The following is a 57671-nucleotide window of genomic DNA, read 5'->3' as shown; positions in this document are numbered from 1 at the left end:
GGCGGCCGCGTCGACCCCGAAGGGCACCGGCTCGAGCAGGCCGTCGACCTCGGCCGGGTCCAGGACGTCGAGGTCGACGTGCACGAACACCGACTCGGCCCCGGTCGCTGCCACCGCGGCGGCGAGGGCGTCCGGCGTCGCGGCGTCGACGTCGAGGTGGGTGATCCCGACGCGGTCGAGCGCTGCGGACTCGGCGTCCTCGGTGCCGCGGATGCCGGCGAGCACCACACGCGTCGGGTCGAGGGTCGGGAGGTCGGGGAAGAGGTCGTCCTGTCGGTCCACGAGCAACCGGAGCACGGCGTTCTCGGCCGCGACCGGCTGCGCCCGGTTCAGTGCGCGGTACCCGGTCGACCCGGCGATCCGGACGAACGCGGTGCCGGGGCGGACGAGGACCGTCGCACCGAGGACACTCGCCCCGTCGCCCCCGACCACGAGGACCGGCTCGCTCGCGACGCCGACCTCCTCGGCGACCCGTCCCGCCACCGCGCGGACCGACGTGTAGCGGGCGACGGCGGTCTCGAGACGATCGCCCGCACCGGCGGGGACGTCGACCGTGGTGGTGGCGGCGCGGGGGAGATCGGCTGCGACGGCCTGGGCGCCGTCACCGAGGCGCATCGCCCGGGACGACGCCGAACCCTGCCACTGACCGACGACGAGGAACTGCATCGTCTCAGTCTGTCAGCACGGTCCGACGCCGTCCGGGCGATCCGGTCGATCGGGTCAGATCGACGACGACCCGCCGTTCTTCAGTGCGGCCAGGCGAGCCTCGACCTCGGCGTCACGGCCGACGTCCTCGAGGCTCTCGAACTGCGCGTCGAGGCTCGACGCCTGCAGCTCCTGCTGCCCGAGGACCTTGGCCTCCTCGCGCCGCACCTTCTCCTCGAACCGGGCGAGGTCGCTCGTCGGGTCGGTGATGTCGATGTTGCCGACGGCGTCGTTGACCTTGGACTGAGCCTCGGCGGTCCGCTGCCGCGCGACGAGGCTGTCGCGCTTGCTGCGGAGCTGCTCGAGCTTCTGCTCCATGCCGGCCAGGCCGGACTTGAGCTTCTCGACCTGCTCGTTCTGCGTCGCGAGGGGACCCTCGTTGTCCTTGACCTCCTGCTCGGCCGCGATCTGCTTGCCGATCGCGATCTTGGCGAGGCCGTCGAACTTGTCGGCGTCGGCGGTCTTGCCCTCGGCGCGGTACTTGTCGGCGGCCGCCGAGGCGTTCGCGGCCTTCTGGCCCCACTCGACCGCGGCGCGCTTGTCCTCCTCGTGGTCCTGCTCGAGCAGGCGGAGGTTCCCGATGGTCTGGGCGATCGCCGTCTTCGCGTCGGCGATGTTGTTGGTGTAGTCCCGCACGAGCTGGTCCAGCATCTTCTGCGGGTCCTCGGCGTCGTCGATGAGCTGGTTCACGTTCGCCCGGATGAGCGCCGAGATCCGGCCGAGGATGGTCTGCTTGGCCATTGCGTTCCCTTTCGTGGAGTGTCCTGGTGCTGCTGGTCTGGTCTGCGTGGTTTGGCTGGTCTGCGTCGTCTGGCTGGTCTGGTCGGAGCTGGCTGCTCCGAGTGGTGCGAGTGGTCCTGTGTGGCCCGGTGGTGTGGTCCGGCCCGACCATCCGGGCCCCGGCGGAGCGGGAAGTCAGGTCGCCGGCGCGCGGATCAGAAGCGGCCCCCGCCCGAGAAGCCGCCACCGCCCCCGCCGCCGCCCCCGCCGCCGAAGCCACCGCCGCCGCCCCCGAAGCCGCCAGCCCCGAAGCCGCCCCCACCGAACGACCCGCCCCCGTAGCTGCCCCCGCGTCCGCCGAGGAGTCCGCCGAGCACGATGCCCGTGACGAGTCCGCCGAGCTGCGCGCCGTTCCCGCCGCCGCCCTGCCCGGGCCACCCGCCCATGTCGTCGTTCGCCGCGTCCATCGCCGCCGCCGCGTACTGCTCCGCGGCCCGTGCTGCCTGCACGGCGCGAGCGGGGTCGGTCGTGGCGAGCTCGACCGCGTCGTCGAGCGCCCGCTCGGCTTCGGACAGGCGGGTCCGGGCGGTCGTGCCGACGCCGCCGCGCCGCATCCTGATGAAGTCGCGCGCCTGGCTGATCCGGCTCCTGGCGTCCCGCAGGGCGTCGTCGAGCGCCCGCCGTGCCCGCTCCTGCTGTTCCTGGACGCCACGGGCCGTCGCGAGGGCGGCGTCGATCTCCGTGTTCGCCTTCGTCAGGACGTCCACCGCTGCGACCGGGTCCCGCGGGTCGAGACCCTGGCGGAGCACCGACTCGGCCCGGGAGACCGCGGCGGCGAGGCCGGGGTCGTCCGACCGCATCGAGCGCGCCGCGGCGACGTCCCCCTCGATGTCCGCCCGCATCGCGTCGACCCGTGCCGACGCGTCGGCGAAGGTGCGCTCGGCGGTCGTGGCGCTGGTGGTGAGCTGCTGGACCTGCGCCAGGGCGTGTTGGCCGTCGCGGACCGCGATGACCGCCTCGCCCTTGTCCCCGGCGGCGATCGCCGCGGTGGCTGCACGGGACCGCTCCGTCGCGTAGTCGAGCACCTTCCGGGCCTGGTCGACGTTGTCCGACACCGTGGCGAGCGTCCGGCCGGTGTACGCGGCACGCACCCGTTCGAGTGCGGCGTGCGCCTCGGTGAGGGCGGTCGGGGCCGCCGCCACCGCGGTCGCGAGCGCTGCGGCGGCGTCCTCGACGCCGGACTCGAGGGCACGGAGCTGGTCGAAGGCCTCGGTCTGCTGCTCGATCGCGGCGTGGGCCTGCTGGCAGATGGCGATGATCTGGTTCGCCCACTCCGCGCGCTGCTGGGGGGAGTCGGGGACCTCGTCGTCGAGCTGCTGCTGGTAGCTGAAGGCCTGACGGACGGAGCGCTTCGCCGCGGCGACGGCGTCGGCGAAGGGCTTCGCGGCGTCGGCGCCGAACTGGGCCGTGGCGAACCCGACCTCTTGTTCGGCGGTCTCGAGTTCGTCGTCGATGGTGACCAGGGCTGCGCCGGCGGACCGTTCGAGCCCCGCGAGGGACTCCTGCTGCGCACGGGTGGCCGCAGCCGTCCGGCGCTTGTTCCGGGCCCGGAGGACGAGCACGACCACCACGGCGACGACGACCACGGCGAGCAGGAGCACCCACAGGGCCGTGAGGTCCGGCGGCGCCTGGGTGTCGGCCAGGCCGGTCGCGAACGCCGTCGCCGCGCCCGCCCAGTCCCCGTTGCGCAGCGCCGGCACGGCGTCCTGTTCGTAGGCGGACTGCACGTCGCTGCGGGACAGCGCGGTCTCGTTCGTCTGCTGGACGTCGGCGATCCGGTCGTCGACCGCGACGGACAGGACGATGCTGTCGGAGTCGATCTGGTTCCGCTGCATCACGGCGTCGCCCCAGGCGGTGTGGTCGCTCGGGTTCGTGAAGGTCGGCACGAACACGACGTAGAGCTGCGTCTTCGTGCTGTCGTACAGGTCCTGGACCGACCGCTCGACGCGCGCCCGCTGCGAGCTCGACAGGACGCCCGCGTCGTCGAGCACGTAGGCGCCGCGCAGGTCGACCGGGTCGGTCGCGTGGGCGGCAGCAGCGGGAGCCGTCACCAGCCCGACGGCGAGCAGGACGGCGGCGATCCGGGACACCACTCGACCGACACCCCGGGAGGGTGCGCGGCGGGCAGGTCGTGTCCCCCTGTCACCGCTCGTACCGGGTCGTGCCGATCGGCCGTCCACCGCTCGCATCCGTCCTCCGTTCGTCGCCGGGTGTGCTGCCCGGGACCCCCGGGAGCAGCACCCTGGAGCCGCTGTCGCCCCGATGCTATCCAGGCGACGCACACAGCGGTCGGAGTGTGGACGAAGCGCGGAGGTCCGGCTCCATCTGGAGAGTTTGTCCCCCGTACCGGGGTATGCTGGCGGCCACTGTTCGACGACGAACGGAAAGGGGAGCAGCGATGGAGCGCACAGCCAGCACAGAGGTCGTCCCGCTGGAGGACGGCTACCACCGGGTCTCGACCCCGGCGAGCGGCGTGATCGGGTTCGTCCGGGAACAGGACGGCCGGTACGAGGTCCTGCGCGGTCGGGTCCGTCAGGCCACCAGGTCCGAGGGTGCCTACAGCACCATGAACGTGGCGCTCATCGCGCTCACGCACGCCTGACCCGGGTGCACACCGGTCGGTCGCGTCCGGACCACACGGCTCCGGGCGGCTCCGACGCCGTGCGGTCGCGCGGACCAGTGCAGTCCGACGACGTGAACGGTCGGGCTCCGGCGGACACCCTGCCCGACGCGCGGGTGCAGGTGTCCGTCGTCAGTGACGCCGTCGACGCCCGGGAGGCGCTGGTCGCCGCCGTCGCGTCGGCTGCGGGTGTCGACCTGCCAGCGGTGCGCGCGGGGCGCGTCTGTCCGCACTGCGCTTCGACGGACCACGGTCGCCCGTGGGCGGCCGCGAGCGGCCGCCCCTTCCCCGTCAGCACGGCGTCGACGTCCGGCGTCGTCGTCCTCGCGGTCGCCGTCGGCGCCCCGGCGGGCACGGAGATCGGCGTCGACGTCGAGCGGGTGTCCCGTGTCGCCGCCGCACCCCTCGACGTGTCCGTCGTGGGACAGTCGTCCGACGACCGCGACCGGACCGCTGCGTGGACGGTCACGGAGGCGGTCCTGAAGCGCGACGGCCGCGGCCTGCGCGTCGATCCCTCGGCCGTCCTGGTCGACCTCGACGAACAGACCGCCACGTTCGAGGGCACGACGCAGCGGGTCGAGGTCGCGCACCTCGACGCGGACCTCGTCCTCGCGGTCGCCGCGGGCGGGCTCCCGGTCGTGCTCGAGGTCGACCCGTCGGTCAGCTCCTCGGGCGGGTGAGGACCTCGGCGCCGTCCTCGGTGACGGCGATGGTGTGCTCGGTGTGCGCCGTCCTGGCCCCCGTCGCACTGCGGAGCGTCCAGCCGTCCGGGTCCGTCACGAGCCGGTCGGTGTCCGCCATCACCCAGGGTTCGAGGGCGAGCAGGAGTCCCGGTCGGAGCACGAGGCCGCGGCCCGGTCGTCCGGTGTTCGACACGTGCGGGTCCTGGTGCATCGTCGTGCCGATGCCGTGCCCACCGAACTCGGTGTTCACGGGGTATCCCGCGTCGGCCAGGACGGTACCGATCGCGTGCGACAGGTCGCCGGTGCGTGCTCCGGGTCTCGCGGCGGCGATCCCTGCTGCGAGGGCTCGTTCGGTCGCATCGATCATCGCTGTGTCGGCTGGGTCGGGGGTGCCGACCACGAAGCTCACCGCGGCGTCGGCGGCGATCCCGTGGAGCGTCACGGCGAGGTCGAGGGTGAGCAGGTCGCCGTCCACCAGTGCACGGTCGTGGGGGAGCCCGTGCAGCACCGCGTCGTTGACGGCCGTGCAGACGTGGTGCCCGAACGGCCCGCGGCCGAACGACGGTGCGTAGTCGACGTAGCACGACACGGCCCCCGCTTCCTCGATCAGCGTGCGGGTCCACGCGTCGATCTCGAGCAGGTTCGTGCCGACCCGGGTGTGTTCACGGAGCGTCTGCAGGATGTCGCCGACCAGGGCACCGGTGCGCCGGGCGCGGTCGACCTCGGCGGGGGAGAGGATCTCGATCATCCGCTGATCGTACCGGTATGATCATCCCGGCATTAGTATCGGGTCATGGTCCGCCTCCCTCTCAGTCCCGACGAGCTCGAACGCGGTCGTCGGCTCGGCGCCCTGCTCCGGCACGCCCGCGCCGACCGGTCGATGCTCGACGTCGCCCTCGAGGCCGGCATCTCGCCGGAGACCCTGCGGAAGATCGAGACCGGCCGGATCGCCACGCCGTCCTTCGCGACGATCGCCGCAGTTGCCGGCGTGGTCGGGGTGTCGCTCGACGCGCTGTGGGCCGAGCTGCACCCGACGCGCGTCGGCACCGCGGCTCCGACCCGTGACGGCCGGGGCCCGGCGGGTCCCGCGCACTGACACCGCCCCCTCGCTCCGCGCCCGGGCAGCCGCGACGTCGGGCCGCGCGACCGCGGACGGCGCCCCGGCCCGTGCGCCCCGGCCCGGACGAACGAGCAGCCGCGCCCTCGACGTGCACGCTCCGGCCCGGCCGACGGGGTCAGGCCGGCAGTGCCGGGACGCCCGTCCCGTCCACCCAGGGACCCGTGACGGCGCGGACCTGCGCGACGTCAAGGCCGGCGGCCTCGGCGAAGGCCGCGTACACCGATGCCGGGTCGACGTTCCCGAACCGGTGCCGGGCCGTGATCGTCCGGAGACCGGCGGCGAACGCGGCGTCACCGGCGGTCCGACGCAGCGCGTGCAGGGCGAGGGCGCCACGCTTGTAGACCCGGTCGTCGAACATGTCCCGCGCGCCGGGGTCCGCCACGACGAGGTCCTGCGGTGCCGTGAGCAGCGCCTGGCGGTGGCGCGCGGCGAGCACGTCGGCGCTCTCGCCGCCACGGTGCTCCGACCAGAGCCACTCGGCGTGGCAGGCGAACCCCTCGTGCAGCCAGATGTCCTGCCAGCGGCCGAGCGTCACCGCGTTGCCGAACCACTGGTGTGCGAGTTCGTGCGCGATCAGCCGGTCGGTGCCGTGCTCGCCGTCGACGTGGTTGCGGCCGAACGTCGCGAGGCCGTGTGCCTCGAGCGGGATCTCGAGGTCGTCGTCCGTCACGACGACCCCGTAGGACGCGAACGGGTACGGACCGAACCACTCCTCGAACAGGGCCACCATGTCGGGGACGCGTCCGAAGTCGGTGCGCACCGCCGCAGCCAGGTCGGCGGGGTGGTGGACCGTGACCTCGTGCCCGCTGCCCCGCACGGTGGTGCTGCGGTAGCGCCCGATCTGCACGGTCGCCAGGTAGGTCGCCATCGGTTCGGTGACGGCGTAGGTCCACGTCGTGCCGGCACGGGCACGCTCGCGGCCGAGCAGGGTGCCGTTCGCGAGGACGTGGTAGCCGGCCTCGGCCGTGATCGTGAACCGGTAGGTCGCCTTGTCGTCGGGCCGGTCGTTGCAGGGGAACCACGACGGCGCCCCGGTCGGCTGCGCCGCGACGATGACGCCGTCGGACAGCTCCTCCCACCCGATCTGCCCCCACGGACTCCGGAGCGGTCGGGGGGCTCCGTGGTAGCGCACGTGCAGGGTGAAGTCGGCTCCGGCGGGCAGCGGCGCGGCCGGCGTGACGGTGGTCTTGTGCGCCGACGAGGACACCTTCGCCGCCCGGACCCCGTCGACGTCGACCCGGTCGACCCGCAGCCCGTGCAGGTCGAGGACGACCCGGTCGAGTGGCTCGAGCGCGTGCGCGGTGATCGTCGCCGTGGCGTCCAGGCGGTTCGTGGCGACGCGGTAGTCCAGGCGCAGGTCGTGGTGCCGGGCGCTCCACCGACGGTCGCCGCTGTGCGGGGTGTAGGGGTCGACGTCGGGGTTCGGCTTCACGGTGCGGTCGAGTCTGCCACGGCGTCGACCGTCCCGGCACCGGACCCCGCCCGGGCGTCCCCGGGGGCCGCGCCGGGGGACGCCGGTCCCGCCGACTCCGCCGACTCCGCCGACTCCGCCGACTCCGCCGACTCCGCGTGCGGCGCGGGGACGGGCGGCGCGGACGTCCACGGGGCGATCGGGTTGCCGGACCACCACGTCCCGGCCGGTACCTGCTCGCCGCGCATCACGAGCGAGGCCGGTCCGACCGTCGCGCCCGCACCGATGCCGGCCGCGGGCAGCACGACGCTGTGCGGCCCGAGGGTCGCGCCGTCGTGGAGCGCCACCGTGTCGAGCTGCATCACCCGGTCGTGGAACAGGTGGGTCTGCACGACGGTGCCGCGCGCGACCGACGCCCCGTGGCCGATCGAGACGAGGTCGGCCTCGGGCAGCCAGTACGTCTCGATCCAGGTGCCGCGGCCGATGCGCGCCCCGAGGCTGCGCAGCCAGGCCGCGAGGGCCGGCGTGCCGGTGGCCTGCTCGGCGAACCAGGGGCGGGCGACGGTCTCGACGAAGGTGTCCTGCACCTCGTTCCGCCACACGAACGACGACCACAGCGGGTGTTCCTGCGCGGTGATCCGCCCGACGAACAGCCACTTCGCGCCGGTCGACACCACGGCGGCGACGGCCCCGGCGGCGACGAGCACGGGGCCGGCGGCGAGCACCGTCCACCCGAGGCCGACCGCCGACCACGTGGCGATCAGTGCTCCGGCGACACCGAGGGCGATCGCGCCGGAGACCACCGGCGCGACGAGCCGGAGCAGTTCCCACGCCCCGCGGGCGACCTTGAGCCGCCGCGGCGGACGGAAGGTGCGCTCCTCGTCGAAGCGGGTGGCGGCCCGCCGGAGCCGGACCGGGGGCGACCCGAGCCAGGAGGATCCGCGCTTGGCCTTCCTCGGCACCGCGGAGAGCACCGCGACGAGGGCCTCGCGGGGGACCGAACGCCCGGCGCCGGTCATGCCGGAGTTGCCGAGGAACGCGCGTCGGCCGACCTTCGACCGCCCGATCCGGATCCGTCCACCGCCGAGCTCGTAGGTCGCGACCATCGTGTCGTCGGCGAGGAACGCCCCCGACGCGATCTGCGTGAGCGACGGGATGAGCAGCACGGTCGAGATCTCGGTGTCGCGACCGACCCGGGCACCGAGCAGCCGGAGCCACGACGGTGTGACCAGGCTCGCGTACAGCGGGAACAGCAGCGTCCGGGCGGCGTCGAGGACCCGCTCGGTGCACCACGCCTGCCACCCCTGCCGGGACCGCACCGGGTGGCGGCCCTCGTGCAGGCGCAGGGCGAGGAGCCGCACCGCGGCGACCACCAGGACGGCGTACACGGCGCCGGCCACGAGGGTGCCGAGCGGGACGACGGCCAGGCCGTGCAGCACGGCCGCGCCCACCGAGGGGGCGGGGCCGACGAGCGCGGCCACGACCGCCACCCCCGCCGCGACCCCGAGGACGGGCAGGCCGGCCACGACGACCGAACCGGCCCCGTACGCGAGCAGCCACCGGCGTCGGGTGGCGGGGCGCGCCTCCCGGCCGTGCCGAGCCGAGCCGACGCGCTCCGCCGGCGACCCGGCCCACCGCTCCCCGTCGGGCACGCGACCCGTGACGGCGGAGCCGGCCTCGACCTCGGCACCCGCGCCGACGTGCGCCCCCGGCAGCAGGGTGGAGCGGCTGTGCACGACGGCGTCCGCGTCGATCCGCACCGCGCCGAGCCGGAAGACGTCCCCGTCGACCCAGTGTCCGGCGAGGTCGACCTCGGGTTCGACGGACGCCCGTTTCCCGACCGTGAGCATGCCGGTCACGGGCGGGAGGGTGTGCAGGTCGACGTCGCGGCCGATGCGGGCGCCGAGTGCTCGCGCGTAGTAGCTGATCCAGGGCGCGCCCGCGGTGGAGGGGCCGTCGACCGCCTGTGCGATGCGCTCCGCGAGCCAGACCCGCACGTGCACCGAGCCGCCCCGCGGGTGGTCGCCCGGTCGGACCCCGAGCAGCACCGCGCGGACGAGCACGACCGTCAGTGCCATCTTGCCGACCGGTGTCACGAACACGGCGACCGCGACGACGAGCGCCCACCAGGGGAGCGCGGGCAGGGCGGGGAGCGTCGTGGCGTGCAGGACGGTCGAGGCGAGTGCCGTCCACGTCGTGACGCGGAGGCCCCGGAGCACCTGCACCGGCAGGCCGAGCAGGGTGAGCAGGAGTCCGGTCGCGGGTGGCACCGGGGCGACCGGGCGTCGTGCGGCGGTGAGGGGGCCGCTGTCGTCGAGTGCATCGGCGAGGGCACCGATGCGGGGGTGGTCGTAGACGTCGGCGACCGTGGTCGTGGGGAAGCGCTCCCGGATCGCGGAGACGAGCTGGGCGGCGGTGAGCGAACCGCCACCCGCGGCGAAGAAGTCGTCGTCGACGCCCGTGACCGGTACGCCGAGGATCGCCGACCAGCGCTCGGCGATCCAGGCGACGGTGTCCGGCAGGACCGCGGTGTCGCCCGCGCCCGGCAGCGGCCACGGCAGTGCGGCACGGTCGACCTTGCCCGAGGTCCGGGTCGGCAGCGCGTCGACCACGGCCAGGAGCGGGACGAGGGCGGCGGGCAGCTCCTCGCGCAGCCGGGCGTTCGCGGCCGCGGTGTCGAGCGTCGTCCCCGCTGCCGGTGCGACGTAGCCGACGAGCACCTGGTTGCCGGCGGGTGTGCGCTGCACGACGGCGGCACCACCGGCGACGCCGTCGAGGGCCTGCAGCGCGGCGTCGACCTCGCCGAGCTCGATGCGGCGGCCGCCGAGCTTCACCTGGTCGTCGGCGCGGCCCTGGAAGACCAGGCCCTCGGGCTCGTACCGGACGAGGTCGCCGCTGCGGTACGCCCGGTCCCAGCCGAGCTCGGGGAAGGGTGCGTACTTCTCGGCGTCCTTCGCCGGGTCGAGGTAGCGGCCGAGCCCGACGCCGCCGATGACCAGCTCGCCGACGCTGCCCGGGGCGACGCGGTGACCGGTCTCGTCGACCACGGCGAGGTCCCACCCGTCGAGCGGCAGGCCGATCCGCACCGGTTGGCTGCCGTCCATCCGGGCGCCGCACGCGACGACGGTCGCCTCGGTCGGCCCGTAGGTGTTCCAGAGCTCCCGGTCGTGCGACGCGATCCTCGCCGCGAGCTCGGGCGGGCAGGCCTCGCCGCCGAAGACGACCAGGCGCACCTGCTCGAGGGCGTCGTCGGGCCAGAGCGCCGCCAGGGTCGGCACGGTCGACACGACCGTGATGCCGTGGGCGATGAGCCACGGGCCGAGGTCGACACCGCTGCGCACGAGCGACCGCGGCGCCGGCACGAGGCAGGCGCCGTGTCCCCACGCGAGCCACATCTCCTCGCACGAGGCGTCGAACGCCACGCTCAGTCCCGCGAGCACGCGGTCGCCGGGACCGATCGGCGGGTCCTGCAGGAACATCCGCGCCTCGGCGTCGACGAAGGCCGCGGCCGACCGGTGCGTGACGGCGACGCCCTTCGGGACCCCGGTGGACCCCGAGGTGAAGATGACCCAGGCGTCGTCGTCGACGGTCGGGCGTGCCGCTCGGGCGTCCGGGTCGACCACGGGGGACTCGGCCGCGTCGGGCGCCCCGGAGACCCGGAGGACCCCACCCGCACCGAGCACACCGACGACCCCGGCCTCGCCGAACACCAGGGCGGCGCGCTCCTCGGGGTCGTCGGCGTCCACGGGGACGTACGCGGCACCGGCGGCGAGCACGGCGAGCACCGAGAGGTACAGGTCGCGTCCGCCGGACGGGATGCGGACGCCGACGCGGTCGCCGCGCCGGACTCCGCGCCGCGCCAGGTCGTCGGCCTGTTCGCGCACGAGCCGCAGCATCGTGGCGTGGTCGAGTGTGCCGGCCGGGTCCTCGAGCGCGAGGGCGTCGGGGTGCGCGGCCGCCGTCGCCTGGAGGACGTCGAGCAGGGTGCGCGGGGCGGGTGCATGGTCGCCGCGGGCCAGTTCGGCCTGCGGGGACGTGGGGGCGGTGCCGGTGCTCATCGGCGCGGATCATAGTGACGCCGGGTGTCGTGCACGCGAACTCCGCGTGTCGGCCCGCACCGCAGGCGACGGGTCCTGCGGACCCGAGCACGGGGGACGGTCGCCGCAGGCGACATCGAGCGCAGCCGATCGAGCGCTGGTGACCGGTCTACCGGGCCGAGCCACGGGGGACGGTCGCCGCAGGCGACATCGAGCGCAGCCGATCGAGCCCTGGCGACGGGTCCTGCGGACCGGGCAGCGGGGGACGGTCGCCGCAGGCGACATCGAGCGCAGCCGATCGAGCGCTGGCGACCGGTCTACCGGGCCGAGCCACGGGTGACGGTCGCCGCAGGCGACATCGAGCGCAGCCGATCGAGCGAAGCGAGAACGTCTGCTTGCGAGGGAGTTTCCTGTGCCCCCAGGAGGATTCGAACCTCCGCCCCTGCCTCCGGAGGGCAGTGCTCTATCCCCTGAGCTATGGGGGCTCGTGGGTGTCACCAACCGTAGCAGGTCCGCGACCACCCACCGGACAGCGCGTGTCGCGTCGTCCCGGTGGGACGCACCGGACGGGAGGCGCGGTGCGGGCCCGACCCGCGCCTCCCGTCCGGCTCCTGGTCACCGGAGGGCGCCGGGCGGTGACGGCTCGTCGGCTCGCGTCGGGTGCGCCGGCACGGCCCTGCGGGCCGCGCCGTCAGCCGGCGGGCGTCGCCGACCCGCCGGGCTGCACCGCGGCGTGCACGGCGTCGACCACGGGCTGCGCACCGCCGGGCTCGGTGAACAGGGGCGACTCAGTGGTGATCCAGTAGGGGTCCGGGAACGCGTCGGCGCGGCCGACGCCCTTCGTGAGCGAGTAGTAGCCCTCGACCCCGTAGGTCGGGACCGAGCCGCCGCGCTCGTACAGGGCGTCCTTCAGGGTCGTGAGCGACTTCTCAGGCAGGTGCGCGACGGCCACCGTGATCGTCGTCGACGGGTCGTCGGTCGCGACGAGGTGGCAGACGCGACCGCGCTGCCGTTCGATGGTCGCGGCGGGGGAGCCCTTCGCCGGGGTCCAGTCGGTGTCCCGCCGGAAGGTCTTCCCGTAGACCTGCAGGGCGTCGTCCGGCAGCAGCTCGGCGCAGGTCTGCGTGACGGTCGTGCCGATGGGCTGTCCGGACGCGCTCGCACTCGGCGCGCCGCCGCCGGACCCGCCGGAGCAGGCCGCCAGGAGCGTGGACGCGGACACGGTGAGCACGGCGACGGTGATCGCCCGGGCGCGGCTGCGGGAGGTCATCCGGCCATGATGCTGCACGGCCCTCCGGCATCGGCCCGGAGCCGGCTGGGTGTCCCGGTAGACTCGACCCTCGTGACTCCTGCCGAACTCTCCGCCGCGTACCTGTCGATCCTGACCGGGATCGTCGAGCGACGAGGCGCGTCCGACACCGTGACGATCGACGACTCCCACGTGACCCTCGAGCGTCCGCGGAACCGTGCGCACGGCGACTGGGCCTCGAACGCCGCGATGCAGCTCGCGAAGCGCATCGGCACGAACCCGCGCGAGCTCGCGACCGAGATCGCCGGCGAGCTGACCGAGCTCGACGGCGTGGCCTCGGTCGACGTCGCCGGCCCGGGCTTCATCAACATCACGCTCGAGGCCGCCGCCGCGGGTGAGATCGCGCGGACGATCGTCGACTCCGGCTCGGCCTTCGGCAACGGCGACCTGTACGAGGGCGTGCGCATCGACCTCGAGTTCGTGTCGGCGAACCCGACCGGGCCGATCCACATGGGCGGCGTGCGGTGGGCCGCCGTCGGCGACAGCCTGGCGCGCGTGTTCACGGCGCAGGGCGGCCTCGTCACCCGCGAGTACTACTTCAACGACCACGGTGCGCAGATCGACCGCTTCGCCCGGTCCCTCGTGGCCTCCGCGCTCGGCGAGCCGACGCCCGAGGACGGCTACGGCGGCGCGTACATCGGTGAGATCGCTGCTCGCGTCATCGCGACGCTGCCGGCCGGCACCGACGTGCGGGACCTGCCGCGCGACGAGGCGCAGGAGCTCTTCCGCCGCGAGGGCGTCGAGTTCATGTTCGCCGACATCAAGCGTTCGCTGCACGACTTCGGCGTCGACTTCGACGTGTACTTCCACGAGAACGCCCTGCACGAGTCGAAGGCCGTCGAGCGTGCGATCGAGCGGCTGCAGTCCCTCGGCAAGATGTACGAGGCGGACGGCGCGCTCTGGCTCCGCACCACCGACTTCGGCGACGACCGCGACCGTGTGGTCGTCAAGTCCGACGGGCAGCCGGCGTACATCGCGGGCGACCTGGCCTACTACCTGGACAAGCGCGAGCGCGGGTTCGAGCGGAACCTCATCATGCTCGGCGCCGACCACCACGGCTACGTCGGTCGCATGATGGCGATGTGCGCGGCGTTCGGCGACGAGCCGGGCACGAACCTCGAGATCCTCATCGGGCAGATGGTGAACCTGCTCAAGGACGGCCAGCCGTTCCGGATGTCGAAGCGCAACGGCACGATCGTGTCGATGGAGGACCTCGTCGAGGCCGTCGGTGTCGACGCCGGCCGGTACGCACTCGTCCGGTTCGCCAGCGACACCGCGATCGACATCGACCTCGACCTGCTCACGAAGCGGACCAACGACAACCCGGTCTTCTACGTGCAGTACGCCCACGCCCGCACGCAGTCGGTCGCCCGCAACGCCGCCGCCTCCGGGGTCGACCGGTCGGCGTTCGACGCCTCGCTCCTGACGCACGAGACCGAGAGCGCCCTGCTCGGGGCCCTCGCCGAGTTCCCGCGCGTGGTCCGACAGGCCGCCGAACTCCGCGAGCCGCACCGCATCGCGCGCTACACCGAGCAGCTCGCGGGGCTGTACCACCGCTGGTACGACGCCTGCCGCGTGACGCCGCTCGGTGACGAGACCGTGACCGACCTGCACCGCACCCGCCTGTGGCTGAACGACGCGACCGGCCAGGTCGTCCGCAACGGGCTCGGCCTGCTCGGGGTGAGCGCTCCCGAGCGCATGTAGCGCTGGCGGCGCGGCGCGGCGCCGCGCGCTTCGCGCGCGCGGCGCCGGCCGCGGACGCTCCGCACAACCGGAAGCACGTCGCACCACGGATCGCCGTGGCGCGACGTGCTTCCGCTTGTTCGGGAGCACGTCGCGCCACGAAGCGCACAGCGCGCCCCGGCGCGCAGCGCCCCGCGCCCCGCGCCGGCCCGCACCGCTCCCACCGGACCCGCACCGCGCCTCCAGGCTGCCTGCCGGAGGTCCCTGGCAGGGTGGGACGCATGTCCGTCGCACCCGCCCCCTCCCGCAGGCGCCGCCGCTGGCCGATCGTCCTCGTCGTCGTGCTGCTCGTGCTCGCCGCCCTGGTCGTCGTCGCCGAGTTCGTCCTCCGCGGCGTGGTCGACCGGGTGATCGCCGACCAGGTCGAGCAGTCCCTCCCCGAGGGCGCGACCGGCGAGGTGACCGCACACGCCGAGGGCGTCGTCCTCCCGCAGCTCGTCACGGGCACCCTGGACCGCGTCGACATCCGCTCCGACCGCCTCACGGTCGACGGGGTCCCGCTCGCGGCCGACGTCACGGTGCACGACGTCCCGGTCGACGGGAAGGGCGACGTGCGGGACGTCGACGGCACGGTCACGCTGGCGTCGTCGAGCGTCAAGGACCTCGCGAAGTACAGCCCGCTGTTCGACCGTCTCACGCTCGTCGACGGCGGGGTCGAGCTCTCCGGGTCCACCGCGGTGCTCGGCTACGACATCACCTACGCGGCGACGGGCGACGTCGCCGCCGAACGGGACGGCCGCGGCGTCACGATCACCCCGAAGGGCGTCCGGATCACGAACTCCGACCTCGGCCTCAAGGTGAACTCGATCCCGGGCGTCACGGACGTGCCCGTGCAGGTCTGCACCGCGCAGTTCCTGCCCGAGCAGCTGCGCGTGCGTGCGCTCGACGTGACGGCCCGACAGGCGACGGTCCGGGTCACCGCCGACCGTCTGCCGCTCACCGAGCAGGGGCTCCGCACCGTCGGGTCCTGCTCCGGCTGACCCGCCCCGCGGGGTCGCGTGGCGCGGACGGTGGCGTAACACCGGACGGGAGGCGCGCCCCGCCTCGCTAGGATCGGGTCCCGTGAGCGAGAACCCACTGGCCCCGCCGCGGCTGCGGTTCCCCGAGGACGCCTCCGCGCTGACCGCGCGGATCTGGCCCGCGTCCGCGACGCGGACCGACGACGGCGAGCTGGCCGTGGGCGGCGTGGCCGCCGCCGACCTCGTCGCGCAGTACGGGTCCCCGCTGTACGTGGTGGACGAGCGTGACGTGCAGTCCCGCGCCGCCCGGGTCCGCACGGCGTTCACCGACGCGTTCGCCCGGATCGGCACCCGCGCCCACGTGTACTACGCCGCCAAGGCCTTCCTCACGACGCAGGTCGCGGCGTGGATGGCCGAGGCGGACCTCCGGCTCGACGTCTGCTCCGCGGGCGAGATGGCGGTCGGGCTCGCCGCCGGGGTCGACCCGGCGCGCATGGGCCTGCACGGCAACGACAAGTCCGACGCCGAGATCGCCCGGGCGGTCGAGCTCGGCCTCGGCACGATCGTGCTCGACAGCCACGAGGAGATCGGCCGCGTCGCGCGTGCCGCCACCGCGGCCGGGACGGTCCAGCGCGTGCGCATCCGGATCAACAGCGGCGTGCACGCGTCGACGCACGACTACCTCGCGACCGCGCGCGAGGACCAGAAGTTCGGCATCCCGCTGACCGAGGCGGTCGCCGCGGCCGAGGCCGTCCGCGCGGAGCCGTCGCTCGCGTTCGTCGGGCTGCACTCGCACATCGGCTCGCAGATCTTCGAGGAGTCCGGGTTCCGCGAGGCCGCACGTCGCCTGATGGACGTGCACGCCGAGCTCGTCGCGACCGGACCCGTCCCCGAGCTGAACCTCGGCGGCGGCTGGGGCATCGACTACACCGAGGCGGACAGCGCCTTCGACCCCGAGGACGTCGCGGAGGCCCTGGCGACGATCGTGGCCGAGGCCTGCGCCGAACGGGACATCCCGGTGCCCGAGGTCGCGGTCGAGCCGGGTCGGTACATCGTCGGACCGGCCGGTCTCACGCTCTACCGCGTCGGGACGATCAAGCCGGTCGCGCTCGAGGACGAGCACGGCACCGCGGCCACCCGGACGTACGTGTCGGTCGACGGCGGCATGAGCGACAACGTCCGACCGGCGCTGTACGGGGCGGACTACACGGCCCGGCTCGTGCGCACCTCGGACGTCCCCGCGGTGCTCACCCGGGTCGTCGGCAAGCACTGCGAGTCCGGCGACGTCGTGGTGAACGACGAGTACCTGCCCGGCGACGTGCGGCGCGGGGACCTCCTCGCGGTCGCCGCGACCGGTGCCTACTGCTGGTCGCTCGCGAGCAACTACAACCACGTCGGCCGCCCGCCGGTCGTCGCGGTGGCGGACGGCGCAGCCCGTATCCTCGTGCGGGGCGAGTCGATCGACGACCTGCTCGCCCGCGACACGGGGGTCGTCGTCGGCCCCGGCCGCTGACACCCCCCGGGAAGATCCCCGACCCGACAGGAATGCGCACCAGATGATCGAATACCGCAACGTCCGCGTCGCGCTGCTCGGAGCCGGCTCGGTCGGCTCCCAGGTGGCCCGGCTGCTCCTCGAGCACGGCGACGAACTGGCATCCCGTGCCGGCGCCGGCCTCGAGCTCGTCGGGATCGCCGTCCGCGACGTCGACGCCACGCGCGACGTCGAGCTGCCGGCGGAGCTGTACACGACGGACGCGGAGTCGCTCATCCTCGGAGCCGACATCGTCGTCGAGCTCATCGGCGGCATCGAGCCCGCGCGTTCCCTCGTCCTGCAGGCGCTGCAATCGGGCGCGGACGTCGTCACGGGCAACAAGGCGCTGCTCGCGACGCACGGCCCGGAGCTGTTCGCGGCTGCGGAGCAGGTCGGCGCCCAGCTGTACTACGAGGCCGCCGTGGCCGGGGCGATCCCGATCATCCGTCCGCTGCACGACTCCCTCGCCGGTGACCGCATCGAGCGGATCATGGGCATCGTCAACGGCACGACGAACTTCATCCTCGACCTCATGGACCGCGAGGGATCGACGTTCGAGGACGCCCTCGCGACCGCGACCGCGCTCGGGTACGCCGAGGCCGACCCGACGGCCGACGTCGAGGGCTACGACGCCGCGCAGAAGGCCGCGATCCTGGCCTCGCTCGCGTTCCACACCTCGGTGCCCCTCGCCGCCGTGCACCGCGAGGGCATCACCTCGGTCACGATCGAGCAGGTCCGCGCGGCGCGCAAGGCCGGCTACGTCGTGAAGATCCTGGCGACCGCCGAGCGTCTGACCGACGAGAACGGCGTCGAGGGCGTCAGCGCACGCGTCTACCCTGCCCTCGTGCCCGAGGCGCACCCGCTCGCGAGCGTGCACGGTGCGAAGAACGCGGTGTTCGTCGAGGCCGAGGCCGCCGGCGACCTCATGTTCTACGGCGCCGGTGCCGGCGGGGTCGAGACCGCGTCGGCCGTGCTCGGGGACCTCGTCTCCGCGGCGCGACGGCACGTCATCGGCGGCCCCGGCGTGGCGGAGTCGACGCAGTCCGCGCTGCCGGTGTTCCCGATCGGTTCGGTGAGCACCCGCTACCAGATCACGCTGCACGTGGCGGACGCCCCCGGCGTGCTGTCCACGGTCGCCGGCGTCCTCGCCGACCACGGCGTGAGCGTCGAGACCGTCGAGCAGACCGCGGCGACCGACCCGGGCGACGGTTCGGCCGGCACCGCGAACCTCGTGATCGGCACCCACCTCGCCCGTGAGTCCGCCCTGGCCGCGACCGTCCGGGCCCTCCGCGGCGAGGACGTCGTCGTCGAGGTGACGAGCGTGCTGCGCGTCGTCGGCGCCTAGCCCACGGACGACCCGGTCCGCCGTCGTCGGCGTCGGACCCCCGAACCCCCGAACTGCAACACACCGAACAAGGAGAGCCTGATGGCCCACCAGTGGCAGGGAGTCCTGCGCGAGTACGCCGACCGTCTCGACGTCACCGAGGCGACGCCGGTCGTCACCCTCGGCGAGGGCGGCACCCCGCTCATCCCGGCGCGACGGCTGTCCGAGCGGACCGGCGCCGACGTGTACGTCAAGTTCGAGGGGATGAACCCGACCGGCTCCTTCAAGGACCGCGGCATGACGATGGCGATCTCGAAGGCCGTCGAGCACGGCGCGAAGGCCGTCATCTGCGCCTCGACCGGCAACACGAGCGCATCGGCCGCCGCGTACGCCACGCACGCCGGCATCACCGCGGCGGTGCTCGTGCCCGAGGGCAAGATCGCGATGGGCAAGCTCAGCCAGGCCGTCGCGCACGACGCGCAGCTGCTCCAGGTGCAGGGCAACTTCGACGACTGCCTCGACATCGCGCGCGACCTCGCCGCGAACTACCCGGTGCACCTGGTCAACTCGGTGAACAACGACCGCATCGAGGGCCAGAAGACCGCGGCCTTCGAGGTCGTCGACGTGCTCGGCGACGCGCCGGACTTCCACTTCCTGCCGGTCGGCAACGCGGGCAACTACACGGCGTACTCCCGCGGCTACCGCGAGGACGTCGCGGCCGGTCGCTCGACCAAGATGCCCCGCATGTTCGGGTTCCAGGCCGCCGGTTCCGCGCCGATCGTGCGCGGCGAGGTCGTCCGCCAGCCCGACACCATCGCCTCGGCCATCCGCATCGGCAACCCCGCGTCGTGGCAGTTCGCCCTCGAGGCACGCGACGAGACCGACGGGTACTTCGGTGCGATCACCGACGAGGGCATCCTCGCGGCGCACCGCATCCTGTCCGCCGAGGTCGGCGTGTTCGTCGAGCCCGCGTCCGCGATCGGCGTCGCCGGCCTGCTCGAGCGCGCCGACGCCGGTGTCGTGCCGCAGGGCGCGACGGTCGTCATCACGGTGACCGGCCACGGCCTGAAGGACCCGCAGTGGGCGCTCCGCAGCCCGGACGGCGGCGAGGTCACCCCGACGAGCGTGCCGGTGGACACGAAGTCGGTCGCCGAGGTGCTCGGACTGGTCGGCCCCGCGTGAGCATCGACCGCTCGTCCGGACCGGGGGAGGCCACGACCGCCCACACCGCCGCACCCGCCCGCGGTGCTGTACCGGCCGGACGGGCGGTCCGCGTGCGCGTGCCGGCCACGTCGGCGAACCTCGGGCCGGGCTTCGACTCGCTCGGGCTCGCCCTGGCGCTGTACGACGAGGTCGTCGTGCGCGTCCGTCCGGAGCCCGGCGCGACCGTGACGGTCGAGGGCATCGGCGCCGGCGAGGTCGCCACCGACGACACGAACCTCGTCGTGCAGGCGGTCCGCCGCGGCCTCGCGCACGCCGGGGTCGAACAACCCGGCCTCGAGCTGCACGCGGTCAACGCGATCGCGCACGGCCGCGGCATGGGGTCCTCGGCGGCGGCGATCGTCGCCGGGCTGATGGCCGCGAGGGGACTCCTCGAGGGCATCGTCGACCTCGACGCCGCGACGCTCCTCGCCCTGGCCACCGAGATGGAGGGGCACCCGGACAACGTCGCCCCGGCACTGTTCGGCGGCCTGACCATCGCGTGGATGACCCCGGACGGACCGGCCCACAAGCGGCTGCTCGTGCACCGTGGCGTCTCGCCCGTGGTGTTCGTGCCGACGTCGACGCTCTCCACCAAGCTCGCGCGGTCGCTGCAGCCCGCGAGCGTGCCCCACGAGGACGCCGCGTTCAACGTGTCCCGCTCGGCACTGCTCGTGGCGGCGCTCATCCAGAGCCCGGAGCTCCTGCTCGCCGCGACCGAGGACCGCCTGCACCAGTCGTACCGGGCGAGCGCGATGCCCGAGACCGACGCGCTCATCGGACTGCTCCGGCAGCACGGACTCGCGGCCGTCGTGTCGGGCGCCGGGCCGAGCCTGCTCGTGCTCGGCAGCGACCCGTCGCAGCGCCTCACGGCAGCCGACATCGTGGCGCGACACGCGGAGTCCGACTGGCGGGCGCTCATGCTGGCCGTCGACCTCGGTGGTGCTACAGTGGTGCCGCACTCGGCGCTCGAAGCCGATCCCGCGTAGGCGTCAGGACGCTCCTCACCAGGACCCCTCTCCGCCAGCGCAGGGTCTGGTGCGCGGGGGCATTCTCTTCCTGATCACCGAATCCCGGACCGTCGTCTGAACGACGGTCGACGCCCAACCTGTGCGCGCCGGGACGGTGGAAACTCTCCGCGTTCTGCGGTTCGAAAGGAAACACCCACCTTGACGAACGTCAACGACTCCACCCCGGTGGAGATCCCCAGCGACCTGCGCGCCCTCCGACTCCCGGAGCTCCAGCGGATCGCTTCCTCGCTCGGCATCACCGGGCTCTCCAAGCTCCGCAAGGGCGACCTCATCGCCTCGATCGAGGACAAGCGCCCGGTCGACGCCGAGCAGGCCGCCGCTGCGGCACCGGTCGAGCTGCCCGTCGCCGACGAGCCGGCCACCGAGCAGCCCGCCGCGCAGCAGGCTCCCGAGCAGCCGGTCGCCCAGCAGGCCGCGCCCGAGCAGGTCGCCCCCGAGCAGCCCGCCGCGCAGCAGTCCGCCCCGGAGCAGGCCGCCACCGAGCAGGCCGCCACCGAGCAGGCCGCGCCCGAGCAGGGCGGCCCGCGTGGCCGCCGCTCGCGCCGCGTCACCTCCGGTGGCACCGTCACCGCCGCGCCGACCTCGGCAGCGGAGCACACCAACCACGGTCACACCGGCACCGAGGACCTCCTCGCCGGGCTCGACCAGGTCCGCGCCGAGAAGGACGCCCAGGAAGCCGCCCAGTCCGGGCAGCGCCGTGGGCGCGGGAACCGCGCCGGCCGCCAGGACGCCGCGCAGCGCGACGACGTCCAGCAGGACGCCGGCCAGGAGGCACGTGGTGCGGCCGCCGACGTCGTCGCCGACGCCGACACCACCGAGCAGTCCGACCAGGGCCACTCGGGTCAGGGCCAGTCCGGTCAGGGCCAGTCGGGCCAGGACGACCAGTCGCAGGGCGACCAGGACGGCGGCTCGCGCCGCGGGCGTCGCAGCCGTGGTCGTGGTCGCGGTCGCGGGCAGAACGGTGACGCCGGTGAGCAGCAGGGCACCGAGCAGCAGAACGGTCAGCAGCAGAACGGCCAGCAGGGCGGCCAGAAGAACGGCAAGCAGCAGGACGAGCAGAAGTCGACCGACGAGCGCGCCCAGCAGAAGCAGAACGGCCAGCAGCAGAACGGCCAGCAGCAGAACGGCCAGCAGCAGAACGGTCAGCAGAACGGCCAGCAGCAGGCCGCGCAGCAGAAGCAGCAGGCCGAGGCCGAGGCGGAGAACGGCCGCGGCCGTCGTCAGCGCGACCGCAAGCGCGGCCGCGGCGCCCAGAACGACGACTTCGAGCCCGAGGTCACCGAGGACGACGTCCTGATCCCGATCGCGGGCATCCTCGACGTCCTCGACAACTACGCGTTCGTCCGCACGACCGGCTACCTGCCGGGTCCGAGCGACGTCTACGTCTCCCTCGGCCAGGTGAAGAAGTACCACCTGCGCAAGGGCGACGCGATCGTCGGCTCGATCAAGCAGCCGCGGAACGACGACCAGCAGAGCCGCCAGAAGTACAACGCGCTCGTCAAGGTCGACTCCGTCAACGGCCAGACCGCCGACGAGGCCGCCGCGCGCGTCGACTTCCAGGACCTCACCCCGCTGTACCCGAACGAGCGTCTGCGCCTCGAGACCGAGCCGCAGAAGCTGTCGACGCGGATCATCGACCTCGTGTCGCCGATCGGCAAGGGCCAGCGCGGCCTCATCGTGTCGCCGCCGAAGGCCGGCAAGACCGTCGTGCTCCAGGCGATCGCGAACGCCATCGCCAAGAACAACCCCGAGGCGCACCTCATGGTCGTGCTCGTGGACGAGCGGCCCGAAGAGGTCACCGACATGCAGCGCACGGTGAAGGGCGAGGTCATCGCCTCGACCTTCGACCGTCCCGCCGAGGACCACACCACGGTCGCCGAGCTGGCGATCGAGCGTGCGAAGCGTCTCGTCGAGCTCGGCCACGACGTGGTCGTCCTGCTCGACTCGATCACCCGTCTGGGCCGCGCGTACAACCTGTCCACCCCGCCGTCGGGCCGCGTGCTCTCCGGTGGCGTCGACTCGGCCGCGCTCTACCCGGCCAAGCGCTTCTTCGGCGCCGCGCGCAACATCGAGGACGGCGGCTCGCTCACCATCCTCGCGACCGCGCTCGTCGAGACCGGTTCGAAGATGGACGAGGTGATCTTCGAGGAGTTCAAGGGCACCGGCAACATGGAGCTCCGCCTCAACCGTCACCTCGCCGACAAGCGGATCTTCCCCGCCGTCGACGTGAACGCCTCGGGCACCCGTCGCGAGGAGCAGCTGCTCTCCGCCGACGAGGTCACGATCACCTGGCGGCTGCGTCGGGCCCTCGCCGGCCTCGACACCCAGCAGGCGCTCGAGATCGTGCTGCGCAACCTCAAGGAGACGCAGTCGAACGTCGAGTTCCTGGTCCAGGTGCAGAAGTCGGTCCCGTCGACCGGCGGGCGCCACGACGGCCACCAGGAGTAACCGGTGTTCGAGTCGGTGGCAGGGCTGCTGGCGGAACACGAGGACCTGACGCAGCAGCTGTCGGACCCCGCGCTCCACGCCGACGCAGCCCGTGCGAAGAAGGTGAACCGGCGATACGCCGAGCTCAACCAGATCAAGGCCGCGTACGAGGCCTGGCAGGCGGCGGGGGAGGACCTCGCCGCCGCCAGGGAGCTCGCCCGTGAGGACGACGCCTTCGCGGACGAGGTACCCTCGCTCGAGGAGCAGCTGGCCGAGCGCCAGGAGCGCCTGCGCCGGCTGCTCATCCCGCGCGACCCCGACGACGGCCGCGACGTGATCATGGAGATCAAGGGCGGCGAGGGCGGCGAGGAGTCGGCACTGTTCGCCGCGGACCTGCTGCGCATGTACACGCACTACGCGGAGACGAAGGGCTGGAAGGTCGAGCTCCTCGAGCGCACCGAGTCCGACCTCGGCGGCTACAAGGACGTCCAGGTCGCGATCAAGTCGAACACGACGGACCCGTCGCAGGGCGTCTGGGCACACCTCAAGTACGAGGGCGGGGTGCACCGCGTGCAGCGGGTGCCGGCGACCGAGTCCCAGGGGCGCATCCACACGTCGACCACCGGCGTGCTGGTGTTCCCCGAGGTGGACGAGCCCGAAGAGGTCCAGATCAACCAGAACGACCTCAAGATCGACGTCTACCGGTCCTCCGGTCCCGGCGGCCAGTCCGTGAACACGACGGACTCCGCGGTCCGCATCACGCACCTGCCCACGGGCATCACGGTCGCGATGCAGAACGAGAAGTCGCAGCTGCAGAACCGCGAGGCCGGCATGCGCGTCCTGCGGGCGCGCATCCTCGCACGCCAGCAGGAGGAGCTCGACGCCATCGCGTCGGACGCGCGCAAGTCGCAGATCCGGGGAATGGACCGCTCGGAGCGCATCCGCACGTACAACTTCCCGGAGAACCGCATCGCGGACCACCGCACCGGGTACAAGGCGTACGACCTGGACCGTGTGATGAACGGTGCGCTGGAGCCCGTGGTCCAGTCCGCCATCAGCGCGGACGAGGAGGCCCGCCTGGCCGCCATCGGCGACCAGGACGCGTGACCGGACCGACGGAGGACGGACGGGAGGCGCGACCCGCCCCCGCCACGTCCGTCCCGTTCGCGGCCGACCGCCTGCTCGACGAGGCGGTCGCCGCGCTCGTCGCGCACGGCGTGCCGTCGGCACGGGTCGACGCCGAGCTGCTGCTCGCCTGGGCGTCCGGGACCTCGCGCGGGGCCGTGCAGGTGCGCGCACTCACCGGCGGCGCCATCGCGGGGGAGCACGTCGAGCGCTTCCGGCACGCGGTGGCACGCCGGGTCACGCGCGAGCCGCTGCAGCACATCACGGGCGAGGCGCACTTCCGCGCCCTGACCCTGTCGGTCGGCCCCGGCGTCTTCGTGCCGCGGCCGGAGACCGAGGGCGTCGTGCAGTTCGGCATCGACGCGCTCCGGGCGACCGCGGTCGCCGAGCCGGTCGCCGTCGACCTGGGGTCCGGCAGCGGGGCGATCGCCATCGCGATGGACACCGAGGTGCCGAACGCCGTCGTGTACGCGGTCGAACGCTCACCCGAGGCGCTGCCGTGGACCCGCCGGAACATCGAGGCCCACGGCGGGACGGTCCGGCTCGTCGAGGGCGACCTCGGCGACGCGCTGCCCGAGCTCGACGGCACCGTGTCGGTCGTCGTGTCGAACCCGCCGTACGTCCCGGACGACATGGTGCCGGTCGATCCGGAGGTCCGCGACCACGACCCGGCCCTCGCGTTGTACGGCGGCCCAGACGGCCTCGACGCCGTCCGGGCGCTGACCGAGACGGCGTGGCGGCTCCTCGTGCCGGGCGGCCTGGTGGTCGTCGAGCACGCCGAGCAGCAGGGCGCCGGCGTCCGCGAGGTGCTGGCGCGCCGCGGGTTCCGCTCGCCGGAGACGCACGTCGACCTCACCGGTCGCGACCGCACGACCACGGCGACCCGCTAGCCGGGGCGAGCAGCGCCTCCCTGCCGTGACCACGCGATCAGCGTGACCCGACCGGCGGAGGTGTGTCGCGCCTCCCGGCCGTGACCACGCGGTCCGCGTGACGCGACCGGCGGAGGTGTGTTGCGCCTCCCGGCCGGTGCTCGGGGCGACCCCGCGGGTCAGGCGACCGTGACCTGCTCGCGGGCGGCGACGAAGGCGCGCACGGCCTCGCGCAGGTCGGTGTGCTCCTCGACGAGCACGGCGTGGATGCCGACGCTCGCAGCCGCCTCGACGTTGACCGGCATGTCGTCGGCGAAGAACGCGCGCTCGGCGGGCACCCCGTGGTGTGCCAGCGCCCGCTCGAACACGGCGCGGTCGGGCTTCCGGGCGCCGAACGCGCTCGTCGTGTCCAGGTGCTCACCGAACAGCGGCGGCAGCGACGGCGCCCAGCGCGGGATCCAGCGTCCGGCGAGCGGCCCGTTGTTCGTGAGCAGGCCGACGCGGCCGTGCTCGGCGGCGATCCGGACCGCCTCGACCCGCTCGGGGAGCTCGGTCATCGCGGCACCGCGGATCCGTGCCCACTCGTCCTCCGGGACGTCGCAGCCCATCGCCTCGGCGAAGGCCGCCAGGTAGGCGTCGGCGTCGGGGTAGTGGCCGGCCTCGGCGCGGGCCTCGTTGCCGCAGTCCCACCAGCGGCGACGCAGCTCCTCGAAGGAGTGTCCGGTGAGCTCGGCGAGGGCTGCCATGCGGACCCGCCAGTCGTAGTGGACCAGGACCTCGTCCATGTCGAACAGGAACAGGAGTCGGGGCGCGGGCGTCTCGTTCACGATGCCACCATTGTGTCGCACTATCATCGTCGAGTCATGGCCTCCCGATACGACTGCACCGACCCCGACGGGCTCCTGACCGGGATGCGGCTCGCACGTGCCGCGCTCGGACGCGGAGAGCTCGTCGTCGTCCCCACCGACACCGTGTACGGCCTGGCGGCGGACGCGTTCAGCGCGAGTGCCGTCCAGCGGCTGCTCGACGCCAAGGGGCGGACGCGCCAGTCCCCGCCGCCCGTGCTGATCCCCGGCCCGGCGACGCTCGAGGCGCTGGCGACCGACATCCCGCAGCAGGTCCGCGACCTCGTCGACGCCTTCTGGCCCGGCGGGCTCACGGTGATCCTGCGCGCGCAGCCGTCGCTCGACTGGGACCTGGGGGAGACCCGGGGCACCGTGGCGCTCCGCATGCCCGACTCGCGCATCGCGCTCGAGCTCCTGCAGGAGGTCGGCCCGCTCGCGGTCTCCTCGGCGAACAGCACGGGGGACCCGGCCGCGATGGACGTGGACCGTGCCGAGGCGATGCTCGGCGACAGCGTGTCGGTCTACCTCGACGGCGGACCGCTCCCCGAGCACGAGGGCTTCGCCGCGTCCACCGGGTCGACGATCGTCGACGCGACGGGCCTCTCGTCCGGCGGCACGCTGACGATCGTCCGGCACGGGGTGATCCCCGACGACGAGATCGTCCGGGTCGTCGGAGCCGACCACGTCTCGTGAAGTACTACCTGCTCGCGGGGGCGATCGCCGCGGTCGTGAGCTTCTGCATGAGCTGGATCGTGTGGAAGGCCGGGCTGCGGTACGGCTGGTACCCGAAGGTCCGCGAGCGTGACGTGCACCGCACGCCGACGCCGCGCCTCGGCGGCATCGCGATGTACATCGGCGTCATCGTCGCGATGCTCGCGGCGTGGTTCCTGTTCCCGTCGATCGCGGGCACCGACTACTTCCGGCTGGTGTTCAGCGAACCGGGCCGCGTGCTCGCCGTGCTCGGCGGGGCGACCATCATCGTGGTCCTCGGCGTCGCGGACGACATCTGGGACCTCGACTGGATGACGAAGCTCGCGGGGCAGATCATCGCCGCGGGGATCCTCGCGTGGCAGGGCGTCGCGATCGTGTCGCTGCCCATCGGCAACACGCTCGGGGTCGGGTCCTCGTACATGAGCCTGATCTTCACCGTGCTCGCCGTGGTGCTCGTGATGAACGCGGTCAACTTCATCGACGGGCTCGACGGCCTGGTCGCCGGAGTCGCGATCATCGCGGGAGGGGTGTTCTTCCTGTACACGTTCTTCATCAACCGCGTGGTCGTGCAGACCGAGTTCTTCTTCAACCTGCCGTCGCTGCTCACCGCGGTGCTCGTCGGCGCGTGCGCCGGCTTCCTCGTGCTGAACTGGCACCCCGCGAAGCTCTTCATGGGCGACGCGGGTGCGCTCCTCGTCGGCTTCCTGATGGCCACGAGCGCGGTGTCGGTCACGGGCAACATCGACCCCGCCGCGGTGCAGACACGCCAGGCGCTCCTGCCGGCGTTCATCCCGATCCTGCTGCCGTTCGCGATCCTCATCGTGCCGATCCTCGACTTCGGGCTGGCGGTCACCCGGCGGCTCAGCGCGGGGAAGTCGCCGTTCTCGGCCGATCGCAAGCACCTGCACCACCGCCTGCTCGACATGGGCCACTCGCACTTCCACGCCGTCCTCGTGTTCTACGCCTGGACCGCCACCGTCGCGGTCGGCTGCCTGCTGTTCCTGTTCGTGGACTGGTACTGGGTCGTGGCCGTCGTCACGGTCGGCTTCACCGTCTGCGCCGTCGCCACCTTCGCCCCGCTGGGCCGCAAGCGTGCCGAGTTCGCCGCGCAGGTCGCCACCCGGTCGTCGTCCGTCGTCGACGCCCGACTCGACCCGCTGGACCGCGCCGCCAACGACCGATCGATCCCTGGAGACCCCTCGTGACCACACCGAACGCGCTCGACCACGTCCGTCCGGTGTTCCGCCGGATCCTCGTCTGGGCGGCCGTCCTCGCCGTCGCCCTCGCCGTCGTCGGGGGAGTCGTGGGTCTCGTGGTCAGCGGCACGCCCGGTCTCGTCGGCGGCCTGCTCGGCGCCGTGCTCAGCGTCGTGTTCCTCGGCCTGACGGCGGTCTCGGTGCTCGTGGCGCTGCGCGTCTCCAAGGGGCAGATGATCTCCGGCGCCTTCTTCGGCATCGTGATGGGGACCTGGTTCCTGAAGTTCGTGCTCTTCCTCGTCGTGCTCATCGCCCTGCGCGACCGGAGCTGGGTCGACTTCCCGGTCCTGGCCGTCGTCATCATCGCCGGCGTCGTGGGCTCCCTGGTGATCGACGTGGTCGTCGTCGCGAAGGCCCGCATCCCGATCGGCGTTGCCCTGCCCGGTGACGGCGCGGACCGACCGGCAGAGCCTGGGAAGCCCGACCCGCGCGTCTGAGAGCCCGAGCAGGCTCTCTCACCTGATAGGGTTTGTTGCGTCCGCGTCCGGAGCAATGCTCGGAGCGGACAGCCTCCACACAGTCCACCATCGCGTGCCATGACGTGCGCGCGCCGACACAGGAGACAGCGCTGCTATCCCACGCTCTTCCCCTGTCCCTCACCGCTGCGGCCAACACCGTTGCGGCGGGGAGCAGTAAGGCCGCCGAATTCCATGGTCCGTCGATCGGGGAGTTCTTCCCGGACCCGATCTTCTTCGCGGGCACGCCCTTCGAGATCGATCGCGTCGTCATCATCCGCTTCATCGCGGTCGCCGTGCTGCTCGTCTTCGCGTTCGCGGGCACCCGTGCACTGAAGCTCGTCCCCAACCGGGGTCAGGCGTTCATCGAGTACGCGTTCGACGTCGTCCGCCGCAACACCTTCGACAACCTCGGTGAGAAGGACGGCAAGCGGTTCCTGCCGCTGCTGGCGACGATCTTCTTCGGCGTCCTCTTCATGAACCTCACCGGCCTCATCCCGGCGCTGAACCTCGGTGGCACCAGCCGCATCGCGATGCCGATGATCCTCGCGATCGTCGCCTACGTCGCGTTCATCTACGCCGGCCTCCGCAAGCACCCGGGTGCGTTCCTCCGCAACGCGCTCTTCCCGCCCGGGGTGCCGTGGCCGCTCTACATCATCGTGACGCCGATCGAGCTGGTCTCGACCTTCGTGCTCCGTCCCGTCACGCTGACGCTGCGACTCCTGATGAACATGGTCGTCGGGCACCTGCTCCTCGTCCTGTTCTTCTCGGCCACGTGGTTCTTCTTCTTCGACGCCGAGGGTCTCTTCAAGCTCTTCGGCATCGGGACCCTGGCGTTCGGCATCGCCTTCAGCTTCTTCGAGATCCTCGTCGCGCTGCTCCAGGCCTACGTCTTCATGCTCCTCACCGCCGTCTACATCCAGCTGGCGCTGGCCGACGAGCACTGATTCCTCACTGACCCCCTACGGGACCGGCGACCGTCGGACCCGCACCTCGAAAGGAAAACACGTGGACGCAACGACCGTTCTCGCGGAGATCAACGGCAACATCGCGACGGTTGGCTACGGCCTCGCTGCGATCGGCCCGGCCATCGGCGTCGGCATCGTCGTCGGCAAGACGATCGAGTCCGTCGCTCGCCAGCCCGAGCTCCAGGGCCGCCTGACGACCCTCATGTACATCGGTATCGCCTTCACCGAGGCCCTCGCGTTCATCGGTATCGCGACGTACTTCATCTTCACCAACTAAGGTTCCTCGATGCAGCACGCACTCATCATCGCGGCGGAGGAGAACATCAATCCGCTGATCCCCCCGGTGTACGACATCGTGTGGTCCGCGGTGGCCTTCGTCATCATCTTCCTGGTGTTCTGGCGTGTCGTCACGCCGCGCATCACGAAGATGCTCGATGAGCGCACCGAGGCCATCGAGGGTGGCATCAAGAAGGCCGAAGCTGCCCAGGAGCAGGCCGCGGCCGCGCTCGACGAGTACAACAAGCAGCTCGCCGACGCCCGTGCCGAGGCCTCGCGGATCCGTGAGCAGGCCCGTGCCGACGCGACCGCGATCGGCAACGAGGTGCGCGAGCAGGCCTCGGCCGACGCCGCGCGCATCACCGCCAACGCCCAGGCCCAGATCGAGGCCGAGCGCCAGTCCGCTCTGCAGTCGCTGCGGAGCGAGGTGGGCACCCTCGCCCTCGACCTCGCCTCCGGCGTGATCGGGGAGTCGCTCAAGGACGACGCGAAGTCGGCAGCGGTCGTGGACCGCTTCCTCGCCGACCTCGAGGCGTCCCAGGGCCAGACGGCCGGGGAGCGCTGAGCATGCGCAGCGCCACCAGGGAAGCACTCGGGTCGACGAGGGCGGTGCTCGCCGACCTCGGCGGTGCCGTCACGCTCGACACGGGTGTCCAGATCCTCGCCGCAGGGCGGGCGATCGCCGGTGCGCCGCAGCTCCTGGGCCTGCTGTCCGACCCGACCGCCGACGCCGTCGGCAAGAAGGTGCTGATCGACCGCGTCTTCGCCGGGCAGTCGACCGAGACGCGCGCGGTCCTGACCGCCGTGGCCGGGTCGCGCTGGTCCTCGCAGGAGGACCTGCTCGCCGGCATCGAGGACGCGGGCATCCGCGCCGTCGCCGCCACCGCGTCGTCGGACACCTCGATCGAGGCCGAGCTGTTCGCGTTCGAGACCGCGGTGCGGTCCGACGCGAAGCTCGAACTCGCGCTCGGCACGAAGCTCGGCAGTGCGTCCGAGAAGGCGTCGCTCGTCGGCCGTCTCCTCGCGGACAAGACGTCGGCGCAGACGAGCGCGATCCTGTCGCACCTCGTGCAGCAGCCCCGTGGCCGCCGCATCGGTGAACTGGTCCGCGACGCCTCGCGCATCGTGGCCGACCAGGCGGGCAAGCTCGTCGCGACGGTCGTCACCGCGTCCCCGCTCTCGGACGGCCAGGCGGCTCGCGTCGCCCGGGGTCTCGCCGAGCGGTACGGCAAGGACATCAGCGTGAACCGCGTCGTCGACCCCGCGGTCGTCGGCGGGGTGCGCGTGCAGGTCGGTGGCGACGTCATCGACGGCACGGTGTCCACGCGCCTGTCGGAGCTCCGGCTCCAGCTCGCCGGCTGAGCGTACGGTCGAAGCCGCCCCACCCAAGTCCACAACGGGAACTGCCGGTCAGGCAGCATCACCCTCTCGGAGCCGCAGGGCCCCGGAAACCAACAAGGAAAATCCCATGGCAGACATCACCATCAGCCCCGATGAGATCCGTGATGCCCTGAAGGACTTCGTCTCGAACTACGAGCCGACGAAGGCCTCCACGGCCGAGGTCGGGCACGTCACCGACGCGGGCGACGGCATCGCGCACGTCGAGGGCCTCCCCGGCGTCATGGCGAACGAGCTCATCCGCTTCGAGGACGGGACCCTCGGTCTCGCGCAGAACCTCGACGAGGACGAGATCGGCGCCATCGTGCTCGGCGAGTTCGCCGGCATCGAGGAAGGCCAGGAGGTCACCCGCACGGGTGAGGTCCTCTCGGCTCCCGTCGGCGACGGCTTCCTCGGTCGCGTCGTCGACCCGCTCGGCGCCCCGATCGACGGCCTCGGCGAGATCCAGGCCGAGGGCCGTCGAGCCCTCGAGCTGCAGGCTCCCGGCGTCATGTCCCGCAAGTCGGTGCACGAGCCGCTCCAGACCGGCATCAAGGCGATCGACGCGATGATCCCCGTCGGCCGTGGCCAGCGTCAGCTGATCATCGGCGACCGCCAGACCGGCAAGACGGCCATCGCGATCGACACGATCATCAACCAGAAGGCCAACTGGGAGTCGGGCGACGAGAACAAGCAGGTCCGCTGCATCTACGTCGCCATCGGCCAGAAGGGCTCCACGATCGCCTCCGTCAAGGGCGCGCTCGAGGACGCCGGCGCGATGGAGTACACGACCATCGTCGCGGCCCCCGCCTCCGACCCGGCCGGCTTCAAGTACCTCGCCCCGTACACCGGTTCGGCCATCGGCCAGCACTGGATGTACCAGGGCAAGCACGTCCTCATCATCTTCGACGACCTGTCGAAGCAGGCCGAGGCCTACCGTGCGGTGTCGCTCCTCCTGCGTCGTCCGCCGGGGCGTGAGGCCTACCCGGGTGACGTCTTCTACCTGCACTCCCGTCTGCTGGAGCGTTGCGCGAAGCTGTCCGACGAGCTCGGCGCCGGTTCGATGACGGGTCTGCCCATCATCGAGACCAAGGCGAACGACGTCTCGGCGTACATCCCGACCAACGTGATCTCGATCACCGACGGCCAGATCTTCCTGCAGTCGGACCTGTTCAACGCGAACCAGCGTCCGGCCGTCGACGTGGGCATCTCGGTGTCCCGCGTCGGTGGTGACGCACAGGTCAAGTCGATCAAGAAGGTCTCCGGCACGCTCAAGCTCGAGCTCGCGCAGTACCGCTCGCTCGAGGCGTTCGCGATGTTCGCGTCCGACCTCGACCAGGCGTCGCGTCGTCAGCTCGACCGTGGTGCGCGTCTGACCGAGCTCCTCAAGCAGCCGCAGTACTCGCCGTACCCGGTCGAGGAGCAGGTCGTCTCGATCTGGGCCGGCACGAACGGCAAGCTCGACGAGGTGCCCGTCTCCGACGTGCTCCGCTTCGAGTCCGAGCTGCTCGAGCACCTGCGTCGCAACTCCGACGTCCTGACCACCCTGCGCGAGACCAACCAGCTCAGCGACGACACCGTTGCTGCGATGGAGCGCGAGATCGACGCCTTCACGAAGGGCTTCCAGACGAGCGACGGCAAGACGCTCGGCTCGGAGCAGTTCGACGCGGCCCAGGCCGAGGACGTCGACCAGGAGCAGATCGTCAAGGGTCGTCGCTAGATGGCGGCACAGGTCCGGGTCTACCGACAGCGCATCAAGTCGGCGAAGACCACGAAGAAGGTCACTCGCGCGATGGAGCTGATCTCGGCGTCGCGGATCCAGAAGGCGCAGGCTCGCATGGCCGCGTCCGGCCCGTACTCGCGGGCCGTGACGCGGGCCGTGTCGGCCGTGGCGACGTTCTCGAACGTCGACCACGTCCTCACCACCGAGCCCGAGACGTCGACGCGCGCCGCGGTCGTCCTCTTCACCTCGGACCGCGGCCTCAACGGCGCGTTCAGCACCAACGTCCTCAAGCAGGGCGAGGAACTGGCGTCGTTGCTCCGCAGCGAGGGCAAGGACGTCGTGTTCTACCTGGTCGGGCGCAAGTCCGTCGGGTACTTCGCGTTCCGTGAGCGCCCGTCCGAGCGCCAGTGGATCGGCGGCACCGACCAGCCCGAGTTCGCCACGGCGAAGGAGATCGGCGACGCGGTCGTGTCGAAGTTCCTCCAGGACACGACCGAGGGCGGCGTGGACGAGATCCACATCGTCTTCAACCGGTTCATCAGCCTGGCGACCCAGGAGCCGCAGGTCGTGCGCCTGCTCCCGCTCGAGGTCGTCGAGGGTGTCGAGGAGCCGACGTCCGGCGAGCCGCTGCCGCTGTACGAGTTCGAGCCGGACGCCGACGCGGTGCTCGACGCGCTGCTCCCGGTGTACATCGAGAGCCGGATCTTCAACGCCATGCTGCAGTCGGCTGCCTCCGAGCACGCCGCCCGCCAGAAGGCGATGAAGTCCGCCAGCGACAACGCCGACTCGCTCATCAGCGAGTACACCCGTCTCGCGAACAACGCGCGTCAGGCCGAGATCACCCAGCAGATCTCCGAGATCGTCGGCGGCGCCGACGCCCTCTCGTCGAAGAAGAAGTAGTCCGCGTCGTTCGCGGACACACCACCCCCTCAGGAAGGCACCAGCCATGACCGACACCGCTACCACCGCGGTCGAGACGTCGTCGGCGCCCGGTGTCGGCCGGATCGCCCGTGTCACGGGCCCCGTCGTCGACATCGAGTTCCCGCACGACGCAATCCCGGAGATGTACAACCTCCTGTTCACGACGATCACCATCGGTGACTCGTCGCAGGAGATCGGCCTCGAGGTCGCGCAGCACCTGGGCGACGACCTCGTCCGTGCCATCTCCCTGAAGCCGACCGACGGTCTGGTCCGTGGCCAGGAGGTCCGTGACTCGGGCGCCCCGATCTCGGTCCCCGTCGGTGACGTCACCAAGGGCAAGGTCTTCGACGTGCTGGGCAACGTGCTCAACACCGACGAGAAGCTCGAGATCACCGAGCGCTGGCCGATCCACCGCAAGGCCCCGGCCTTCGACCAGCTCGAGTCCAAGACCTCGATGTTCGAGACCGGCATCAAGTCGATCGACCTCCTCACGCCCTACGTGCAGGGTGGCAAGATCGGCCTCTTCGGTGGTGCGGGCGTCGGCAAGACCGTCCTCATCCAGGAGATGATCCAGCGCGTCGCGCAGGACCACGGCGGTGTGTCGGTGTTCGCCGGTGTCGGTGAGCGCACCCGTGAGGGCAACGACCTCATCGGTGAGATGGAAGAGGCGGGGGTCTTCGACAAGACCGCCCTCGTGTTCGGCCAGATGGACGAGCCGCCGGGAACGCGTCTGCGCGTGGCCCTGTCGGCGCTGACGATGGCGGAGTACTTCCGCGACGTCCAGAAGCAGGACGTGCTCCTCTTCATCGACAACATCTTCCGCTTCACGCAGGCCGGTTCCGAGGTCTCGACGCTGCTCGGTCGCATGCCGTCCGCGGTGGGCTACCAGCCGAACCTCGCCGACGAGATGGGTGTGCTCCAGGAGCGCATCACCTCGACGCGTGGTCACTCGATCACCTCGCTGCAGGCGATCTACGTCCCCGCCGACGACTACACCGACCCGGCGCCGGCGACCACGTTCGCGCACCTCGACGCCACGACCGAGCTCTCCCGTGAGATCGCGTCGCAGGGCCTGTACCCGGCCATCGACCCGCTGACCTCCACGTCGCGGATCATGGACCCCCGGTACCTGGGCGCCGACCACTACGAGACCGCGACGCGCGTCAAGCAGATCCTCCAGAAGAACAAGGAGCTGCAGGAGATCATCGCCATCCTCGGTGTCGACGAGCTCTCCGAAGAGGACAAGATCACGGTGGAGCGCGCACGCCGCATCCAGCAGTTCCTGTCCCAGAACACCTACATGGCGAAGAAGTTCACGGGTGTCGAGGGCTCCACGGTGCCGCTCAAGGACACCATCGAGTCCTTCCGCGCCATCGCCGACGGCGAGTTCGACCACGTTGCGACGCAGGCGTTCTTCAACGTCGGTGGCATCAACGACGTGGAAGAGAAGTGGGCGCAGATCCAGAAGGAGAACCGCTGACATGGCGGCACTCACCGTGAGCGTCGTCTCGGCGGACCGTGAGGTCTGGACGGGCGAGGCCACCATGGTCGTGGCACGCACGACGGAGGGCCAGATCGGCATCCTCGCGGGACACGAGCCGCTGCTCGCGACCCTCGCGCAGGGCCAGGTCCGCATCACCCGGGCCGACGGCTCGACGGTGGCTGCGGACGCCGAGGACGGCTTCCTGTCGGTCGAGCACGACACGGTCACGATCGTGGCGCGGCAGGCCGCGCTGGCGTCCTGACCGGACTGACCGTCCTCCTCCCGCCGTCCGAGACGAAGCGGGAGGGCGGGGACCCGGAGCGCACCCTCGACCTGGGTGCACTCTCCTTCCCGGAACTGTCCGACGAACGGGCCGCGGTGATCACCGCGGCCCGTTCCGTCAGTTCCGAGGAGTCCACCGCGCGGACGGCCCTCAAGCTGGGACCGCGGTCGATCGCCGAACGGTTCCGGAACCTGACGCTCGACACGTCGCCGACCATGTCGGCGATCGAGCGCTACACCGGCGTCCTCTACGACCCCCTCGACGTGGCGTCCGCCGACGACGCGACGCGGCGGTGGTGGGCGGAGCACGTCGTCGTGCAGTCGGCGATGTTCGGGCCCGTGGGCGCGGGCGACCCGATCCCGGCGTACCGGCTCTCGCACGACGCGCGGCTCGGTGCGCTCAAGCTCGCGCGGCACTGGCCCGGGCCCTCGAGCGCGGCGATCGCGCAGCGGCGTGCTGGGTTGGTCCTGGACCTGCGGTCGGGGGGCTACCGTGCCCTCGGCCCGGTCGACGACGCGGTGACGCTGCGGGTGGTGAGCGTCGACGGCGGAGGTCGTCGGAAGGCGCTCAACCACTGGAACAAGACGGCGAAGGGCCGCATGGTCGGCCTGCTGGGTCGCACGGGTGCGGACGTGAGGTCGATGGAGGACCTGCTCGCGTGGGCCGCCGCGAACGGGGTCGCGATCGAGCGCACGTCCGACGGGTGGGACCTGGTCGCGGAGAGCCTGGAACCGCGCGCAGGCTGATCCTCCACAGGTCGGGTGGCGCGGCCCTCCCTCCACAGGTGGTCGGCTCCGACCGGTCTGGAGGCGCGGCCCACGTCACGATCTCGTGCATGACCTCGACTCCAGGACGAACCCCGGCTGCCCAGACCCGCTACCCCCGCGAGATCGCGGCGGCGGTGACCCTCCGCGCCGCGTGCGCGGCGCTGGTCGCGCCGACCTCGCCGGCCGACGTGCCCCACACGGACCGGTTGCGGTCCGCGACCGTGCGGACGGCGTGCGGGGCCCTCGCGACCCGCTTCGCCATCCTGCGCTTCCTGACCGCGGTCGACCGACCCGATCCGCGCACGGTCGTGCCGTTCGACCCGTTCCGCGAGCCGACGCCACCGGCCCTGCGGGGCGAAGGACCGGCACCCGACGGTGCCGTCGTGCGGAGCGCGGGGGACCGGCTGACGGCAGCATGGCAGGCGTGGCGGCGTGACGGCCCCTCGTCGGTCGACGACGCGATCGCCGCCGCCGGAGCGCTGGCCGTCGGTGCGTGGTGTGCGTGGGCACTCGGTTCGTCCGCGCGGGCCGAGGTCCGGGCCCGCCACGCGCTCGACACGTGGTCGGACGACCCGCTCGCGGCGCTCGTGCTGCGGTCGGTGCGCCTGGGCGTCGGGCCGTCCTGGGACCGCACACCGAGCAGGGGCGCGACGGGGCGGACAGGATCGTCTACGGTGGAGTGACCATGCAGCGAGACACCGACGACGGCGAGGTGCCCGTCAGCGACGTCGGAGCACGGGCGGGCGTCGAGCAGGCGCGGCCCCAGCGGGCGCTCGTCGAAGCGGCGGACGCTGATCGGCGTTGCAGCGGCGGTGCGGCGGACGACACGGTGCTGCGGGCGGCCCGCCCGTCGGTCGTCACGGGGCCGGACCACGACGACCTCGGGGACACGGTCATCGTCGCGCGGTCGTTCGGCGCAGCGGGCTCGCCCGGCGCCGGGGGCTCGCCGGACGACACGATCGTGCGGAGCCGACACGACGACACCGTCCTCGTGAGCCGACCGCCGCACCCGCTCGGAACCGACCAGACGACCACGGGGGGACGTCCTGACCACCGTGTGTCGGGCCTCCAGACCGGCGTGCCCGGGACGGGATCGACGGCGACCCGGACGCGCGTCCCGTCCGTCCGCGTCGGCGGTCGGACGGTCCGGCTCGACCGTCCCGTCGTCGTCGGCCGCAGGCCGTCGCCGCCCCGCGTCCTGACCGGACCCGGACCCGAGCTGGTGACCGTGCCCTCGCCGAGCGGTCAGGTCTCGTCGTCGCACGTCGCCCTGCACGCCGAGGGCGAGGCCGTCGTCGTCGAGGACCTGCGCTCGACGAACGGCACCGTGATCCGACCCGCCGGGGCGGCCGCGTCGCGCATGCCCGCGGGTGCCTCGATCGTCGTCCTGACCGGTACGCTCGTCGAGATCGGTGACGGCAACGTCATCGAGGTCCTGTCGCCGCACCTGCGTGTCGGTTCCTCCGACCGTCTCCCGCCCGTCCCCTCGGCACCGGTGACCGGCTGACCGGCCGGCACGCCCCGAACCCCCAGAGAGCGACCCTGAAACCGTGACCGAACTCGGCCGAGCAGCCACCGAGCACGCCATCGACGTCCCCGGGGCCGACGGCTCCGTCCTCACGCTCTCCTGGGGAGCCGCGACAGACGTCGGACGCCGACGGGACCACAACGAGGACAGCTACCTCGTCGGGGCGCCGTTCTTCGTCGTCGCCGACGGCATGGGTGGGCACCTCGCCGGCGACCGTGCGAGCGACGCGGTGGTCCGCCGGCTCGAGCAGTCGGTCGACGGTGCGTTCTCGTCGCGGAAGCAGATCCAGCAGGCACTCCTCCTGGCGACCGCCGACATCGAACGTGCTGCGGGCGGCAACGCGCTCGGCGCCGGGACGACGGTGACCGGGCTCGCGCTCGTGTCCTCTGACGGTCAGCCCGCGGCGCTCGTGTTCAACGTCGGGGACTCCCGCACCTACCGCATCGAGGACGGCACGCTCCGCCGCGTCACGGTCGACCACTCGGTCGTGCAGGAGATGGTGGACGCCGGTCTGCTCCGTGCCGAGGACGCCGAGCAACACCCCGACAGCAACGTGATCACGCGGGCGGTCGGGTTCGGCGAACCGCCGGTCCCGGACTGGTGGACGCTGCCGCTCCGGGCCGGCGACCGCTACCTCATCTGCTCCGACGGCCTGACCAAGGAGCTCGGCGACGTCGGCATCAGCCGCATCGCCGCACGCGTCCCCGGCGCCCAGGAGCTGGCCGAGCGCCTCGTCGGTGACGCCGTCGTGGCCGGTGGCCGCGACAACGTCACGGTCGTCGTGCTCCAGGTCGACGGCGCCCCGGCGGAGAGCGACCTCGAGGACACCCTCCCGCGCCACTGAGCACCGGTGCCCCTCGAAGAGGGGGCGATGCCGGGGGAGTCCGCGGCACCGGGCCGTCGGTGGGCCCTTCGTAGAATGGCACCACCGCGACGACACCACCGACCGTCCGCCGGGACCGGTCGCCACGAGAGGGGACGACGACGATGGCGCGACGCCTGCCGTCCGACCCACCCGTCATCCCGGGCTCCAGTCCGGTGCACGTCCTCGGCTCCGGCGGGTTCGCCGACGTCTTCCTCTACGAGCAGGACATGCCGCGACGCCAGGTCGCGGTCAAGGTGTTGCTCGACGAGGTCGTCGACGACCGCGTGCGCCAGATGTTCCAGGCCGAGGCGAACCTGATGGCGCGCCTGAGCACGCACCCGTCGATCCTCACGGTGTTCCAGGCGAGCGTGGCGGCCGACGGACGGCCCTACCTCGTGATGGAGCTGTGCTCGTCGTCGCTCAGCGAGCGGTACCGCCGGCAACCCCTGCCGGTGTCCGAGGTCCTGTCCATCGGCGTGCGGATCGGCTCGGCGCTCGAGACCGCGCACCGCGAGGGCGTGCTCCACCGCGACGTGAAGCCCTCGAACATCCTGCGGACCGCGTACGGCAACCCCGTGCTGTCCGACTTCGGCATCGCGGCGACGATCGGCGGGGCAGACCCGAACGAGCCCGTCGGGATGTCGATCCCGTGGTCCGCTCCCGAGGTGCTGGCCGACGAGTCCACCGGCAGCGTGCAGTCCGAGGTCTACTCCCTCGCCGCGACGGTCTACTCCCTGCTCGCCGGGCGGAGTCCGTTCGAGGTCCGGGGCGGGAAGAACGGCGCTGCCGACCTCATGGCGCGCATCGACAAGGGCGGGGTCCCGCCGATCGGCCGACCGGACGTGCCGCCGTCCCTCGACCGTCTGCTCGCGACCGCGATGTCCCGCCGGGTCGCCGCGCGGCCGTCGACCGTGCTCGAGCTCGTCCGCGGCCTCCAGCAGGTCGAGGCCGAGCTCGGGCTGCCACAGACCGCCGCCGAGGTCGCGGTCGAGGCCTGGGCCACGTCGATGCCCGGCGCCGACCGGGACCGCACCGTCGTGCGCGAACTCCTGCCGCAGGCCCGGGCCGGCCGACGCCGGCGCACGCGACGCCCGCTGCAGGGCGGTGCGTCCGTCGGTGCCCAGAGCGTCGGCACCGTCCACCGGACCGGCTCCGCGACCCGGACGCGTCGGCGGACGCGCTCGACCGTCGTCTGGGTCGCGTCGGCCGCGGCGCTCGTGGTCGTCGCCCTCGCCGTCGCGACCGTCCTCGTCGTGACGCGGCTCGGGACGGCGTCGATCCCGGTCGTGGCGGACGTCCGTGCGGAGTCCGCACAGGGAGCGGTGTCGTTCTCGTGGGACGACCCCGGCGTGCGCCCCGGCGACACCTACGTCATCACCTCGGACGGCGCGACGAGCCAGCAGACGGGGACGACCTTCGTCGTCTCGGGGACCCCGGGTGACGAGGAGTGCATCACCGTCGCCGTGAACCGCGACGGCAAGACCGGGACCGCGAGCCCGGAGCGGTGCGGGACGAGCGGTGGCGCACGGTGATCAGGGCCTTCCTCGCGAAGCGGCGGTCCGCGGTCGTGACGCTCGGCGCCTCCGTGGTGGTCGGCGCGGTCGTGGCGACCGCCGCCGTGGTGTCCACGGGGTACCACACGCAGCGCATCGACCTCGGGGACGGCACCGTGTGGGTGCCCTCGGCCGAGTACGGCGCGGTCGGCCGGGCGAACACCGGGGTGCTCGAGCTCAACACGGCCGTCGAGAGCCCGAGCGACGACCTCGGCGTCCTGCAGCGCGGCAGCGAGGTCTACAGCGTCGACCGCACGAAGGGCACCGTGGCGAAGGTGGACGTCGCGGACGCCACCCTGGGCGACCCGGTCACGCTGCCGGCGGGGACGCCGCAGGTCTTCTTCGCCGGCGACACCGCGGTCGTCGGCAACACGGACACCGGCGAGCTCTGGTCGACCCCGGCCGCGGAGCTCGCGCGGTTCGACGCCGCCACCAAGGCCGACCTGACGCTCGGCGCCGACGCGGTCTTCGACGCCTCCGACGACCACGTCGCGGTCTACTCGCCGCGGACCGGCCGCGCGTCGCTCGTCGACGTGGGGACACAGCTCCGGGTCGACCGCAGCTGGCAGGTGCGCGCCGACCGCGACCACGACTTCCAGGTGGCATCCTCCGGCGAGCACGTCGCGGTGCTCGACCGCACCGCCGGCACCCTGGCGGTCGACGGCACCCCCGTCGACCTCGGTGACCGCATCGGGAGCGCCCCGGCACTGCAACGGTCGTCGGACCGTACCGCTGCGTTCGTCGTGGCGGGCACCGCCGGGCTGGTCCGTGTCAGCCCGTCGGGGCAGGTCGAGGCGACCGCCCTCGGTGTCGCCGGCCGCGCGGCCCGGCCCGTCGTCGTCGGGTCCTGCACCTACGCGGCGTGGGCCGGCGGACAGGCCGTCGACTCCTGCCGTGGTCGAGCGGTGCAGCGGCTCGCGAGCACCGACGGAGTCGCCGACCTGCAGATCCTGCGGAACGGCGACACCGTCGTCGCGAACGACCCGCGGAGCGGCCGGTCCTGGGCCATCGACCGCAGCGGCCAGCTGATCGACAACTGGGCCGACCTGGTGCGACGCGACGACGAGCAGCAGCGCGAGCAGGTCTCCGCGGACGACCCCCAGGTCGACAAGGATCAGAAACCGCCCGTCGCCGTCGACGACGACCTCGGAGCCCGCCCCGGTCGCACCACCAGCCTGCCGGTGCTGCTGAACGACCACGACCCGAACGGCGACCCGCTGGTGATCGCCGACGTCGGTGCGGTCGACGCGCGCACCGGCACCGTGGCCGTCGTCGGCGACGGGCAGCGTCTCCAGATCACGCTGCCCGCGGACGCCACGGGGACGATCTCGTTCCCGTACACGATCACCGACGGCAACGGCGGCTCGGCCTCGGCCACCGTCCGGGTCTCCGTCCGGCCCGAGTCCGAGAACGAGCCCCCGCAGCAGGTCCGCTCGACGTCGGCGGACGTCGTGCGCAACGGCCACGTCGTCACGAACGTGCTGTCCGACTGGGTCGACCCCGACGGGGACCCGGTGTACCTGCGGTCGGCGACCGCGGACGGCGACACCGTGTCGACCACGCCGGACGGACTCGTCGACTTCCGCAACCAGAGCGGACGCACGGGGGACCGACCGGTGCAGCTCGTCGTGAGCGACGGCCGCGACGACGGCCGCGGCACCATGACCGTGCGGGTCGCCGACCCCGGACAGGTGCCGCTGCGTGCCGACGCCTTCGCGGTCCAGGGCTACGCAGGGAAGCCCTTCGAGGTCCGTCCGCTCGACCACGTGCGCGGCGGCAACGGCACGGTGACCCTGACGAGCGTGTCCTCGTCCTCCGGCCTCACCGTCACGCCGGCCTACGACGCGGGGACCTTCCGCGTCGAGGGCACGGCGGCCGGCGACCACCAGCTCGAGTACACCGTCACCGACGGCACGAAGACGACGAGCGGCGTCGTGCGCGTCGGCGTGCTCGCGCCGCCCGACGCCTCGACGCCGCCGGTCACCACGCCGAAGACCGTGTTCGTCGCGACGTTGTCGACGAAGGACACCGACGTGACCGCCACCGACACCGACCCCGCCGGCGGCGTGCTCATGGTCACCGCGCTCGACGGGCCCGACCGCGGCTCCGGCGTGCAGGCCACCGTGCTCGACCAGCACACGGTCCGCGTCACCCTGACGGCCCCGCTCGACGGCCCGGTGACCTTCCGCTACACGGAGTCGAACGGGCTCGCGACGGCGACCGGCACCGTGACGGTCGTCGAGATCCCACGGCCCGAGCGGATCCAGCCGCCCGTCGCCCAGGCCGACACCGCCACGGTGCGCGTCGGGGACGTGGCCGAGATCGACGTCCTCGCGAACGACACCCAGCCCGAGGGCGAGCCGCTCACCCTCGTGCCCGAGCTCGTCCAGAACGTGCCGGGCGACGGCGGGCTGCTGTTCGTCTCGGGCGACCGGCTCCGCTACCTCGCGCCGAAGACGCCCGGCAGCCACACGGCCGTGTACCGCGTGGCCGGGCCCGACGGCCAGTACGCCGACGCCACCGTGACGATCTCCGTCCGGGAACGCGAGGCGGCCACGAACAACCCACCGGTCCCGAAGACGGTCACGGCCCGGGCGGTCGCCGGCCAGTCGGTGCGGGTCACCGTCCCGCTGAACGGCATCGACCCGGACGGCGACTCCGTCCAGCTCGTCGGCGTGGCGGACAACCCCGAGAAGGGGTCGGTCAGCGACGTCACGACGGACGCCTTCACCTACGAGGCGGGCGACTACTCCGCCGGGACCGACGAGTTCACCTACACCGTGGTCGACGCCCTCGGCGCGCGCGCGACCGGGACCGTCCGCGTCGGCATCGCGCCGCGCGCCGAGCAGGCCTCCGACCCGGTCGCGCAGCCCGACCGCGTCACGATCCGACCGGGCGGCAGCGTCGCCGTCCGGGTGCTGCAGAACGACTCGGACCCCGAGGGCGGCCAGCTGCGCGTCACGGCAGCGACCCCGACGGCCGACGGCGTGGTGGCGAAGGTCGTGCGCGGGAGCCAGGTCCGCGTGACCCCGCCACGGACCGCGACGAGCGGGGACTTCGCCGTGCTGTACACGGTGGAGAACCCGACCGGTGGGTCGAGCACGGCATTCCTGACCGTGACCGTCGACCCCGACGCCCGGCCCCTCCGCCCCGAGGTCGACGACACCGTGCTCGACCTGCAGGACATCCTGCGACGGCAGAGCGTCACGGTCGACGTCCTCCGCAACGTCTTCTTCGCCGAGGGGTCGACGTCCCGCCTCCGGGTCGGCGTCGTCGACGGGTACGGCGACACCGCCCAGGTCACGGCGGACCGTCGCATCGCGGTGCGTCTGACCGACGCGTCGCAGGTGATCCCGTTCTCGGTGACCCGCGAGGACCATCCCGACGTCACCTCCTACGGGTTCATCCACGTCCCCGGCTTCGACGACGCCCTGCCCCAGGTCGACCGGAGCGCGGGCGCGATCACGGTGACGAGCGAGTCGACGGTGCGCATCCCGCTCGACCGGTACGTCGTCACCGCGAACGGCCGGACCGCGCAGATCACCGACCGGGGCACGGTCAAGGCGACCCACGCCGACGGCGGCGACCTCGTCGTCGACCGCTCCACCCTGCAGTTCACCTCGGCGAAGCTCTACTACGGCAGCGCCTCGATCTCGTTCGAGGTGACCGACGGTTCGAGTGCGAACGGCGGCAAGGGGCGTGTGGCGACCCTCGTCCTGCCGATCAAGGTGACGCCCCGGTCGAACCAGCCGCCGGCGTTCACCGGCTCGACGCTCGACCTGCAGCCCGGTGACACGCGCACGATCGACCTGACCAAGCTCACCGACTACCCGTACCCGGACGACCTCGACGAGCTCCGCTGGTCCGTGGTCAGCCGGCCCGGGTCCGGCACCACCGCGACCGTCGACGGCCGCCAGCTGCGCATCGACGTCGCCGACTCGGCGCAGAAGGGCACGTCGGCATCGATCGGGATCGGCGTGGCCGACGCCGCTGCGGCCGGACGGTCGGGCGTCGTCACGGTCGACGTCGTCGGGTCCACCCGGCCGCTCGTGCAGCCCGGCGCGGACCGGGCGGTCACGAAGCGCGGCACGTCGACCACCGTCGACGTGCTCGACAACGACCAGCCGACCAACCCGTTCCCGGCGCAGCGGCTCCGCGTGGTCGCCATCCGCGGCCTGGACGGTGGGCTGCCCGCAGGGGTGTCGGTGACCCCGAGCGCGGACCGGTCCCGGCTCCAGGTCGCGGTCGCCGCGGGCGCACAGCCGGTCGACGCGCACCTGCAGTACCAGGTCGCCGACGCGACGGACGACCCGGACCGCTTCGTGTGGGGCGACGTGACCGTCTCGGTGCAGGACGTCCCGGACGCACCGGGTGCCCCCACCCGCACGGGGTCGTACCAGGGCGGGCAGGCGACGGTGTCGTGGTCGGCGCCGCAGGCCAACAACTCGCCGATCACCGGGTACCGGCTGCTGGGCACGGGCGGGCTGTCGAAGGACTGCGGCACGTCGACCGTGTGCACGGTCACGGGCCTCGACCCCTCGGCGTCGTACCGGTTCTCGGTCGTCGCGAGGAACGCCGTCGGCGACTCCGAGCCCTCGGCCACCTCGGTCCCGATCAGCGCCGACTTCGTGCCGGCCGCACCGAAGGGCCTGACCGTGACGCCGGACACGAGCACGCCGAACCAGCTCGACGTGCGCTGGGACGCGGTGGGCGCACCGAACGGCGGCACGCCGGTGACGGACCACGTCGTCACCGTCACCGGTCCTGGGCTCTCCACGACCCGGAGCGTCGGCACCGCCACGAGCACCTCGTTCACCGGCGTGCAGGGCGGACAGTCCTACCAGGTACGGGTGTCGGCGCGGAACGCGGCCGACCGTGACGGTTCGGTCGTGCAGTGGAACGAGGCGTCGGCCTCGGGCACGGCGGTCGGCAGCCCGGCCACGCCGCTGTTGCGCGCGACCGGTCAGCGCAGCGGGTCGACCACGGCGGTCGACCTGCAAGCGACCGAGTCGGACTGGGGCGGTGGCGGCCAGGGCTGGCGCATCGCGAAGTACCCGGCGGGAGCATCGATCCCGGGCGGCTGCTCGACGGCGGGTGCGGAGCGCGTCTGGAACGCTGCCAGCGCGACCGACCAGATCTCGAGCGGCTACCGGTACGTCGCGCTGGCCGACAACGGGCTCTTCTGCACGGCATCGGCACCCGCGGACGTCGAGGGCTTCGAGACGCCGTCGGCTCCTTCCGGCACCGTCTCGGTCGTCCAGGACGCGGGGGACCGGTCGACGTGGACCCTCACCGTGCGCGCGACGTCCACGTCCCCGTTCCTGTACTACTCGGTCGGTGGCGGCCCGCTCGTGCGCTTCGACGGGACGGCGTCGGCGGGAGCCGGTGCGGGCTTCGGCCTGGAGAGCAGCATCGTGTTCACGTCGTGTGCGACGGACGGCGACTACTGCGCCGCGAGCGGACCGGTCACGGGGACGGCCTTCACGACGCGTGCGACCATCGCCGGGGCAACGGTCGGCCAGTCTCCGGTCATCAACGCCCCGGACAACAACGGCAAGCTCACGCCGAGCGAGTACCGGATCAGCTACTGCACGAACGGACTGTTCGGGTCGTGCTCGACGACGAACCCGGCGACCGGGAGACCCTGGGCCACCACGGACGCCGTCCCCGCCGGCTTCGACACCATCCGGGTGCAGGCGACGGTGTCCGGTCAGCAGGACCCCGACGGTGCGACGCGCGCGATCCAAGCCGCCCCCGCCGGGACACCGCCGTCCACAGGCACCGGCGGGTGACCCACGGCGGCACCGCCGCCCCGTACGCTGCCCCTACCGCACCACGAGCACCACGAGGACCCACCGCATGAGCATGACCCCCGAGCAGGCCGCCTGGTTCGCCGACGTCGCCGGCCGCATCGTCACGAACGTCGAGCAGGTGCTCCTCGGCAAGACGTTCGTGATCCGACTCGCCGTGACCGCGATGCTCAGCGAGGGGCACCTCCTGCTCGAGGACGTCCCGGGCACCGGCAAGACGAGCCTCGCGCGCGCGCTCGCCCAGAGCGTGCAGGGCTCCACGAACCGGATCCAGTTCACGCCCGACCTGCTGCCCGGGGACATCACCGGCATCAGCGTCTACGACCAGCGCACGCAGGAGTTCGACTTCCACCGCGGCCCCGTCTTCTCGAACATCGTCCTCGCCGACGAGATCAACCGCGCGAGCCCGAAGACGCAGTCGGCCCTGCTCGAGGCGATGGAGGAGTCTGCGGTCACGGTCGACGGGGTGACGCACCGCCTCGGCGCCCCGTTCATGGTGATCGCGACGCAGAACCCCGTCGAGCAGGCCGGCACCTACCGTCTGCCCGAGGCGCAGCTCGACCGGTTCCTCATGAAGACCTCGATCGGCTACCCCGACCACGCGGCGACGGTGCGCATCCTCGAGACGGCCTCGTCGCCGTCGGTGTCGATCCCGCTCGCCGCCGTCGTGCCCGCCGCGACCATCACCGAGATGGCGGCGCTCGCGCGCACCGTGCACGTCGACCCGAGCATCGCGGACTACGTCGCACGGCTCGTCGAGGGCACCCGTTCGGCGAGCGAGGTCCGGCTCGGCGTGAGCGTCCGCGGCGCCATGGGACTCGTGCGGTCCGCACGCGTGCTCGCCGCGGTGAACGGTCGCCACTACGTGACGCCCGACGACGTCAAGGCCCTCGCGGTCCCGGTGCTCGCCCACCGTCTGGTGCTCGACGCGGAGGCCGAGTTCGACGGCGTCAGCACCACGAGCGTGGTCGGGCAGCTGCTCGTCGAGACGCCGCCGCCCGCCGACCGCGCGGCGTCGTGACGGACCACCGCCCCACCGCCACCAGGTCGCGCCGTGCCGGCGACGCGGCGGACCGCACCGGGACCGTCGCGGGCCTCACCAACGTGCGGACCCGGCTCGTCGGTGAGCGGGACGGCGTCGTGGCCGACGCGGTCGTCGGCCTCGCCAAGGCCTGGTCGACGGTCTGGAGGCTCGTCGGACGTGGGTGGACGGCGGTCACATCCGTGGTCACCGGGTTGGGTTGGGCGGTCGCCCTGGTCACGTTCGTCGCGTTCGTCGCGGGGTACCGGTTCGGGCTGCGCGAGGTCGTCGTGGTCGGCTTCGCGGGTGCCGTGCTCGCGGTCGTCGCGGCCGTCGCGCTCGTCGGGCGTTCGCGCCTCGTCGTGCGGATGGACCTGCCACAGCACCGCGTCGCGGTCGACGACCAGGCCACCGTGGTGGTGACGGCCGAGAACCCTGCGCGCCTGCCGTCGGTGCCGACGACCGTCGAGGTCCCGGTCGGCACCGGGCTCATCGACGTCGCCCTCCCGGCGATCGCACCGCGCGGCACGTCCGAACAGCACGTCCCCGTGTCGACGGTGCGCCGAGGCGTCCTCGACGTCGGGCCGGTCACCGGGGTCCGCGCCGACCCGGTCGGGCTGGTCCGCCGCGAGGTCGTCTGGACGCGCCGCGAACAGGTGATCGTGCACCCGCGGACGATCGCCGTCCCGTCGACGAGCACCGGTCTCGTGCGTGACCTCGAGGGGCAGGCGACGAGCGACCTCTCGCCGTCGGACATCGCGTTCCACGCCGTCCGCGAGTACGTCCCCGGTGACGACCCCCGGACGATCCACTGGCGGTCGACCGCGAAGTCGGGTGCCCTCATGGTGCGGCAGTTCGAGGACACCCGGCGATCGCACCTCGTGGTCGCACTCGGCGTCTCGCGGAGCGAGTACGCGGACGACGACGAGTTCGAGCTCGCGGTCAGTGCGGCGGCCTCGCTCGGCGCGCGCGCGGTGCGTGACGGCCGCGACGTGTCGGTCGTCGTCTCGGCACCGACACCCGCGTACGCCAAGCGCGCGGTCTACGCGGTGCAGCAGCTGCCGACGGTCACGCCGACCCGGCTCCTCGACGCGTTCGCCACCGTCGGGCTCTCCGACTCCTGCCTGCCCGTCGCCGAGGTCGCCCGGATCGTCGGCGCGGACACGGCCGGGATCTCGGTCGCGTTCCTCGTGGTGGGGTCGACCGTCGGACTCGCCGCGCTCCGCCTCGCGGCCACGCGCTTCCCCGTCGGCGTCGAGGTCGTCGCGGTCGTCTGCGAACCCGAGGCGCGACCCGGTCTCCTCCGCATCGCGGGCCTGACGGTCGTCACCGTCGGGTACCTCGACGACCTCCGGCACGCACTGCACCGGCAGGGCGCGGCATGAGCGTCGCGACGCAGACACGAGCCGGTGCGCGCCGGTCGGCCCGACGGACCGCGGCCCGCTGGGAGCCGCTGCGGGTCGTCATCAGCACCGCGGTCGTCTGGCTCCTCCTCGCCCTCGCGAGCACGTCCTGGTGGCCCGTGTACCAGGACGGTGCGATGACCACCGCGGCCGTGACCGCGGTCGTCGCCGGTTCCGTGGTCGCGCTCGGCGGTGCGCTCGCCAGGCTCCCCGCCGTCGTCGTCGGCGCAGCCACGGTCGCGGCCTTCGCCCTCACGGGTGTGCCGGCAGCGGTGCCCGGCGAAGCCGTGGGGATCCTGCCGAGCGGCGCCGGACTGCTGCACCTGTTCGCCGGGGTCGCCCTCGACTGGAAGCGACTGGTGACCATCTCGCTGCCGGTGGGGTCCTACGAGTCGCTGCTCGTGCCGTTCTTCGTGACGCTCCTCGTCGCGACGGTGACGTCCGTGAGCGTGGCGACCCGCGCCTCCCGTCCGGAACTGGCGAGCATCCCGGCGTTCGTCGTGTTCGGGGCCGGTGTCGTCGTCGGCCCCGCCCGCCTCGACGTGTCGATCGCGACCGCCGTCGCCCTGGCCGGGATCGCGCTCGTCTGGGCGCTGACGGTGCGGCACGTCCGACGCGCCGCGGCCGTCGCGGCGACGGTCGGCGCTCGGGTGCCCGTGTGGCGATCGGTGTTGCGGCCCGCACTCGTCGGGACGGGGACCATCGTCGCCGCGGCCGTCGTCGCGACGGGCCTCGGGCTCGTCGCACCGCCCGCGGCGCCCCGCACCGTCGCCCGCACCGACGTCGTGAAGCCCTTCGACCCCCGGGACGAGGTCAGTCCGCTGAGCGGGTTCCGGGCGTACGAGGAGCGCGGCACGTCCGACGCGCCGCAGCTGCGCGTCACCGGTCTGCCCCGCGGCGGGTTCGTCCGGATCGCGACCCTCGACACCTACGACGGCGTCGTCTACCGCGTGGGCGGCAGCGACGACGCCTCGCCGTCGGGCACGTTCGAGCGCGTCCCCACGTCGGTGGACACGAGCGGCACCACCGGGACGGACGTCCGGGTCGGTGTGCGCGTCGAGGGCTACCGCGGTGTCTGGCTCCCGACCGTCGGCGACCTGTCGTCCGTCACCTTCACCGGCCGCGAGGCCGAGGCGGACCGCGGGGCCTTCTTCTACGACCGGACGACGAGCACGGGCGCGGTCGTCGGCGGGGTCGACGACGGGACGACCTACGAACTGCGCGCCGTCCTGCCCGACCAGCCGTCGGAGGACGAGCTCGCGTCCGCGCGACCGGGCACGGCCTCCGTCCCCACCCCCACCGGTGTCCCCGACGCCGTCCGGGAGCGGGCCGGTGCGCCCGGCTCCGGGGCGCCCGGTTCGGCGCTCCTCGACGCGATCCGCGAGCTGCAGCGGACCGGCTACGTCAGCCACGGTGTCGGCGACGACCGCACGAGCCGGTCCGGACACGGCGCCGACCGGATCCAGGAGCTCCTCACGGCGCCCGTGATGATCGGCGACCAGGAGCAGTACGCGGTCGCGGCGGCCCTGCTCGCGCGGCAGCTCGGGTTCCCTGCGCGGGTCGTGATGGGCTTCACCGCCGGCGGCGACTCCGGCGGCGACTCCGGTGGCGGCGCCGGCCCCGGCGCCGCGACGAGCGGAGGGACGGACACGACGACGACGTTCCGCGGGTCCGACGTCACCGCACGCCTCGAGGTCGACACCGCACAGTGGGGCTGGGTGATGCTCAACCCGAACCCCGTCGTGCGCGAGATCCCCGACGAACAGGACCAGACGCCGGAGCCCGTCACCCGGCCCGAGACGGTCGTGCCGCCGCCGCCCGTCGAGCAGCAGGACCAGGACCAGCAGGCACCGCCGCAGAGCGACCGGACCACGCCACCCGTGCAACCGCTCTGGCTGCAGATCCTCCTCGCCGCGCTGCCGTGGGTCCTCGCGGTGCTCGGCCTCGCGGCCCTCGTGTTGCTCCCGTCGGCGGTGGTCGTGTCGATCAAGCGGCTCCGTCGTCGTCGCCGTCGCCGCGCACCGAGTGCCCGCGCACGAATCGTCGGTGCGTGGGACGAGTACCGCGACGCGTTGCTCGACCGTGGTCACGACGTCTCGCGTGCGGCCACGCGCCGGGAGGCCGTCGTCGGAGCTCCGGGCGAGGGTGGCAGCGGACTCGCGGCGTTGGCGGACCGCTCGGTGTTCGGACCGGACGACACGGACGACGGCACCGCCGACCGGATGTGGAGTGCTGCGACCGAGGCAGTGCGGTCCCTCCGCGACGGACGGACGCGACGCCAGCGGTGGCGGGCAGCGGTCTCACTGCGCTCGCTGACGGGAGAGTCGGGCTGGCTCGGACGGGGACTCCTGGGCCACCGGGGGCGTCCGGGGCGGCGCGACTACCATGGACCGGAGGCCGGCGAGCGTCGTGGACGGCCGAGTGAGGACGACACACCGTGATCAGATGCGAACACTGCGGATCGATGCTCCCCGACGGGGCGATCTTCTGTGGTGAGTGCGGCCGATCGGTCACCGTCTCGGCGAACCGCCGACCGGCACCCGTGACCCTCGACGACCACGCCACCCCGCCGCCCCTGCAGCAACCCGGCCGCGACGGTACCCGGACCGACCCCGCGTCCGACGCCTGGCTGCCCGAGGCCACCCTCGACCCGGCCACGCGCGCGTGGCTCACCGGTGCAGACCGCGCGGCGGACCGGCCCCGACCGACGGACCGCGGGTACGCGGACGAGGCCCCGCGCGCGGCCCGTCCCGCACCCCCTGCCGTGGTGCCGACGAGCGGGCAGCGGCACGACGCCGTTGCAGGCGGCGACGGCTTCCGAGACGAGCCGTCGGCCGAACCGGACGAGCCGGCCCTCGACCCGGACGCCTACCCTGCCGGACCCGCCGCGGCGACCGACGTCGACGAGCTGACCGCCCGTCCGGACGTCGACCGACCGGCCGCCGCCCGACCGGACCTCGACCGGGCCACGTCCTCCGGCGCTTCCACCGACCCGACAGCAGGCCAGCAGCGCCACGAGCGGTCCTCCACCGACGCGTCCGGAGCGGGCGGGGACGACCTGCGGTCGCCGGCCGCCGCACCGGCGTGGAGCGCACCGGCACCAGCCGCACCGGTGGCGCCGTCCCGGCCGTCGTGGTGGATCGGTCGCGAACCCGTGACCCCTGCCGCGGTCGACGAGGACGTGGCCACCACGTCCTCGACGAGCGCGGGGACCGACCATGGAGCCCAGCCGGGGGACACCGCGGTCGTGGAGCCCCTCGTCGACCGTCGACCACCGCGCCCCACGCCGCTCGTGACCCCGGGCAGTGGTCCGACGACGTGTCACGTCTGCGGACACACCCTGGAGCCGGACGACATCTTCTGCGCGGAGTGCGGTGCGGTCCGCCCCGCGGTGACCGCTGCGTTCACCGGGCCGGTCGTCCCGCTGCCGATCGCACGGCCGGACTGGGCCGCCACCGACCGCGACGAGCTGGACACCGACACGCACGCCGGCGCAGCGGGTGACACCGACGACGCGGCGGACGCCGGTGCGGCCGGTGACGCCGCCGTCGCGCCCGGTGTCGCGGGGGACACCGATCACCACCTCGTCGGCGACGACCGGGTCGACCTCGACGTTCCAGGTGCCGCCCGCGAGCACGAGGTGGCTGCACGTCCGTCCGGACGGGACGACGGTCGTGACCTCGACGCGTCGGGTGCCCTCGACGCGTCCGATGACCTCGATGCGTCAGGCGACCTCGACACCTCGGCTGACCTCGACGGGACGGACGACATCGGCGCGGACGTCGACGAGACCCCGCGGGTGGTCCTGCCGCCGCTGCCGCCGGTCCCGGGTGCCCCGGCCGCGCCGCCCTCGGCTCCGCAGGCGTCGGCCACCTGGTCGTCCCGTCCGCCCACCGCTGCACCGCTGCCGCCCCTGCCCGGTTCGACCGGTCCGGTCCTCCCGCCGATCGGCTCCGTCACCGCTCCGACGAGCGGCGACGCCGACGAGGTGGACGACGACGAGGTCGACGACGACGAGGACGTCGAGGAGACGCGCATCGTCGCGAAGCACACCTCGACCGCGCCGTTCGTCCTGCACTTCAGCACCGGTGAGCGGATCGACGTGCACGGCTCCGGCCTGCTCGGACGGCTCCCACGTCCGCAGCCGGCGGAGCGGTTCGACGAGCTGCTGACGATCCACGACCCGGGCAAGTCCGTGTCGAAGACGCACCTCGAGTTCGGGCGAGACGGCGACGACCTGTGGGTCTCGGACCGGGCGTCGGGCAACGGCACCGTCATCCGGCACATCGACGGGTCGATCCGCCGTTGTGAGCCGGGACGTCGCTACCGCGTCGAGCGCGGTGCCCGGGTCGACATCGGGGAGCAGTTCTTCCTGGTGCAGTGACCGGGCGGTTCCTCCACACTTTCGTGGTGGGGGAACCGTCTCCACAGTTCTGGCGTGACGACCGCGCGACGGTGGGGGCTGTGATGCCCTGGTGCGGTGTCCCCGTCCCTCGCCCGTTGGCTCCTCGTCCCCGCTGCCGTGCTCCTCGTGGTGGCGGGGTTCGCGGCGTCGCTGGGGGGTCCGCAGCGCGCCGTCCTGCTCGCGACGGCCGCGTGCTGTGCGTTGCTGGACGCAGCGGTGCGTCGATCCCCGGAGAGCGGGCCACCCCGTGCTCCTGCAGAGCCGCCCTCCCGCCGTGCGCGCCGGATCACCGCCCCCGCCGGTCCGGATCCGTTCGGTGGCGCCGCTCGGTCCGACGTCGCACCGGAGCCGTCCGGGTCCGGAGCGGGGTGGTCGTCGTCCGCGTCCGCGTCGGGTGGGCTCGTGCTGGGCACCCTGCCCGACGGCACCGGAGTGACGCTGCCGGTCGGGCCTCCCGGGCGGAGCACGCACGTGGTCGTCCTCGGACGGGGCGCACTGGCCGAGGCGGTCCATCGCGGGCTCGCCGGTCAGCTCGCGCGTGTCTGCGCGGGAGGTCCGCCCGGTGCCGACCAGCTCGCCAGCGACCGAGCCGCCGGATCGGCCGACCCCGACGAGCTCCTGAGCGCCCGTGACGGCGGGTCGCCCGCGCCCGTCCTGCCCGGGGAGGACCAGGCCACGGGACCGGGCGGCGACGAGCGTGTCCGGTGGTGCTCGTCCGACGACGTGCACCGCGACGTGAGCACTTCGGTGGTCGCTGTCCCGCCGCCGATCGCGGTCGATCCGACGGACGGATCGTGCACGCCGTCCCTGTCGTCCACCGGGACCCCGCTGCCCGCGAGCACCAGCGTCGCCGTGGGCTTCGTCGACGACGGGCCGGCGATCGTGGCGACCGTCGTCCTGGTCCCCGGACTCCAGCAGCTGCCGCGGGCGTGGGACGCCCTCGTCGAGGTCAGCCGCTACGGGTGCACCCTGCGGACCCGTGACGGCACCGTCGCGCGGGCCGTCGAGCCGGTGCTGCCGCTCCTCGAGCCGGACCACGTTCCCCGTGTGCCCGCCCGGAGCGGGGGAACGCCGTGAGACACCGCACAGGTCTGCGGAGCCGCCCCGCAGCACCGCAGGTGCAGTGCGGGGGTCGCCCGGCTCGATCGGTGCTCTGGCGCGCTCAGCGCAGCCCGGACCCCGCGCGCACGGCACCGACGGGGACGCCGCCGCCGAGCACCCGCTCGCCGGTCGCAGCCATGACGTCGGCGACCCCTGCCTCGTCCACCAGACCGTTGCGCTGGAGCAGGGTCAACGCTGCGAGGGTCCCCGCCCGGTGCGAGCCGTCGAGTGTCTTCACCGCGACGGCCGGACCACCGGGCAGACCCATCACCATGACGCCCTCGGCCCCGAACTTCGCGAGCACACCGAGCCGCTCGATGGCGACCGTGTTCGCCCGGCCCACGCCGTCGATCGCCCACGGGTGGTCGAGCACTGCGTCCACGAGGGCGGCGCTGTCCGAGTCGCTCCGGGCCGTCACGCCCGCGATGCCGCGCGCCAGGCCGGTCAGCGTCAACGGGAAGACCGGTGCACCGCAGCCGTCTGTCCCGACCACGTCGACGACCTCGCCGGTGTACGCCTCGACGACGTCACGGACCCGTTGCTGCAGGGAGTGCGACGGGTCCAGGTACGACGCCTCGTCCCAGCCGTTGACCCGGCACGCGGCGAGCATGCCCGCGTGCTTCCCCGAGCAGTTCATCGCGAGACGACGCGGTTCGGTCATGGTCCGCCCGGTCGCGCGGTCGAAGGGCATGTCCGGCGGGCAGCCGAGGTCGGCCTCGACGTGGTCGAACGACTCGAGCATGTGGAGGGCGAGTGCCTGGTGCGCCGCGGTGCCGGCGTGGCTCGCCGTGGTCAGCACGAGTTCCTCGTCACTGAAGTCCGCGCCGGCCGCCCGGATCGCGAGCGCCTGGAAGGGCTTCATCGTGGACCGCGGCCAGATGCTCGCCGACGGGTCCCCGACGCGGTCGAGCACCGTGCCGTCGGCGGCCACGACGACGCCGGCACCGAGGTGTCGGCTCTCGTCGAAGCCGTTCCGGTCGAGCACCGCGAGCTCGACCGAGCCCTCCGCGGTGAGAGGATGGCGATCAGTGCGGACGTCGTGGCTCACCGGCATGGCGCAAGCGTACCGACGACCGCGCCGCCAGCACCGCCACCACCGCACCGCCACCGCCACCGCCGCCACCGGCACCGACAGCACCGCACCACCGACGAAGGGCCACCGTGAGCGACCACTCCTACGAGGTCTCCGTCCGCTGGACCGGCGACCGCGGCACCGGGACGAGCGGCTACCGCGACTACGGCCGTGAGCACCTCGTCTCCGCGCCGGGCAAGCCCGACGTCCCCGGCTCCGCCGACCCCACGTTCCGCGGCGACGCCGCCCGGTGGAACCCCGAGGAGATGCTCCTCGGGGCCCTCGCGCAGTGCCACATGATGAGCTACCTGTACGTCGCGGTCCAGCAGGGCTTCACGGTCGTCGAGTACACCGACACCGCGACCGCCGCGCTCGACGTCCACCGCGACGGCACCGGCGAGCTCACCGCTGCGGAACTGCACCCCGTCGTCACGATCCTCGAGGCGGACCGCGTCGCCGACGCCGAGGCAGCCCACGTCCGGGCGAACGAGCTGTGCTTCATCGCCCGCTCCGTGGCGTTCCCCGTCCACCACGCGTCGGTCACCAAGGTCCGTGCGGCAGACTAGGTCCCCGTGAAGCGTCTCCGTCTGCTCCCGATCGCCCTCGTCCCCGCCGTCGTGCTCGGACTCGCCGCCTGCTCCGGTTCGGGGTCGGGTGACGCATCCGCCTCGCCGAGCGCGTCCTCGAGCGCGTCCGCCGCCCCGATCTCCACGTGCCCGAAGCCCGGGTCGGCGTCGAAGAGCATCAAGGTGACCGGGGCCGTCGGCGGCAAGGAAGCGCCGACCGTCACGTTCGACAAGGGACTCAGCGCGAAGACGCCCCAGGCCTCCACGGTGGCCCAGGGCGACGGCGCGAAGCTGCAGAAGGGCGAGTTCGCCCAGGTCTCCTACGCCGTCTACCAGGCGAAGGACGCCTCGAAGCTCGGCGCGGTCGGCTTCGACCAGGGCAACCCCCAGGTGCTCTCGGTCGGCGGGACCGGCTTCGGGGCCCTCCTCGCGTGCACGAAGGTCGGCGACCGCGTCGCGGCGATCGGCGCGTCGTCGGCGCTCGGCTTCACCACCAGCGGCGACATCGTCGTCGTGGCGGACGTGATCGCGAAGACCCCGACCAAGGCGACCGGTACGCCGCAGCAGCAGGACCCGGCGCTCCCGACGGTGAAGGACAAGGCCGACGGCGAGCCGGAGATCACGATCCCGTCCGGGTACAAGGCGCCCGCTACGACCCAGGTCGAGGTCCTGAAGCAGGGCGACGGACCAGAGGTGCAGAACGGGGACAGCGCCCTCGTGCAGTACAAGGGCGTTCTGCTCGACGGCGGCAAGGAGTTCGACTCGTCGTGGTCGAAGGGCGCCCCGACGACGTTCACCGTCTCCGAGCAGGGCCTGATCAAGGGCTTCGTCACCGGCCTCGTCGGGCAGAAGGTCGGTTCGCAGGTCCTCATCGTCGCCACGGCCGAGGACGCGTACGGCGCGAACCCGCGCGAGGGCTCGGGGATCCCGGCGAACGCTCCGCTCGTCTTCGTCGTGGACATCCTCGCGCTCGGCTGAGGCCGTCCCGGCGGGTTGCCCACCCGCACGGCAGAGGGCGGCGAGCAACTGCTCGCCGCCCTCTGCCGTGTCGGGAAGGCGTCAGCGCTGGACCTTGGTCATGGTGACCGTGACGTTCAAGGTGACGGTCGCGTTCGCTCGGTAGGTGTACGCCATACTGTTCGAAGCCCAGAAACTGGTCCGACGGTCACCGGTCGAGTAGCTGATGATCTTCTTCCACGAGCCGGTGCGCGTACCACTCCCGGCCAGGCCGTACGGGGTGCCGGTGATGCTCCGCATGCAGACGCTCGTGGACGTGCATCCCGGTCCGATCGGGTTGAGCGCTCGGTCGGCGACGGCCTCGGCGGCGAGGACCTCCCCAGTACGTGCGTCGACGTAGAGGGAGACCGGGTCGTCACCGTCGAGGAGCGCGTCGATCGCTTCACGAGACTGCGCGTTGCTCAGCGCGCGGAGTCGGGTCAGCTCGTCGGTCTCCGATGCCGGGCCAGCTGCGTGAGCGGCGGCGGGGACGGCTCCGACCAGCGCGAGCGCCGTGAGCGTGGTCGTGATGAGCGCGGGGAGGAATCGCTTAGTCGCTTTCATTATGCCAAAATTCCACACATCACACCCCGCCGACAAGGGGTGCCTGGATAGGGTGACGTCATGGACCTCCCGAAGCGCCGCATCGTCGTCCTCGGCAGCACCGGCTCGATCGGCACGCAGGCCCTGGACGTCGTCGCCCGCAACCCCGACCGCTTCGAGGTCGTCGGGCTCACCGCCGGCAGCAACCGTGACCTCGTCGCCGAGCAGGCCGCGCGCTTCGGGGTCACGGACACCGCGTTCGGCGCCGCCGACGCCGAGCGCCTGGTCCGCAGCGTCGAGGCCGACGTCGTCCTGAACGGTATCACCGGCTCGGTCGGTCTCGGTCCGACGCTCGCGGCGCTCGGCACGGGCGCGACGCTCGCCCTCGCGAACAAGGAGAGCCTCATCGTGGGCGGCCCGCTCGTGCAGGCAGCGGCGGCACCCGGGCAGATCGTGCCGGTCGACAGCGAGCACTCCGCGATCGCCCAGGCGCTGCGGTCGGGGTCGGACGCGGAGGTCCGCCGGCTCGTCCTCACCGCGAGCGGCGGCCCCTTCCGCGGCCGTTCCCGCGCCGAGCTCGTGGACGTCACCCCGGCGCAGGCGCTCGCGCACCCCACCTGGGACATGGGGCTCGTCGTCACGACGAACTCGGCGACGCTCGTGAACAAGGGCCTCGAGGTCATCGAGGCGCACCTGCTCTTCGGGGTGCCCTACGACCGCATCGACGTCACGGTGCACGCGCAGTCGATCGTGCACTCCATGGTCGAGTTCGTCGACGGCTCGACGATCGCGCAGGCGTCGCCGCCGGACATGCGCCTCCCGATCGCCCTCGGCCTGGCGTGGCCGGACCGCGTCCGGGGCGTCGGCGT

The 57671-nt window shown here is 72.9% G+C and carries 47 protein-coding genes and 1 tRNA gene (2 of these 48 cut by a window edge); 37 read left to right on the top strand and 11 right to left on the bottom strand.

From position 1 onward, the window contains the following. The 3 genes from QOL16_RS09885 to QOL16_RS09875 all read right to left on the bottom strand — a co-directional run. A protein-coding gene (locus tag QOL16_RS09885) for an arginase family protein (protein ID WP_071247278.1) crosses the window boundary here: on the bottom strand, positions 1-666 show its 5' portion. The gene continues 153 nt to the left of window position 1, outside the view; 666 of the gene's 819 nt are visible here — the first part of the coding sequence; the start codon lies at positions 664-666; the stop codon falls past the left edge of the window. A 54-nt stretch (positions 667-720) separates the two neighbouring features. Continuing rightward, positions 721-1446 (bottom strand): PspA/IM30 family protein, encoded by a 726-nt coding sequence (locus QOL16_RS09880; protein ID WP_065964626.1) that lies wholly within the window; start codon positions 1444-1446, stop codon positions 721-723. A 194-nt stretch (positions 1447-1640) separates the two neighbouring features. After that, the gene (locus QOL16_RS09875; protein ID WP_071284132.1) at positions 1641-3575 is read right to left on the bottom strand and encodes a TPM domain-containing protein; all 1935 of its coding nucleotides are present in this window, start codon (positions 3573-3575) and stop codon (positions 1641-1643) included. A gap of 308 nt (positions 3576-3883) precedes the next feature. On the opposite strand from QOL16_RS09875, the gene QOL16_RS09870 reads away from it, so the two are divergent. Next, on the top strand, positions 3884-4087 hold the full coding sequence (locus tag QOL16_RS09870; protein ID WP_065964551.1) for a hypothetical protein: 204 nt from the start codon (positions 3884-3886) through the stop codon (positions 4085-4087). A 77-nt stretch (positions 4088-4164) separates the two neighbouring features. Then, positions 4165-4785: a 4'-phosphopantetheinyl transferase superfamily protein gene (locus tag QOL16_RS09865; RefSeq protein ID WP_139266370.1), complete on the top strand. Its 621-nt coding sequence runs from the start codon at positions 4165-4167 to the stop codon at positions 4783-4785. On the opposite strand, the gene map is transcribed toward QOL16_RS09865, so the two are convergent. After that, a complete protein-coding gene (gene map / locus QOL16_RS09860) occupies positions 4766-5536 on the bottom strand; it encodes a type I methionyl aminopeptidase (RefSeq protein WP_071283965.1) in 771 nt (256 codons plus the stop codon). The two genes, QOL16_RS09865 and map, sit on opposite strands and share 20 nt — an antisense overlap. A 45-nt stretch (positions 5537-5581) precedes the next feature. Between map and QOL16_RS09855 the strand changes: the two genes are divergently transcribed. Continuing rightward, positions 5582-5884 carry a helix-turn-helix domain-containing protein gene (locus QOL16_RS09855; RefSeq protein ID WP_065964547.1) on the top strand — a complete coding sequence of 101 codons (303 nt, stop codon included), beginning with the start codon at positions 5582-5584 and terminating at the stop codon, positions 5882-5884. A gap of 139 nt (positions 5885-6023) precedes the next feature. Here QOL16_RS09855 and QOL16_RS09850 read toward each other — a convergent pair whose 3' ends face one another. From QOL16_RS09850 to QOL16_RS09835, 4 genes are all read right to left on the bottom strand, one after another. Then, positions 6024-7340, bottom strand: coding sequence for a M1 family metallopeptidase (locus tag QOL16_RS09850; protein ID WP_071284129.1), 1317 nt, complete (start codon positions 7338-7340; stop codon positions 6024-6026). After that, complete coding sequence (locus QOL16_RS09845; protein ID WP_083394981.1) at positions 7337-11377, bottom strand: Pls/PosA family non-ribosomal peptide synthetase; 4041 nt, start codon at positions 11375-11377, stop codon at positions 7337-7339. Before QOL16_RS09845 ends, QOL16_RS09850 begins: the two co-directional genes overlap by 4 nt. 392 nt (positions 11378-11769) lie before the next feature. Continuing rightward, positions 11770-11841, bottom strand: a tRNA-Arg gene (locus QOL16_RS09840). 206 nt (positions 11842-12047) lie between these two features. Then, complete coding sequence (locus tag QOL16_RS09835) at positions 12048-12626, bottom strand: hypothetical protein (protein WP_065964546.1); 579 nt, start codon at positions 12624-12626, stop codon at positions 12048-12050. Between the two features lie 72 nt (positions 12627-12698). On the opposite strand from QOL16_RS09835, the gene argS reads away from it, so the two are divergent. From argS to prmC, 9 genes are all read left to right on the top strand, one after another. After that, positions 12699-14369 carry an arginine--tRNA ligase gene (gene argS, locus QOL16_RS09830; protein ID WP_065964540.1) on the top strand — a complete coding sequence of 557 codons (1671 nt, stop codon included), beginning with the start codon at positions 12699-12701 and terminating at the stop codon, positions 14367-14369. A 260-nt stretch (positions 14370-14629) separates the two neighbouring features. Continuing rightward, on the top strand, positions 14630-15388 hold the full coding sequence (locus tag QOL16_RS09825) for an LmeA family phospholipid-binding protein (protein WP_065959279.1): 759 nt from the start codon (positions 14630-14632) through the stop codon (positions 15386-15388). Positions 15389-15470: 82 nt separating this feature from the next. Continuing rightward, complete coding sequence (gene lysA, locus QOL16_RS09820) at positions 15471-16880, top strand: diaminopimelate decarboxylase (protein WP_071282659.1); 1410 nt, start codon at positions 15471-15473, stop codon at positions 16878-16880. A gap of 43 nt (positions 16881-16923) precedes the next feature. Continuing rightward, positions 16924-18243: a homoserine dehydrogenase gene (locus QOL16_RS09815; protein WP_065959275.1), complete on the top strand. Its 1320-nt coding sequence runs from the start codon at positions 16924-16926 to the stop codon at positions 18241-18243. An 81-nt stretch (positions 18244-18324) separates the two neighbouring features. Beyond that, a complete protein-coding gene (gene thrC, locus QOL16_RS09810; RefSeq protein WP_065959274.1) occupies positions 18325-19404 on the top strand; it encodes a threonine synthase in 1080 nt (359 codons plus the stop codon). 92 nt (positions 19405-19496) lie between these two features. Next, a complete protein-coding gene (gene thrB, locus QOL16_RS09805; RefSeq protein ID WP_071282673.1) occupies positions 19497-20411 on the top strand; it encodes a homoserine kinase in 915 nt (304 codons plus the stop codon). Positions 20412-20591: 180 nt separating this feature from the next. Then, complete coding sequence (gene rho, locus QOL16_RS09800; RefSeq protein ID WP_071282657.1) at positions 20592-22901, top strand: transcription termination factor Rho; 2310 nt, start codon at positions 20592-20594, stop codon at positions 22899-22901. A 3-nt stretch (positions 22902-22904) separates the two neighbouring features. After that, entirely contained in the window at positions 22905-23987 is a 1083-nt protein-coding gene (prfA, locus tag QOL16_RS09795) for a peptide chain release factor 1 (protein ID WP_065959270.1), read from the top strand. Continuing rightward, positions 23984-24895, top strand: a complete 912-nt coding sequence (gene prmC, locus QOL16_RS09790; protein ID WP_370692519.1) for a peptide chain release factor N(5)-glutamine methyltransferase — start codon at positions 23984-23986, stop codon at positions 24893-24895. Before prfA ends, prmC begins: the two co-directional genes overlap by 4 nt. 158 nt (positions 24896-25053) lie before the next feature. Here prmC and QOL16_RS09785 read toward each other — a convergent pair whose 3' ends face one another. Next, entirely contained in the window at positions 25054-25701 is a 648-nt protein-coding gene (locus QOL16_RS09785; RefSeq protein ID WP_171898687.1) for an HAD family phosphatase, read from the bottom strand. 36 nt (positions 25702-25737) lie between these two features. On the opposite strand from QOL16_RS09785, the gene QOL16_RS09780 reads away from it, so the two are divergent. The 22 genes from QOL16_RS09780 (at position 25738) to QOL16_RS09675 (ending at position 53601) form a co-directional block, all read left to right on the top strand. Further along, positions 25738-26412, top strand: coding sequence for an L-threonylcarbamoyladenylate synthase (locus tag QOL16_RS09780; RefSeq protein ID WP_065959262.1), 675 nt, complete (start codon positions 25738-25740; stop codon positions 26410-26412). Next, the gene (locus QOL16_RS09775; protein WP_139266304.1) at positions 26409-27635 is read left to right on the top strand and encodes an MraY family glycosyltransferase; all 1227 of its coding nucleotides are present in this window, start codon (positions 26409-26411) and stop codon (positions 27633-27635) included. The genes QOL16_RS09780 and QOL16_RS09775 overlap by 4 nt, the downstream gene beginning before the upstream one ends. Continuing rightward, positions 27632-28123 carry a hypothetical protein gene (locus tag QOL16_RS09770; RefSeq protein WP_083229954.1) on the top strand — a complete coding sequence of 164 codons (492 nt, stop codon included), beginning with the start codon at positions 27632-27634 and terminating at the stop codon, positions 28121-28123. Before QOL16_RS09775 ends, QOL16_RS09770 begins: the two co-directional genes overlap by 4 nt. A 104-nt stretch (positions 28124-28227) precedes the next feature. After that, entirely contained in the window at positions 28228-29088 is an 861-nt protein-coding gene (atpB, locus tag QOL16_RS09765) for a F0F1 ATP synthase subunit A (RefSeq protein ID WP_254780165.1), read from the top strand. Between the two features lie 61 nt (positions 29089-29149). Then, positions 29150-29386 carry an ATP synthase F0 subunit C gene (gene atpE, locus QOL16_RS09760; RefSeq protein ID WP_027465781.1) on the top strand — a complete coding sequence of 79 codons (237 nt, stop codon included), beginning with the start codon at positions 29150-29152 and terminating at the stop codon, positions 29384-29386. A 9-nt stretch (positions 29387-29395) separates the two neighbouring features. Continuing rightward, the gene (locus QOL16_RS09755; RefSeq protein WP_065959259.1) at positions 29396-29950 is read left to right on the top strand and encodes a F0F1 ATP synthase subunit B; all 555 of its coding nucleotides are present in this window, start codon (positions 29396-29398) and stop codon (positions 29948-29950) included. Between the two features lie 2 nt (positions 29951-29952). After that, positions 29953-30747, top strand: a complete 795-nt coding sequence (locus QOL16_RS09750; protein WP_071282654.1) for a F0F1 ATP synthase subunit delta — start codon at positions 29953-29955, stop codon at positions 30745-30747. A 106-nt stretch (positions 30748-30853) separates the two neighbouring features. Beyond that, positions 30854-32482, top strand: coding sequence for a F0F1 ATP synthase subunit alpha (gene atpA / locus QOL16_RS09745; RefSeq protein WP_065959254.1), 1629 nt, complete (start codon positions 30854-30856; stop codon positions 32480-32482). Continuing rightward, a complete protein-coding gene (locus QOL16_RS09740; RefSeq protein ID WP_071282652.1) occupies positions 32483-33385 on the top strand; it encodes a F0F1 ATP synthase subunit gamma in 903 nt (300 codons plus the stop codon). It abuts the gene before it with no gap. Between the two features lie 46 nt (positions 33386-33431). Next, the gene (gene atpD, locus QOL16_RS09735) at positions 33432-34886 is read left to right on the top strand and encodes a F0F1 ATP synthase subunit beta (protein WP_065959250.1); all 1455 of its coding nucleotides are present in this window, start codon (positions 33432-33434) and stop codon (positions 34884-34886) included. A gap of 1 nt (position 34887) precedes the next feature. Further along, positions 34888-35151, top strand: a complete 264-nt coding sequence (locus QOL16_RS09730) for a F0F1 ATP synthase subunit epsilon (RefSeq protein ID WP_065959246.1) — start codon at positions 34888-34890, stop codon at positions 35149-35151. Further along, entirely contained in the window at positions 35148-35918 is a 771-nt protein-coding gene (locus tag QOL16_RS09725) for a YaaA family protein (RefSeq protein WP_370692574.1), read from the top strand. The genes QOL16_RS09730 and QOL16_RS09725 overlap by 4 nt, the downstream gene beginning before the upstream one ends. 89 nt (positions 35919-36007) lie before the next feature. Next, positions 36008-36622: a hypothetical protein gene (locus QOL16_RS09720; RefSeq protein ID WP_065959242.1), complete on the top strand. Its 615-nt coding sequence runs from the start codon at positions 36008-36010 to the stop codon at positions 36620-36622. Between the two features lie 2 nt (positions 36623-36624). Continuing rightward, positions 36625-37446, top strand: coding sequence for an FHA domain-containing protein (locus tag QOL16_RS09715; protein ID WP_071282648.1), 822 nt, complete (start codon positions 36625-36627; stop codon positions 37444-37446). Between the two features lie 43 nt (positions 37447-37489). Further along, complete coding sequence (locus tag QOL16_RS09710; RefSeq protein WP_065959237.1) at positions 37490-38311, top strand: PP2C family serine/threonine-protein phosphatase; 822 nt, start codon at positions 37490-37492, stop codon at positions 38309-38311. Positions 38312-38454: 143 nt separating this feature from the next. After that, on the top strand, positions 38455-39864 hold the full coding sequence (locus QOL16_RS09705) for a serine/threonine-protein kinase (RefSeq protein ID WP_071282646.1): 1410 nt from the start codon (positions 38455-38457) through the stop codon (positions 39862-39864). Continuing rightward, positions 39861-45677, top strand: a complete 5817-nt coding sequence (locus tag QOL16_RS09700; RefSeq protein ID WP_139266303.1) for an Ig-like domain-containing protein — start codon at positions 39861-39863, stop codon at positions 45675-45677. Before QOL16_RS09705 ends, QOL16_RS09700 begins: the two co-directional genes overlap by 4 nt. Before the next feature lie 67 nt (positions 45678-45744). Then, complete coding sequence (locus tag QOL16_RS09695; RefSeq protein ID WP_065959230.1) at positions 45745-46716, top strand: MoxR family ATPase; 972 nt, start codon at positions 45745-45747, stop codon at positions 46714-46716. Continuing rightward, positions 46713-48101 carry a DUF58 domain-containing protein gene (locus tag QOL16_RS09690; protein WP_083229953.1) on the top strand — a complete coding sequence of 463 codons (1389 nt, stop codon included), beginning with the start codon at positions 46713-46715 and terminating at the stop codon, positions 48099-48101. The genes QOL16_RS09695 and QOL16_RS09690 overlap by 4 nt, the downstream gene beginning before the upstream one ends. Further along, positions 48098-50560: a transglutaminaseTgpA domain-containing protein gene (locus QOL16_RS09685; protein ID WP_065959228.1), complete on the top strand. Its 2463-nt coding sequence runs from the start codon at positions 48098-48100 to the stop codon at positions 50558-50560. Before QOL16_RS09690 ends, QOL16_RS09685 begins: the two co-directional genes overlap by 4 nt. After that, positions 50557-52503 (top strand): zinc-ribbon domain-containing protein, encoded by a 1947-nt coding sequence (locus QOL16_RS09680; RefSeq protein ID WP_290439167.1) that lies wholly within the window; start codon positions 50557-50559, stop codon positions 52501-52503. The genes QOL16_RS09685 and QOL16_RS09680 overlap by 4 nt, the downstream gene beginning before the upstream one ends. 423 nt (positions 52504-52926) lie before the next feature. Next, entirely contained in the window at positions 52927-53601 is a 675-nt protein-coding gene (locus QOL16_RS09675; protein ID WP_139266302.1) for a hypothetical protein, read from the top strand. A gap of 85 nt (positions 53602-53686) precedes the next feature. Here the strand turns inward: QOL16_RS09675 and QOL16_RS09670 are convergent, their stop codons facing one another. After that, positions 53687-54679, bottom strand: coding sequence for an asparaginase (locus tag QOL16_RS09670; protein ID WP_071282640.1), 993 nt, complete (start codon positions 54677-54679; stop codon positions 53687-53689). Between the two features lie 107 nt (positions 54680-54786). On the opposite strand from QOL16_RS09670, the gene QOL16_RS09665 reads away from it, so the two are divergent. Further along, positions 54787-55263: an OsmC family protein gene (locus QOL16_RS09665; RefSeq protein WP_071282638.1), complete on the top strand. Its 477-nt coding sequence runs from the start codon at positions 54787-54789 to the stop codon at positions 55261-55263. 6 nt (positions 55264-55269) lie between these two features. After that, positions 55270-56241, top strand: a complete 972-nt coding sequence (locus tag QOL16_RS09660) for an FKBP-type peptidyl-prolyl cis-trans isomerase (RefSeq protein WP_071247312.1) — start codon at positions 55270-55272, stop codon at positions 56239-56241. An 81-nt stretch (positions 56242-56322) separates the two neighbouring features. Here QOL16_RS09660 and QOL16_RS09655 read toward each other — a convergent pair whose 3' ends face one another. Continuing rightward, positions 56323-56823: a hypothetical protein gene (locus QOL16_RS09655; RefSeq protein ID WP_071282636.1), complete on the bottom strand. Its 501-nt coding sequence runs from the start codon at positions 56821-56823 to the stop codon at positions 56323-56325. Between the two features lie 60 nt (positions 56824-56883). Here QOL16_RS09655 and dxr point away from each other — a divergent pair, with 60 nt between their 5' ends. Then, positions 56884-57671, top strand: partial view of a 1-deoxy-D-xylulose-5-phosphate reductoisomerase gene (gene dxr / locus QOL16_RS09650; RefSeq protein ID WP_065959206.1) — the 5' portion only. The gene runs 301 nt beyond the window's last position; the window shows 788 of its 1089 coding nt (coding positions 1-788); its start codon is at positions 56884-56886; the stop codon falls past the right edge of the window.

It is taken from the genome of Curtobacterium sp. MCBA15_004 (assembly GCF_001865055.2).
Lineage (GTDB): Bacteria > Actinomycetota > Actinomycetes > Actinomycetales > Microbacteriaceae > Curtobacterium.
The sequence above is the reverse complement of the archived record's forward strand: the minus strand, read 5'-3'. Positions and strand labels throughout refer to the sequence as shown.

Coding starts and splice junctions, on each gene's coding strand:
- QOL16_RS09815 (WP_065959275.1), top strand. CDS start 16,924: ATGATCGAATACCGCAACGTCCGCGTCGCGCTGCTCGGAGCCGGCTCG.
- atpA (WP_065959254.1), top strand. CDS start 30,854: ATGGCAGACATCACCATCAGCCCCGATGAGATCCGTGATGCCCTGAAG.
- QOL16_RS09755 (WP_065959259.1), top strand. CDS start 29,396: ATGCAGCACGCACTCATCATCGCGGCGGAGGAGAACATCAATCCGCTG.
- QOL16_RS09720 (WP_065959242.1), top strand. CDS start 36,008: ATGACCTCGACTCCAGGACGAACCCCGGCTGCCCAGACCCGCTACCCC.
- QOL16_RS09740 (WP_071282652.1), top strand. CDS start 32,483: ATGGCGGCACAGGTCCGGGTCTACCGACAGCGCATCAAGTCGGCGAAG.
- QOL16_RS09845 (WP_083394981.1), bottom strand. CDS start 11,377: ATGAGCACCGGCACCGCCCCCACGTCCCCGCAGGCCGAACTGGCCCGC.
- QOL16_RS09730 (WP_065959246.1), top strand. CDS start 34,888: ATGGCGGCACTCACCGTGAGCGTCGTCTCGGCGGACCGTGAGGTCTGG.
- QOL16_RS09705 (WP_071282646.1), top strand. CDS start 38,455: ATGGCGCGACGCCTGCCGTCCGACCCACCCGTCATCCCGGGCTCCAGT.
- QOL16_RS09780 (WP_065959262.1), top strand. CDS start 25,738: ATGGCCTCCCGATACGACTGCACCGACCCCGACGGGCTCCTGACCGGG.
- QOL16_RS09670 (WP_071282640.1), bottom strand. CDS start 54,679: ATGCCGGTGAGCCACGACGTCCGCACTGATCGCCATCCTCTCACCGCG.
- QOL16_RS09880 (WP_065964626.1), bottom strand. CDS start 1,446: ATGGCCAAGCAGACCATCCTCGGCCGGATCTCGGCGCTCATCCGGGCG.
- QOL16_RS09695 (WP_065959230.1), top strand. CDS start 45,745: ATGAGCATGACCCCCGAGCAGGCCGCCTGGTTCGCCGACGTCGCCGGC.
- QOL16_RS09750 (WP_071282654.1), top strand. CDS start 29,953: ATGCGCAGCGCCACCAGGGAAGCACTCGGGTCGACGAGGGCGGTGCTC.
- QOL16_RS09855 (WP_065964547.1), top strand. CDS start 5,582: ATGGTCCGCCTCCCTCTCAGTCCCGACGAGCTCGAACGCGGTCGTCGG.
- QOL16_RS09825 (WP_065959279.1), top strand. CDS start 14,630: ATGTCCGTCGCACCCGCCCCCTCCCGCAGGCGCCGCCGCTGGCCGATC.
- QOL16_RS09715 (WP_071282648.1), top strand. CDS start 36,625: ATGCAGCGAGACACCGACGACGGCGAGGTGCCCGTCAGCGACGTCGGA.
- thrC (WP_065959274.1), top strand. CDS start 18,325: ATGGCCCACCAGTGGCAGGGAGTCCTGCGCGAGTACGCCGACCGTCTC.
- atpD (WP_065959250.1), top strand. CDS start 33,432: ATGACCGACACCGCTACCACCGCGGTCGAGACGTCGTCGGCGCCCGGT.
- QOL16_RS09870 (WP_065964551.1), top strand. CDS start 3,884: ATGGAGCGCACAGCCAGCACAGAGGTCGTCCCGCTGGAGGACGGCTAC.
- QOL16_RS09655 (WP_071282636.1), bottom strand. CDS start 56,823: ATGAAAGCGACTAAGCGATTCCTCCCCGCGCTCATCACGACCACGCTC.
- map (WP_071283965.1), bottom strand. CDS start 5,536: ATGATCGAGATCCTCTCCCCCGCCGAGGTCGACCGCGCCCGGCGCACC.
- QOL16_RS09835 (WP_065964546.1), bottom strand. CDS start 12,626: ATGACCTCCCGCAGCCGCGCCCGGGCGATCACCGTCGCCGTGCTCACC.
- QOL16_RS09685 (WP_065959228.1), top strand. CDS start 48,098: ATGAGCGTCGCGACGCAGACACGAGCCGGTGCGCGCCGGTCGGCCCGA.